Origin of the sequence: Amycolatopsis sp. NPDC049691 (assembly GCF_040675005.1) — a bacterium.
GTDB lineage: Bacteria > Actinomycetota > Actinomycetes > Mycobacteriales > Pseudonocardiaceae > Amycolatopsis.
This window is the reverse complement of the sequence record NZ_JBFANX010000001.1, coordinates 844,907-902,577: the sequence shown is the minus strand read 5'-3', so window position 1 is coordinate 902,577 and position 57,671 is coordinate 844,907. Positions and strand designations below refer to the sequence as shown.

At 73.1% G+C, this 57,671-nt stretch carries 25 protein-coding genes (2 of these 25 running past the window's edge); 11 read left to right on the top strand and 14 right to left on the bottom strand.

All coding sequences use genetic code 11. From position 1 onward, the window contains the following. Window positions 1-914 carry the 3' portion of a spore photoproduct lyase family protein gene (locus tag AB0J40_RS04120; RefSeq protein WP_364447193.1) on the top strand. Its footprint begins 169 nt before the window's first position, so the window shows 914 of its 1,083 coding nt (coding positions 170-1,083); the start codon falls outside the window, past its left edge; its stop codon occupies window positions 912-914. Here AB0J40_RS04120 and AB0J40_RS04115 read toward each other — a convergent pair. Beyond that, the gene (locus AB0J40_RS04115; protein ID WP_364447191.1) at window positions 902-1,456 is read right to left on the bottom strand and encodes a TetR/AcrR family transcriptional regulator; all 555 of its coding nucleotides are present in this window, start codon (window positions 1,454-1,456) and stop codon (window positions 902-904) included. The two genes, AB0J40_RS04120 and AB0J40_RS04115, sit on opposite strands and share 13 nt — an antisense overlap. A 54-nt stretch (window positions 1,457-1,510) precedes the next feature. Between AB0J40_RS04115 and AB0J40_RS04110 the strand changes: the two genes are divergently transcribed. Both AB0J40_RS04110 and AB0J40_RS04105 read left to right on the top strand, forming a co-directional pair. Further along, the gene (locus AB0J40_RS04110; protein WP_364447188.1) at window positions 1,511-2,461 is read left to right on the top strand and encodes an SDR family NAD(P)-dependent oxidoreductase; all 951 of its coding nucleotides are present in this window, start codon (window positions 1,511-1,513) and stop codon (window positions 2,459-2,461) included. Between the two features lie 55 nt (window positions 2,462-2,516). Next, the gene (locus AB0J40_RS04105) at window positions 2,517-2,717 is read left to right on the top strand and encodes a hypothetical protein (RefSeq protein ID WP_364447186.1); all 201 of its coding nucleotides are present in this window, start codon (window positions 2,517-2,519) and stop codon (window positions 2,715-2,717) included. On the opposite strand, the gene AB0J40_RS04100 is transcribed toward AB0J40_RS04105, so the two are convergent. Both AB0J40_RS04100 and AB0J40_RS04095 read right to left on the bottom strand, forming a co-directional pair. Continuing rightward, window positions 2,699-4,180 carry a tannase/feruloyl esterase family alpha/beta hydrolase gene (locus AB0J40_RS04100; protein ID WP_364447314.1) on the bottom strand — a complete coding sequence of 494 codons (1,482 nt, stop codon included), beginning with the start codon at window positions 4,178-4,180 and terminating at the stop codon, window positions 2,699-2,701. The two genes, AB0J40_RS04105 and AB0J40_RS04100, sit on opposite strands and share 19 nt — an antisense overlap. 157 nt (window positions 4,181-4,337) lie before the next feature. After that, window positions 4,338-5,720: an MFS transporter gene (locus AB0J40_RS04095; RefSeq protein ID WP_364447183.1), complete on the bottom strand. Its 1,383-nt coding sequence runs from the start codon at window positions 5,718-5,720 to the stop codon at window positions 4,338-4,340. 144 nt (window positions 5,721-5,864) lie between these two features. Here AB0J40_RS04095 and AB0J40_RS04090 point away from each other — a divergent pair, with 144 nt between their 5' ends. Further along, window positions 5,865-7,529, top strand: coding sequence for a GAF domain-containing protein (locus tag AB0J40_RS04090; RefSeq protein ID WP_364447180.1), 1,665 nt, complete (start codon window positions 5,865-5,867; stop codon window positions 7,527-7,529). Here AB0J40_RS04090 and AB0J40_RS04085 read toward each other — a convergent pair. Both AB0J40_RS04085 and AB0J40_RS04080 read right to left on the bottom strand, forming a co-directional pair. Then, entirely contained in the window at window positions 7,526-9,136 is a 1,611-nt protein-coding gene (locus AB0J40_RS04085; protein ID WP_364447177.1) for a long-chain fatty acid--CoA ligase, read from the bottom strand. The genes AB0J40_RS04090 and AB0J40_RS04085 overlap by 4 nt on opposite strands. A 117-nt stretch (window positions 9,137-9,253) precedes the next feature. Then, complete coding sequence (locus tag AB0J40_RS04080) at window positions 9,254-12,130, bottom strand: glycoside hydrolase family 9 protein (protein ID WP_364447174.1); 2,877 nt, start codon at window positions 12,128-12,130, stop codon at window positions 9,254-9,256. Window positions 12,131-12,364: 234 nt separating this feature from the next. Between AB0J40_RS04080 and AB0J40_RS04075 the strand changes: the two genes are divergently transcribed. Both AB0J40_RS04075 and AB0J40_RS04070 read left to right on the top strand, forming a co-directional pair. Next, the gene (locus AB0J40_RS04075) at window positions 12,365-13,117 is read left to right on the top strand and encodes a glycoside hydrolase (RefSeq protein ID WP_364447172.1); all 753 of its coding nucleotides are present in this window, start codon (window positions 12,365-12,367) and stop codon (window positions 13,115-13,117) included. A gap of 7 nt (window positions 13,118-13,124) precedes the next feature. Further along, window positions 13,125-14,483 carry an endo-1,4-beta-xylanase gene (locus tag AB0J40_RS04070; RefSeq protein WP_364447169.1) on the top strand — a complete coding sequence of 453 codons (1,359 nt, stop codon included), beginning with the start codon at window positions 13,125-13,127 and terminating at the stop codon, window positions 14,481-14,483. 31 nt (window positions 14,484-14,514) lie between these two features. On the opposite strand, the gene AB0J40_RS04065 is transcribed toward AB0J40_RS04070, so the two are convergent. Continuing rightward, entirely contained in the window at window positions 14,515-14,661 is a 147-nt protein-coding gene (locus tag AB0J40_RS04065) for a hypothetical protein (protein ID WP_364447167.1), read from the bottom strand. A 59-nt stretch (window positions 14,662-14,720) separates the two neighbouring features. Here AB0J40_RS04065 and AB0J40_RS04060 point away from each other — a divergent pair, with 59 nt between their 5' ends. Then, window positions 14,721-15,371, top strand: coding sequence for a DUF4230 domain-containing protein (locus AB0J40_RS04060; RefSeq protein WP_364447164.1), 651 nt, complete (start codon window positions 14,721-14,723; stop codon window positions 15,369-15,371). 101 nt (window positions 15,372-15,472) lie between these two features. Here the strand turns inward: AB0J40_RS04060 and AB0J40_RS04055 are convergent, their stop codons facing one another. From AB0J40_RS04055 to AB0J40_RS04030, 6 genes are all read right to left on the bottom strand, one after another. Continuing rightward, a complete protein-coding gene (locus AB0J40_RS04055) occupies window positions 15,473-15,670 on the bottom strand; it encodes an MbtH family protein (protein ID WP_364447161.1) in 198 nt (65 codons plus the stop codon). Then, the gene (locus AB0J40_RS04050; RefSeq protein ID WP_364447158.1) at window positions 15,670-16,923 is read right to left on the bottom strand and encodes an MFS transporter; all 1,254 of its coding nucleotides are present in this window, start codon (window positions 16,921-16,923) and stop codon (window positions 15,670-15,672) included. The genes AB0J40_RS04055 and AB0J40_RS04050 overlap by 1 nt, the downstream gene beginning before the upstream one ends. Next, window positions 16,920-31,769, bottom strand: a complete 14,850-nt coding sequence (locus AB0J40_RS04045) for a non-ribosomal peptide synthase/polyketide synthase (RefSeq protein WP_364447155.1) — start codon at window positions 31,767-31,769, stop codon at window positions 16,920-16,922. Before AB0J40_RS04045 ends, AB0J40_RS04050 begins: the two co-directional genes overlap by 4 nt. A 10-nt stretch (window positions 31,770-31,779) precedes the next feature. Next, window positions 31,780-49,374: a non-ribosomal peptide synthase/polyketide synthase gene (locus AB0J40_RS04040; protein ID WP_364447152.1), complete on the bottom strand. Its 17,595-nt coding sequence runs from the start codon at window positions 49,372-49,374 to the stop codon at window positions 31,780-31,782. A 67-nt stretch (window positions 49,375-49,441) separates the two neighbouring features. Beyond that, a complete protein-coding gene (locus AB0J40_RS04035) occupies window positions 49,442-50,716 on the bottom strand; it encodes a serine hydrolase domain-containing protein (RefSeq protein ID WP_364447149.1) in 1,275 nt (424 codons plus the stop codon). A gap of 1,007 nt (window positions 50,717-51,723) precedes the next feature. Further along, a complete protein-coding gene (locus tag AB0J40_RS04030; protein ID WP_364447146.1) occupies window positions 51,724-51,987 on the bottom strand; it encodes a hypothetical protein in 264 nt (87 codons plus the stop codon). Between the two features lie 370 nt (window positions 51,988-52,357). Here AB0J40_RS04030 and AB0J40_RS04025 point away from each other — a divergent pair, with 370 nt between their 5' ends. The 4 genes from AB0J40_RS04025 (at window position 52,358) to AB0J40_RS04010 (ending at window position 55,958) form a co-directional block, all read left to right on the top strand. Continuing rightward, on the top strand, window positions 52,358-53,317 hold the full coding sequence (locus tag AB0J40_RS04025; protein WP_364447143.1) for a helix-turn-helix domain-containing protein: 960 nt from the start codon (window positions 52,358-52,360) through the stop codon (window positions 53,315-53,317). Window positions 53,318-53,393: 76 nt separating this feature from the next. Then, a complete protein-coding gene (locus AB0J40_RS04020; RefSeq protein WP_364447140.1) occupies window positions 53,394-54,386 on the top strand; it encodes a carbon-nitrogen hydrolase family protein in 993 nt (330 codons plus the stop codon). A 5-nt stretch (window positions 54,387-54,391) separates the two neighbouring features. Further along, complete coding sequence (locus tag AB0J40_RS04015) at window positions 54,392-55,402, top strand: phenylacetaldoxime dehydratase family protein (RefSeq protein WP_364447137.1); 1,011 nt, start codon at window positions 54,392-54,394, stop codon at window positions 55,400-55,402. Between the two features lie 4 nt (window positions 55,403-55,406). Then, the gene (locus tag AB0J40_RS04010) at window positions 55,407-55,958 is read left to right on the top strand and encodes an isochorismatase family cysteine hydrolase (RefSeq protein ID WP_364447134.1); all 552 of its coding nucleotides are present in this window, start codon (window positions 55,407-55,409) and stop codon (window positions 55,956-55,958) included. On the opposite strand, the gene AB0J40_RS04005 is transcribed toward AB0J40_RS04010, so the two are convergent. Together AB0J40_RS04005 and AB0J40_RS04000 are read right to left on the bottom strand one after the other, a co-directional pair. Further along, on the bottom strand, window positions 55,952-57,535 hold the full coding sequence (locus tag AB0J40_RS04005; RefSeq protein WP_364447132.1) for a gamma-glutamyltransferase: 1,584 nt from the start codon (window positions 57,533-57,535) through the stop codon (window positions 55,952-55,954). The genes AB0J40_RS04010 and AB0J40_RS04005 overlap by 7 nt on opposite strands. Continuing rightward, window positions 57,535-57,671, bottom strand: partial view of an MFS transporter gene (locus AB0J40_RS04000; protein WP_364447130.1) — the final stretch only. The gene runs 1,198 nt beyond the window's last position; 137 of the gene's 1,335 nt are visible here — the last part of the coding sequence; its start codon lies beyond the right edge, outside the window; the stop codon is at window positions 57,535-57,537. Before AB0J40_RS04000 ends, AB0J40_RS04005 begins: the two co-directional genes overlap by 1 nt.

Here is a 57,671-nt window from a genome sequence, read left to right as displayed (position 1 = left end):
ACGAGACCAACGTCCGGCGCTGGGTGCGCATCAAGCGCGAGGCCCTCGTCCTGGGGATCAAGAAGTCGCTGACCGCGCGGCCGAACGGGCGCTCCGCCGATTTCATCGCGCCGTCGACGGCCAACGGCTGCGCGATGGCGTGCGCCTACTGCTACGTCCCGCGGCACAAGGGCTACTCGAACCCGATCACGGTCTTCGCCAACATCGACCGGATCACCGGGTACCTCGCCGGCCACATCGCCCGGCAGGGCTCGAAGCCGGAGCCCAACCAGTGTGATCCGGACGCGTGGGTCTACGACATCGGCGAGAACTCCGACTGCTCGGTCGATGCCCTGGTCAGCGACAACGTGGCCGACCTGATCGGCCTGTTCGCCGGACAGGCGGGCGCGAAGGCGAGTTTCGCCACCAAGTACGTCAACCGCGGCCTGCTCGACCTGGCTCCGCGCGGCCGGACCCGCGTGCGGTTCTCGCTGATGCCCGCGCGGGCGGCCAAGCTGCTGGACCTGCGGACCAGCCCGATCCCCGACCGCCTGCGCGCCCTGGACGACTTCGTCGAGGCGGGGTACGAGGTCCACGTCAACCTCAGCCCGGTCGTCGTCTACCCGGGGTGGCAGGCGGACTGGGCCGAACTGCTGACCCACCTCGGGGACGCCACCGGCGAGGCCACCAAGGCCCAGCTCGCCGCCGAGGTCGTCATGCTGACGCACAACCGCGGGCTGCACGAGGTCAACCTCGGCTGGCACCCGAAGGCCGAGCAGGTGCTGTGGCGGCCCGACCTCCAGGAGACCAAGCGCAGCGAAGGCGGCGGGCTCAATGTCCGCTACCGCGCGGGGCGGAAACGGGTGCTCCTCGACGAGCTGCTCGGCATCGTCGCCGAGCGGGCGCCCTACCTCCGGATCCGTTACGCCTTCTGAGGGACGAGCAGCTCGACCGCGGTGGTGAAGCGGCCGAGGTAGGCATCCCGGGTTTCCACCTGGTGCTTCAGCCCGACCGACGCGCTGATCAACGTCTGCGCGACGCGGGTCGCCATCGCTCGTCCGGTCACCTCGGCGATCGCGTCGGTCACGAGCGCCTCGAACCGCGCCGGCGCGGTCTCGACGATGGCGCCGAGCAGCTCGGGGTTCTGCTCGATCACCCCGGTCACGTCCCGGCTCAACGGCCCGACGTACCGGCCGGCCCACCGGTCGAACGCCCCGGCCAGCCGCTCGCGCAATGGCTTGCCCGCGTCGCCGAGGATCTGCTCGGCCGCGGCGAGGTCCTGCTCCAGCGCCCGGGTGGCCGCGGCCCGGAACAGGGTCTCCTTCGACTCGAACAGGAAGTAGAGGCCCGGCCGGGAGATCCGGGCCGCGCGCGCGACCTCGTCCATGGACGTCTTCCGGTAGCCGTGCCGGGCGAACGTCAGCAGCGCCGACTCGAGTACCGCGTCACGACGGCCGGCGGCCGGTTCGGAAGCCATGCGACCACACTAGCCGCACTTTACAGAATCTGCCTAGTCCGTATAGTCGAGGCCATGCCGCCCCTGATCACCACGCCCTTCACCGCCGCCAGCACCGCGACCGAGGTGCTCGCGGGCGTCGACCTCGCCGGGGTCCGCGCGATCGTCACCGGCGCGTCCTCCGGCCTCGGCGCCGAAACGGCCCGCGTGCTGGCCGCCGCCGGCGCGGAGGTGACGTACGCCGTCCGGAACCCGGCCGCCGTCGGGGAACCCGCGCGGGTCGCCCGGCTCGACCTCGCGGACCAGGCGTCCGTCCGGCGGTTCACCGAGGCCTGGGACGGTTCCCTGCACCTGCTCGTCGCCAACGCGGGCATCGTCACCGGCAGCCTGGCCCGCACGCCGGAGGGGTGGGAGCTGCAGTTCGCGACGAACCACCTCGGCCACTTCGCACTGGCCACCGGGCTACACGACGCCCTCGCGGCGGGCGCGGCGGAGCGGGGCGAGGCGCGGATCGTCTCGGTCAGTTCGACCGCGCACATGCGCGCCGGCGTCGACTTCACCGACCTGCACTTCACCCGGCGGCCGTACGACCCGCAGATCGCCTACGCCCAGTCGAAAACCGCCAACGTGCTGTTCGCCGTCGAAGCGACGCGCCGCTGGGCGGCCGACGGGATCTTCGCGAACGCCGTGAACCCCGGCGGGGTCGCGACCGGTCTCCAGCGCCACTTCACCGACGCGCAGAAGGAGTCGCTGGCCGCGGCCGAAGCGGCCGGGATCTTCCGGTACAAGACCGTCGCCCAGGGAGCCGCGACGACGGTCGTCGCCGCCGTCGCCCCCGAATTCGCCCGCACCGGCGGGCACTACCTCGACGAGGCGCGGGAGGCCTACCCCGTCCCCGACGACGCGGCTCTCGCCGACCACCCCCACGGCGTCAAGCGGTGGGCCCTCGACCCCGCGCTCGCCCGGCGCCTCTGGACCGTCTCGGCCGAACTGACCGGGTTTGCCCGGCGGACAAAGGAGGCATGACCTCGGTACGTCCCGGCGCCGTCCTGGCCGTGATCGCCGCGGGCGCGTCGACCCGGTGACCGCCGCCCCGGCCCGTGACCTGGCGGCGGTCACGGTCACGGGCCGGTCGCTCACCCGCGCCGCCGCGTACGCCACCGCCGCCTTCGCCATGGGCGAGCGCATGTTCGGCTGGGCCGCCGGACTGCGCGGCCACGGGGTGTACGTCGTCGGCGCCGGGGAGCCGCGGTGGGTCGCCGGTCAGCGGGTGCAGGTGTAGCTCGACGCGCTGTCCGGGTCGCCCGCGCGGTACCGCGGCCACCCCGGGTACGCGCACAGCGGGCGGGTACGGGCGTGCGCCAGGTCGGTCACCACCGGGTTGACCGGCGACTGTCCTTTTTCGACCCACCGTTCGAGCGCCGTGAGCGAATCCCAGGAGGCGGCGAACGCCGGCGTGCCGAAGTTGGCGTGGTTCGCGCCCGGCACGACGTAGTAGCGCAGGAACGCGTCGGTCGCCCGCGGCCCCACCACCGACCGGACCCGCTCGTAGTAGTCGCTCGTCGAGTACGGCGAGACCAGCTCGTCCGCCGCGCCGTGCAGCAGGATCAGCTTGCCGCCCGCGCGGGCGAACGGGCGGAGGTCGGCGTTGTTGCGGTCCTCGATCTTCGACAGCTCGCTGATCCGGTCGAGCCACTTCCCCGGGTGCCGGGGATCGACGTCGAGCGAGCGGTACTGCGGATCCCGCGTGAGGAAGTACTTGACCCACTGGTCCCAGTACTGCATCCCGTAGCCGCTGGTCACCGGCATCGGGTTCGCCGGCGCCGTCGTCCCGAAGCCGAGGAACGGCGTGCTCATGTCCGCGCCGGACAGGAACGGGAAGCCCGGGTACTGCGTTTCCCCGCTGGCGATCCGGTACGGCCACCGGAACGGCGACGACATCGCCTTCACCGCACCGATCTGCGCGTCCGACAGGCACGCCGGACCGGCCTCCGCCCCGCCCGGGCACCGCAGCACGCGCGGATCGAAGTGACACGCACCGGGGTTCGAGACGACCTGGTCGCGGACGCCGTCCAACCCGTCGCACGCCTGGATCACGCTGGTGTACAAGAGCTTCTGCTTCTCCGGCCCCGGGAAGGCGCCCGGCTTCGAGAGAACCTGCGTCAGGTAACCGAGGTCCAGGATCTCGGCCATGTTGTTCCAGGCGGGGTAGGCGGAAATGACGCCGTCGAACGCGGTGGGCCACCGCTGTGCGACGTTCAGGGCTTCGCGGCCGCCGGTCGACCCGCCCGCGAAGAACGTCTCGGCGGGGTTCGTCCCGTAGGCGTGCCGGATGACGAACAGGCTCGCGTCCCGCGTCTTCTTCAGCGCGTCCCCGGCCGCGAAGTTGACCAGGGCCTCGTCGTTCGCGCCGAACGAGCCGTCGAGCGACGGCGGGGACGCCGGGTTCTGCTGGTGCCCCGAGTCGCTCGCGAAGGTCGCGTACCCGCGCGCCAGCGGCACCGGCTGGTCGGCCGGCCCGAACGGCACGTTCGACGCGACGTCGGGGATCGTGCCGTTGTAGCCGCCACCGCCGAACATCAGCGCCTTGCGGTTCCAGTCCCGCGGCAGCGCGACGCGCAGCTTGATCGACGGCGCGGCCGGGTCGACCGGAAACAGGTCGGCGTCGACCCGGCAGTACTCGCCGGCGGGACCGGTCGCGACCGACGCCGACGTGACGCGCCCGCCGGTGGTCGGCAGGCTCATCGCCGACGCCGGGATCGCCAGCCGGTCCAGCCCGGCGCACGCCGTCGCGGCGGTGGCGGGTCCGGCGCCGGCGACGACGGACGCGCCGGCCACCAGCACCGCGGCGAACAAGGAGAACTTCCGCACTCTGGCCTCTTTTCGGGAGTTCGGGGACGGCTCAGCGGTAGAGGTGCGCGCCCGGCACGGCTTCCGGGTCTTCCCGGACCGCGGCGGGGTTCGTCTCGGGCAGGAACCACGCGCTGGCGAAGGTGATCAGGCCCATCAGCGTGATGTAGCCGGCGACCGCGAGCGTGTTGCCGGTGTCGGCGATGAGCGCGGTCATCAGGAACGGCGTCCCGCCGCTGACGATGATCGCCGAGAGCTGGTAAGCCAGCGACGCGCCCGAATACCGCACCGCCGGCGCGAACAGCTCGCTGAGGAAGCTCGCGATCGGGCCGTAGGTGAGGCACTGGAACACGAACCCGACCGCCACCGCGACGAAGATCAGCGGCAGCGACTTGGTGCCGACGAGCCCGAAGTACGGGAAGCCCCAGGCGGCGACACCCAGGCCGCCGATGAGGATCAGCGGCCGCCGGCCGATCTTGTCCGAGATGTGCCCGGACCACGGGATGGTCAGCAGCATCGCCGCCGACGCCAGCAGCACGACCGCCAGCAGGGCGTCGCGCTTGAGCCCGAGCGTTCCGGTGCCGTAGCTCAGCAGCCCGGAAATGCTGACGTAGAACAGGCTGTTGGTGGCCGACAGCAGCCCGCAGCCGAGCACGATCGTCCCCCACTTGGTCCGCAGGACCTGCGCGAGCGGCGCCCGGACCACGACTTCGTCTTCCGACTTCGCCGCTTTCTCCTGCAACTCCCGGAATTCGGGCGTGTCTTCGACCTTGGCCTGGATGTAGAGGACCACCGCGAACATGAAGACGCTGAGCAGGAACGGGATCCGCCAGCCCCAGGACAGGAACGCGGCGTCCGGCATCAGGCCGCTGGCGGCGACGAAGATGAGGTTGGAGATGATCACGGCGACGGGAACGCTGGTCTGGCCGAAGGTTCCGGCGAAGCCGCGGCGTTTCGGTCCGGCGGATTCGGTGAGCAGCAGAATGATGCCGCCCCACTGGCCGCCGGTCGCGAGCCCCTGGACGAACCGCAGGATGACGAGCAACGTCGGGGCCAGCGAGCCGACGGCGGCCGCGGTCGGCAGGCAGCCGATCAGGAAGGTCGCCGCCCCCATCACCGCCAGGCAGGCGACGACGACCGGCTTGCGCCCGTACTTGTCGCCGAGGTGGCCGGCGAGCACGCCGCCGACCGGCCGGGCCACGAACCCCGCCCAGAACGTGCTGAAGGCGAGCAGGGTCCCGGTCAGCGCCGAGGAGTGCGGGAAGAAGACCTTGGGGAACACCAGCGCGGCCGCGGTGCCGTAGAGGAAGAAGTCGTACCACTCGATCGAGCTGCCGACGAGCCCGGCGGCCAGCAGCTTGCGGAAGGCCCGGCGCCGGGTCGGGGACACGGCCGAGCCGGACTGCCCTTCGGGCTGGGTGAGCGGGATTGCCATGGATGCCGCCTTCGTCGTTGAGCGCAGCCTGGTGATGGCGGAGATGCTAGGACGCCGTTACGCTGCGGATGAGGTGCGGACCACCCACTCCTCACGGCGGGGTGGTGGGTCTTTCGTCCACCTGATCGCGAAGAGGAGGGTGCGGTGACCGAGCCGGGTTCGCTCGCGCGGCGACAGCGTGAACTGGCGTCGTTGTACGCGACCGTCAAGTCCCTCACCGCGCTCGGCGGGCTGGACGAGGTCCTGCAGTCGATCGTCCACCACGCCCACGACCTCATCGGCACGGACTTCACCTACCTCTCGCTGGTCGGCCCGGACGGCAGGCTGTCGGCCCGCGCGTCGGACGGCACGATCTCCGCCGAGTTCCTCGCGGCGGCCATCCCGGCGACGGTGGGGCTCGGCGGCAAGGTGCTGGCTTCGCGCAGCCCGCACTGGGTGCGCGACTACGCGTCCTCGACGCTCATCCAGCACGATCCGGACTTCGACCGGCTGGTCGGGACCGAGGACCTGGTCGCGCTCCTCGGGGTGCCGCTGGTCATCCGGGGTGAGGCGGTGGGCGCGCTGTTCGCCGCGTACCGCTCCGAAAGGTCGTTCCAGGCCGACGAAATCGCGCTGCTGAACGCGTTCGCCGACCACGCCGCGGTCGCCCTCGACAACGCCCGGCTCTACGAAGCGAGCCGGACCGCCTTGCAGGAGCTGCAAAGCGCGTACCGGAAGATCGAGCGGGCGCAGGCGATCCACGAGGCGCTGACCGGGGTCGTGCTGGCCGGCGGCACGCCGGACGACGTCGCGCAGCTGCTCGCCGACCAGCTCGGCGGCAGCGTCACGCTCCTCGACCGGACGGGCGAGATCGAGCTGGCCGACGCGGTCGAGAAAGCGCGGCGTTCGGGGCGCTGCACGGTGGCCGCCGGCCTCAGCGTGGCGGCGATCCAGGCGGGCGACAGCTACCTGGGCGCGCTGGCGTGGCGCCGGGAGGGCGTCCCGGACGACACGGACCTGCGCACGCTGGAGCGGGCGACCCACATCCTCGGGCTGCTCATCCTCAAGGAGCGGGCGGTGGCCGAGGCCGGCGAACGCGTGAGCGGCGAACTTCTCACCGAGCTGATGGTGGGCAGCCCGGGGATCAGCCCGGCGCAGCGCACCCGCGCCCGTGCGCGCGGCATCGACGCCGACCGCCTGGACCTGGTCGTGGTGGCGGACTCCCCCGCGGTGGCGCCGACCGACCTGGCCCGCCACCTGCACGACATCGCGCGCGACCACGCCGGCCTGGCCGGTGAGCATCTGGGCCGGGCCACGATGTTGCTTCCGGGTGCCGACGAAGAGGAGACGGTGGCGGAAGTCCACAGCAGACTCCGGCGCACGCTCGGCGGGCCGGTCCTGGTCGTCGCCGAACGGGCGGCCGGCCACGACTGGTCCCGCGCGTTCTCCTTGGCGGGCCGCTGCGGCGCGGTACTGCGGGCGCTCGGCCACACCGACACGGGCGCGACGACGCGGCAGTATGCGTTGTACGCCATGGTGTTCGACGCCGAGCGCGCCGGGGAACTGGACCGGTTCCTGGCCGGCTCCCTCGGCGCGCTGCTGGCGTACGACGAGCAGCGCGGCACCGAACTCGTGGAGACTTTGGCCGCCTACTACGACAACCGCGCGAACGTGGCGGCGACGGCGCGGGCGTTGCACGTCCACGTCAACACGCTGCTGAAGCGGTTGGACCGCGCCGGCAGCGTCCTCGGCTTCGACTGGCGGCAGGGCAACGATCTGGAGCTGCAGCTGGGCCTGCGCCTCCACGCCCTCCGCGCGAGCGTCGCCTAGGCGATCCGCTGCGCCTCCCGCAGGTCGAGCTTGGAGAGCTTGCCGGTGCCCGTCTTCGGCAACGTGGGCAGGAAGAAGAATTCGTCGGGCAGCCACCACTTCGCGACCAGCGGCGTGAGGTGCCGCAGGAGGTCCTCGGCCGTGGTGGCGCTGCCCTCGCGCAAGGCGACGTAGGCGACGGGCCGTTCCATCCACCGCGGGTCCGGCCGGCCGATCACCGCCACCTCGACGACGTCGGGGTGCGCCGCGATCGCGGCCTCCAGCTCGACCGAAGAGATCCACTCGCCGCCGGACTTGATCAGGTCCTTGATCCGGTCCACCAGCCGCAGGTAGCCCGCGCCGTCGATGGTGGCCAGGTCGCCGGTGCGCAGCCAGCCGTCGGCGGTGAAGCTGCCGGCGGCGTCCACCCGGAAGTAGCCGCCCGCCACCCACGGGCCCGCGACCTGCAGCTCGCCGACGGCGCGCCCGTCGCGCGGCAGTTCGTCGCCGGTCTCGACGTCGACGATCCGCACGTTCACCAACGGCAGCGGCTGGCCCTGGGCGGCCCGGACGCTCACCTGCTCGTCCTCGCTCAGCGCCCGGTGCTGGGTGCGCGTGCCGCCGATCACCCCGACCGGGCTGATCTCGGTCATCCCCCAGGAGTGGGTGATGGGGACGCCGATCGCGGCCCGGTAGGTCTCCGACAGGGCCGGGGGCACGGCGGAGCCGCCGCCGAGCAGGAACCGCGTCGCGCTCAGGTCGTACGCGCCCAGTTCGGGAGCGAGGCTGGTCCACACGGTGGGGACGGCGCCGGCGACGGTCACCCGCTCGGCCGCCATCAACCGCAGCAGGTGCGCCGGTTCCGCGGACGGGCCGGGCAGGACCAGCGACGCGCCCGCCATCATCGCGCCGTAGGGCAGGCCCCACGCGTTGGCGTGGAACATCGGGACGATCGGGAGCACGACGTCGCTTTCGCAGAGGCCGATCAGGCCGGCCGCCTGGGTGCCCAGGCAGTGCAGGACCGTGGACCGGTGGCTGTAGAGCACGCCCTTGGGCGGCCCGGTCGTCCCCGAGGTGTAGCACAACCCGGACGCGAGGTTCTCTTCCGCGAGCGTGAACGCGGCCTCGAACGAACCCGCGAACGGCTCCGCGTCCGAGACCAGCGCGTCGTAGTCCAGGACCCGGGGATCAGCCGGGATCTCCTCGTCGGTGCCGTCGGGCAGCACCACCCAGTGCCGCACCTTCGGCAGTTTCCCGGCGCTCGGCCAGATCCGCGGGAGCAGCCCGCGGTCGACGAACACCACGTCGTCCTCGGCGTGGTCGACGATGTACTCGAGGTGCTCCGCCGAGAGCCGGATGTTGATCGAGTGCAGCACCCGCTTGGTGGCCGGCACGGCGAGGTAGAGCTCCAGGTGGCGGCGCGTGTTGCTCGCGAACGTCCCGACGCGCGCACCTTCCGGGACGCCCAGGGCGTCCAGCGCGGTGGCAAGGCGGCGGACGTCGCCCAGCACGTCGGCGTACGTGCGCCGTTCGTCCGGCGTCACGACTTCCTTGTGCGCGAAGAGCCGCTCGGCCCGGTCCACGATGTGGGCGATGGTGAGCGGCCGCGGCTGCATCAGCCCGTCCATGATCGTCTCTTTCGGTCGTCGGGTTGCCGGCAGGCACGACCTTAAGCGCGGTCACGGGAAGCCGAAGAGGGCGGAAGATCCCACTCATCCGCCCTCTTCGGTGTCGGCTACCTCCACTCAGCCGCACGCCCTCCCGTCGACCGTGAAGACCGCCGGGCTGGTGTTGGTGCCGGTGTAGCTGCCGTTGAAGCCGATGGACGCCGACTGGCCCGGAGCCAGCGAGCCGTTCCAGGGCAGGGACGCCGCGGTGACGGCCGCCCCCGACTGCGTCCACGTCGCCGACCAGCCCTGCGTCACCTTCTGGCTGCCCGGGAACGTGAAGCCCAGCTTCCAGCTCGTCCACGGCGTCGTGCCGGTGTTCTTCACCGTGACCGCCGCCGTGAAGCCGCCGTTCCACGTGTTCGCGGAGTACGTCACCGCGCAGCCGCCCGCCGGTGTCGCGGGCTGGGTCGTGAACTGCGCCGACGGCGAGTCCTGGCTCGTCAGGCCGGCGCCGTTGCGGGCCACGACGACCACGGTGTACGCGGTCGACGGCGAGAGGCCGGTGAGCGTCGCCGTCGTGCCGGTGACGGTGGCGAGGACCGTGCGGGCCGAGCCGGCCACGCGGACCACGTCGTAGCTCTTGACGCCGCTCTCGGGGTCCGCGGAAGCCGGCCACGTCAGCGTGGCGCCGCCGCCCGTCACCGCGGACACGGCCGGGGTGCCCGGCGCCGCGGGCGCCGTCGTGTCCACAGTGGACGACGTCTTCTCGGCGACCCAGCCGGACAGCCAGGCCAGCGCCGAGTTCCAGTTGATCGCGACCTCGTTCACCGAGTACGCCTGGATGTCGTCGACGAAGCAGCGCTGGGGCGCGCACCCGGTGAGCAGCCGGGCCGCGGTCGGGTCCTGCAGGCCGCTATTGGGTCCGCCGGACAGCGCGCCCGGCGGTGCGGTCGGCAGCGACGCGTCCAGCTCGTGCGCCCAGAACCGGTGGTGCACGTTGCGCACCGCCTGGTCGCCGTGGCCGGAGACGTAGGAGTAGTTCGCGGGGTTGCGGCCGAGCAGGTAGTCCATCGCCGCGAACGCGCCGTCGCGGTACTTGTCCTGCTTGGTGAAGTCGTAGGCCAGCGCGAGCACGACACCGTTGTTGGCCACCAGGCCGTTGGAGCCCCATTCGTACGTGCCGTCGGCCGTCCGGTACGGCGCCGGGTAGCCCATGGTCGCCAGCTGCGCCAGGTGGCTGTCGGCGGTCGTGGTGATCGCCGTCCTGATCGCGGCGACGTCCGCCGCGGGCAGGTCGGTGGGCACCAGGGCCAGGGTGATGTCGCCGAGCGCGCCCGTCGAGGCCCAGTCGAAGCCGTGCGTGGTGAAGCTCTTCCCGCGGTAGAGCGCCGACCCGGTGACGTCGGTGCGGTACGCGCTCTTTCCCGTGGTGGCGAACAGTTCCGCGGCCGCCCAGTAGAACTCGTCGGTCACGGTGTTGTCGCTGTAGGTGCCGCCGCCGGTGCCGTCGTTGGGATCGGCCAGGACGTTCGGGTTGGCCTTCGCCGCCGCGTAGGCCTTCTCGGCCGCGGCGAGCAGCTTCGCCGAGTACGTGGGATCGATGGTCTGCCACAGCCGGGACGCCTGCGCCGCCACCGCGGCCATGTTCAGCGTCGCCGCCGTGCTCGGTGCCGACAGCCGGCGCGGCTGGCTGTCCTGGTCGGGCCGGGTGGGCAGGGCCGTCCACTGGGCGTCGTGGATCTTGTGGTGCACCATGCCCGCCTTCGGCTTGCCGTCGGGCACCTGCATCGAGAGCAGGAAGTCGACTTCCCAGCGGGCCTCGTCGAGGATGTCGGGCACGCCGTTGGCGCGTTCCGGGATCGCCAGCTTGCCGTCGCCCAGCGCGCTCGCGTCGCCCAGCCGGACCGCGCGCTCGTACTCGTCGAGCAGCTCCCACGCGGCGATGCCACCGTTGACGACGTACTTGCCGTGGTCGCCGGCGTCGTACCAGCCGCCGCGCACGTCGAGGGTGTAGCCGCAGTTCAGGTCCGACCGGCAGGGAACGTTGTCGTCGCCCTGGTTCGGTGCCACGTTGACGTGCCCGGCGGGCCGCGCGTAGCCGGCACCGACGTACGCGGCGTCGATCGCGATGCCGCTGCGCTGGTGGTAGAAGAACGCCAGCGAGTCGTACCGCAGCTTCTGCGGCCCGGCGGTGGAGATGTCGAACGGGAAGCTCGTCTCCGACCCGACGCTCAGCGTGTAGCCGGCCCCCGCGGTGTCATAAGCGGAGAAGTCGATTTCGTGCACGTTCTCGCCGGACGCCGCGTCCGCGCCGCGCGGCCGGGTCTGGCCGGTGGCCACGGCGGTGCCGGCGGAGTTCTTCAGCGTCCAGGTCTGCGCGGTGGCCGAGTCGCTGATCAACGTGGCCCGCTTGGGCAGGCCCGGCGCGTAACTTTCCTGGTTCACGCGGATGCCGCTGGTCGGCGGCAGGCCGCCGGGCGGGACGACGCCGCCGATGAGGGAGATGTTGTCGAGGCACACGGTGTTGGCGGCGGCCTGGCCACCGAACCAGAAAGCCAGCTGCCCGTTGCCGGCGGCCGGGAAGTCCAAAGTGGACGTGAAAGTTACACTGAAGTGCTGTGTCGAGGGGGTGACCGTCAGGTCGGTCCGCGAGATCTGCCGGTACGGCGAAACGGCTTCGCCCGCGACCGCCGAGATCTGCTGGGTGGTCGTCGCGTGCGCGTCGAACGTCAGGGTGTACTGCTGCCCCGCTTCGAACGGCACCCCGTTCTGGCCGGACAGCGCGTCGTAGCCGTTGGCCGTGCCGCCGGGGACGTCGGTGCAGAACTCCCCGCCGGTGACGTGGCCGGTCGTGCCCGACCCGGCCCACCACGGGTCGAAGGTGCCCGCGGAGAACGTGCCGTTGAGCAGGCGCTCGTAGTCCGCGGCGGCCGCGGGCGCGGTCCCTCCCGCCAGCCCGAGCGCCACCGCGACCAGCAGGGCCGGACCGGCCCGCAGCTTTCTTGCCCGCATTCGCCATCTCCTCGTCTTCGTCGGCGTACCGATGGTGATCCGGACTGAGAGCGCTCCCAGGTGACGGTAACCGCTCGCCCACGCCGTTGGCAATCGCGGCGAAACTTTCGAAGGGGTGCGGAAAATTGATCACCGATCAGGTCTTTGCTCACCGGTTGCGGTGTGGTTTCATCGAGGGCGGTCCGAGCTGAGAGCGCTCCCAGAAGCGTTCCCCACGACGAAGTGGAGCGGCACGTGAAACTGAAGCACGCCCTGTCCGCGGTAGCACTCTTCACGGCCGGCCTGCTGGCCCCGGTCGCCGTCGCGGCCCCCGCCGCGCACGCGGACACCCTCATCTGCGACCAGTACGGTTCGACCACGATCGGCGGCCGGTACGTGGTCATGAACAACCGCTGGGGCAGCAGCGCCCAGCAGTGCATCAACGTCACCGGAAGCGGCTTCCGCATCCAGACCCAGCAGGGGTCGACCAGCGGCGGCGCACCGCTGTCGTACCCGGCGGTCTACCTCGGGTGCCACTACGGGAACTGCTCCCCCGGCTCGCCCCTGCCGCGGCAGCTGAGCCGGATCGGCAGCGCGCCGTCGTCGATCTCCTACACCTACGTCGGCGGCTCGACCTTCGACGCCTCCTACGACATCTGGATGGACCCGACCGCGAAGACGAACGGCGTCAACCAGATGGAGCTGATGATCTGGTTCAACCGCGTGGGCGGCGTCCAGCCGGTCGGCGGCCGGGTCGGCACCACGACCATCGGCGGCCGGAGCTGGGAAGTGTGGCAGGGCAACAACGGCGGCAACGACGTGGTGTCCTACGTGGCCCAGTCCGCGATTTCGGGCTGGTCGTTCAACGTCATGGACTTCGTCAACGACGTCGACAACCGCACCCGCGTGGACCGGTCCTGGTACCTGACCAGCATCCAGGCCGGGTTCGAGCCGTGGAGCGGCGGCGTCGGCCTCGCGGTCAACTCCTTCTCGGCGAACATCGGTTGAGGCGGCCGTGAAACCCGCATCGCGCGCAGCGCTCGCCTCCGCGTTCTTGGCGACGTCGCTCGGGGTCTCGCTGGTGCTGGCCACCTCCGCCGGGGCGGCTTCGACGCTCGGCGCGTCGGCCGCCCAGACGGGCCGGTACTTCGGCACCGCCGTCTCGGCCGGGAAGCTCGGCGACTCCACGTACGTCGGCATCCTGGACCGCGAGTTCACCATGGTGACGCCGGAAAACGAGATGAAGTGGGACGCGACCGAGCCCAGCCAGGGCCAGTTCTCGTTCTCCGGCGGCGACCGCATCCTGAACCAGGCGGTCAGCACCGGCAAACGGGTGCGCGGCCACGCTCTGCTGTGGCACCAGCAGCAGCCGGGCTGGGCTCAGGGCCTCAGCGGCTCCGCCCTGCGCCAGGCCGCGATCAACCACGTCACGCAGGTCGCCACCCACTACAAGGGCAAGATCTACGCGTGGGACGTCGTGAACGAAGCCTTCGCCGACGGCGGTGGCGGCGGACGGCGGGACTCGAACCTGCAGCGCACCGGCAACGACTGGATCGAGGCGGCCTTCCGGGCCGCGCGGGCGGCCGATCCCGGCGCGAAGCTCTGCTACAACGACTACAACACCGACGGCGTCAACGCCAAGAGCACCGGCGTCTACAACATGGTCCAGGACTTCAAGGCCCGCGGCGTGCCGATCGACTGCGTCGGCTTCCAGTCGCACCTGAGCAACTCCGCCCCGAGCGACTACCAGGCCAACCTGCAGCGGTTCGCCGACCTCGGCGTCGAGGTCCAGATCACCGAGCTGGACATCTCCGGGTCGAACCAGGCCGCGGTGTACGGCACGGTCACCCGGGCCTGCCTGGCCGTCAGCCGCTGCGCCGGCATCACGGTCTGGGGCATCCGCGACACCGACTCGTGGCGCACCGGCGAGAACCCGCTGCTGTTCGACGGCAACGGGAACAAGAAGGCCGCCTACACGAGCGTCCTCGACGCGCTGAACGCCGGCGGCACCACGACCACCCCGACGACTCCCACCACGCCGACCACCCCGACGACCCCGACCACACCGACGACTCCGGGGCCGGGCGGCTGCACCAGCTCGGTGTCCCTGAACTCGTGGAACGGCGGTTTCGTGGCCACGGTGCGGGTGACCGCCGGGTCCAGCGCCCTCACCGGCTGGTCGGTGACGACGAACCTGCCGGCGGGCGCGGCCGTCACCAACGGCTGGAGCGCCGGCAACAGCGGCACCAGCGGCTCGGTGACCTGGACCAACGTGAGCTACAACGGCAGTGTCGCGGCCGGTCAGTCCACCGAGTTCGGCTTCCAGGGCACCGGCAGCGCCGAGGGCGTCACCTCGACCTGCACGGCCCGCTGACCTCCACTGTGGACAGAGCGTCGCCCGGGCGTCAGGCCGCCCGGGCGACGCTCGACGCCGTCACGGGCTCGGCGGGCGCTCCGAGCTTCTCGCCCTTGCGGTAGCCGCCGAAGATCAGCCCGAGCACCACGATGACGACGATGACCACCAGGATCCACAGCCACACGGACTTGCGCACACCGGACACGGTACCGCCGGACCCGCTTGACCGCGCGGCGGCGTGGGTAATCTTGCGGCATGGGTGCTTGGGGCAAGCGGCTCGTCGCGGTCGCGGTGGCAGTGGTGCTTTTGGCGGTGGCCGTGCTCGTCGCGTCGGCGGTGCACCTGTTACCCCAGTTGCGCAACCCGTTCGCCGAGAAGACGGAGGAACGCTCGGGCCCCGTGCTGCTGCAGTCGATCGTCGAGCTGTCCCGCTACGAGGCGGCGAGCGGTTCGTTCCAGGTGATCGTCGACATCACGACGAGCTCGATCCTGCCGAGCTTCCTCGTGGGCAGCGACACGATGTTCGTCGGAGTGGGCACGGACAACGCGTACGTGGACTTCTCCGGGTTGAAGGGCGACGCGGTCAAGGTCTCCGACGACCGCCAGTCGGCCACGATCACGCTGGGCCACGCCCAGCTGGAGCCGGCGACCCTGGACGTCAAGGAGTCCTATGTGTACGCGCAGCAGCAGGGCCTGTTCACCCGGATCAGCGACTTCCTGAACGGCAACCCGAATTCACAGCAGGCGCTGTACGAGCTGGCCCAGAAGAAGATCCAGGAGGCGGCGGGCAAGAGCACGCTGGTGGCCGACGCGGAGCGGAACACGAAGACGATGCTGGTGGGGCTGCTGCAGTCGCTGGGGTTCAAGAACATCACGGTGACCTACGCGGACAACGCGACCGGCTGACCGGGCGGCTCGCCGAGGTGCGGTGAGCCACCCGGTCACGGATTCGGAGCTTGGGAAGCCGGCCGGAATCGTGGCCGGCCGGTGCCGGTCCTCCGCCAGGGTCAGCCGGCCGACATCCGTTCCCGCAGGCTGCGGGGCCGCATGTCGGTCCACACCTCGTCCACGTGGTCCATGCACTCCTGCCGGGTCCCGCGCGTGCCGTCCGGCTGCCAGCCGGCCGGGACCTCCTTGTCCGCCGGCCAGAGGGAGTACTGGCCCTCGTCGTTGAGCAGGACCTGGTAGGTGGTGTTCTCGTCCATCAGGACTCCTTGGGGTTGACGGTTTCGACATCGGACACAGCAGGGAAGCCGCGGAGGGTCCGGCTGAACGTCGTCAGCACGGTCACCACCGCGATCGCCCCCGCGCAGGTGAGCACGGCGGCCGGATCGGGGAGGAGGTCGACGAGCCAGCCGCCCAGCGCCGGGCCGAGCGCCGCGGCCAGCCCGCCCGTCACGCCCATCACGCCGCCGAGGCGGCCGCGCAGCTCGTCGGGCGTGTAGAGCAGCTGGTAGGTGTTGATGGTCGTGTTCGCCGCCGGGGACAGGAACGCCATCGCCGCGAACAGCAGGCCCATCAGGTAGCCGTTGTGCACGAACACCGCCAGTGGCGTGAGCAGCGTCAGCCCCCAGAACACGCCGATGATCAGGGTGTACGGGCTGAACCGCCGGTGCAGGTACGGCGCGGCCAGCGCGCCGGCGATGCCGCCGCCGCCGAGCATCGCGGCCATCACGCCGATCTCGCCGGGCGGCACGCCGCGTTCGTTCGCCAGCACGATGATCACCAGGTAGTACGCGGCGAAGAACAGGTTCAGGACGATCGCGCACACCGCCGTGACGCGCACGCGCGGCTGCCGCCACACCCAGCGCAGCCCTTCGACGATCTCGCGGCCCAGGTGCGCGGGCGGCCGCTCGCCGGCCGGTTCGGGACGCGCGGGCAGGCGGACGAACACCAGCGACACGAACGCGACCACGTGCGCGACGACGTCGAAGACGAACGGCACGAACCGGCCCAGTGCGAACAGGAACCCGCCGAGCGCGGTGCCCGACAGCTGGCCGGCGCTGGTGCGCGCCGCGTTCAGCGCCACCGCCGACGGGACCTGCTCGGTGCTCACCAGCCGCGGCAGGCTGGCTTCCTCGGCGGGCTCGAACAACGCCCGGCACAGCCCCATCAGGACGGCGACGACGACGAGCTGCGCCACCCCCGCCACGCCCCACCACACGGCGAGCACCAGGCTCACCGCCCCGAGCGCCTGCACCGCCTCGCAGCCGAGCATGATCCGCTTGCGCGACCAGCGGTCCACCAGCGCACCGGCCGGCAGCCCGGCGACCAGCTGCGCGATCGCGACCGCGCCCAGCACCAGGCCGGACTGCGCGGCCGAGCCCGTGATCGCCAGTACCAGCAGGGGAAACGCGATCGTCGTGGTGCTGAACCCGGCCTCGGAGACGACCTGGCCGCTCCACAGCAGCCGGTAGTCGCGGTTGCGGGACAGCTTCACCTCGCTCGGCGCGCTCACGCGTCCTCCCCCCGGCAGTCGGCGGCGATGCGCCGCAGGGCTTCGGCGAAGCCGGCGGCGACGGCCTCGACCGTCGCGCGGTCGTGCCGGTCCGGCCGGAAGAACCAGGTGAACTCCAGCCGGCCGTCCCGGACACCGCCGACGACTTCCAGCAGGTGCGCCGGCACGTTCGCCGGGTCCTGCTCGCGGCCGATCGGCGGGTGCGACGCGCGGACGAGCCCGTCGCCGCCACCCGTGCCGCCGCCCTGGCCGAGGTAGTTGAACGCCAGCTGCGGAGCCTGCGCGCCCAGCTCGGGGAACCGGTAGGAGCGCAGGACGCCGTGGCCGAAGCCGTTGCCCGGCACGGCCCGCAGCTGCCGCCGCACGGACTTGACCAGCGCGCGCCAGTCCGCGTCCGGGTCGATCGTCAGCCCGACCGGGAACAGCGTGGTGAACCAGCCGACCGTCCGGGACAGGTCCACGCCGTCGAGGACCTCTTCGCGCCCGTGCCCTTCCAGGTCGATCGCGACGGAATCCTGCCCGGTCCACCGGCGGACCGCCCACGCGAGCGCGCTGAGCAGCACGTCGTTGATGCGCGTCCGGTACGCCCCGGGGGCCAGGTGCAGCAGGGCGTCGGTGTCGCGCTCGCCGATCTCGACCGGCACGGACCCGACCGCGGCCGTCCCCTCGCCGGTGTGGTCGAGCGGGAGCGCGCAACCCGGCAGTTCCCGCGCCCAGAACTCGCGCTGGTCGTCCAGGCCGCCGCCGACGGCGAACTCTCGCAGCCGCCGCGCCCAGTCGCGGAACGACGTCGTCTTCGGGCCGAGGTCCGGCTTCTCCCCCGCCAGGATCTGCCCGTAGGCGCGGTCGAGGTCCTCGACCAGGATGCTCCACGACACCGCGTCGACGACCAGGTGGTGCGCGGCGAGGAAGAGCCGGTCCGGCTCGAACAGGACCGCGCGCAGCTGCGGTGGCCGCGCCAGGTCGAAGCTCGCGTGCACCTCGTCGGCGACGGCTTCGGGGTCCGAAGTGGACAGTACCCGCAGCGGAACGGCCGCTTCGGGGGCGTCGTTGTGCTGCCGCCACTCCCCGCCGTCCCGGGTGAACCGCAGCCGCAGGGCGTCGTGGTGGGCGACGACCGCGTCGAGTGCCTGCTGCAGCGCCTCCTCGTTCGGCGGACCCGCCAGTTCGAGCAGTACGGACTGGTTGAAGTGGGCCGGGTTCGCCGGTTCCGCGTCGAGGAACCACTGCTGGATCGGCGTGAGCGGCACGTCCCCGACGACGGCCTTGTGCTGCGCCCGGTCCCCGTCGTCCGCGGTGACCACGGTCGCCAGCGACGCGACGGTCTGGTGGGCGAACAGGTCCTTCGACCGCATCCGCAGTCCGGCCAGCCGGGCGCGGTGCACGACCTGGATGCTGAGGATCGAATCCCCGCCCAGCTCGAAGAAGTTGTCGCGCGCCCCGACCCGGTCGCGGCCCAGCACCTCGGCCCAGATCGCGGCCAGCGCCGGCTCGACCGGCCCCGACGGCTCGACGTACCGGTGTTCTTCGGCGTCGGCGTCCGGCAGGGCGGCCCGGTCGAGCTTTCCGTTGCGGGTCACCGGCAACGCGTCCAGCGCCACGATCGCCGAGGGCAGCATGTAGTCCGGCAGCGAGCGGCCGAGGAACTCGCGCAGGTCCGGTTCGGCGTCCGGCACGACGTAGGCGATCAGCCGCCCGTCGCGGGCGAGCACAGCCGCGTCGGTGACGGCGGGGTGTGCCCGCAGCGCGGCTTCGATCTCGCCGGGTTCGATGCGGTGGCCGCGGATCTTGACCTGTTCGTCCGCGCGGCCGTGGTAGACCAGCTCGCCGTCCGGCCGCCGGGTCACCCGGTCGCCCGAGCGGTACATCCGCTCCCCCGCCCGCCCGAACGGGCAGGCGACGAACCGCGACGCCGTCAGGCCGGGCCGGTCCAGGTAGCCGCGGGCGAGCCCGTCGCCGGCGATGTACAGCTCGCCGGGGATGCCCGGGGGCACCGGGTTCAGCCCGGCGTCGAGCACGTGGAGCCGGGTGTTGCGGATGGGGTGGCCGATGGGGACCGGGCCGGCGGGGACGGTGTCCCCGGGTTCGACCCGGTACTCCATGCAGCCGACCGTCGTCTCGGTCGGCCCGTACTCGTTGATCACGGTCGCGCCCGGGTGGGCGTGGCGCCACCGGTCCAGCACGTCGCCGAGCAGCTGCTCGCCGCCGACGACGAGGTCCCGCGGGTCACCCGCCAGGACGGGCAGGTGGCTGGGCGTCGCCTTGAGGAACGTGCACGGCACGGGCTCGGCTTCCAGCACGTCGGCGACCCGGATGCGGCCGCCGGCCACGAGCGGGCCGAACAGCGTCGTGACGGTGAGGTCGAACGACACCGAGGAGTGCAGCACGGCGGTGCCGCCCAGCCCCGGGTACGCGTCCACGGCCCAGCGCAGGTAGTTCGCCGCCGCCCGGTGGCTCACGACCACGCCCTTGGGGCGGCCGGTCGAGCCGGACGTGTAGATGACGTACGCCGGGTGCTCCGGATCGATCGTCACTTCCGGGGCGTGGTCCGGGAAACCGGACGCGTCGACGTCTTCGACCACGCAGACCGGACGCGCGTCTTCGAGCATGTAGGCGATCCGGTCGGCCGGGTAGCCCGGGTCGATCGGGACGTACGCCGCGCCGGTCTTGAGCACCGCCAGCAAAGCCACCAGCAGCTCCGCCGACCGCGGCAGCCGGACCGCGACCCGGGTCTCCGGCCCGGCCCCGGCGGCGATCAGCCGGTGCGCCAGCCGGTTGGCGCGGACGTCGAGTTCGTGGTGGCTGAGCGAAAGCCGGTCGTCGGACACGGCGACGTCGCCGGAGTCGTGGCGCAGCAACGCGGGCAGGGTGACGTCCGGCCGCGGGTCTCGCGGGGCCGCGGCCAGCACGTCCTCGCGTTCGCCGGGCAGGAACAGCGAAAGGTCGCCGACGGGCCGGTCCGGGTCCGCCGCCGCTTCGGCCAGCAGGACCCGCAGCCGCGCGGCGACGCGCTCGATCGTGGCCGCGTCGAACAGGCCGGTGCTGTAGTTGATCGCCCCGCGCAGCGCGCCGTCGTGCTCCTCGAACTGCACGAGCAGGTCGAAGGTCGCGGTCGTCATCGGCAGCGCGACCTCCTCGGCCGAGAGGGTGCCGCCGCCCGGTTCGTCGCCGGTGTTCTGCAGCGCCACCATCACCTGGAACAGCGGCGTCCGGCTCGAGTCGCGGACCGGCTGCACCGCGTCCACCACCCGCTCGAACGGCACGTCCTGGTGGGCGAAGGCGTCGAGGACCGTCGAGCGCACCTCGGCGAGGAACTCGCGGAACGGCCGCCTGCCGTCCACTGTGGACCGCAGTACCAGGGTGTTGACGAAGAAGCCGATCAGCCGCTCCAGCTCGGGCCGCTCCCGGCCGGCGGTGACCGTGCCGACCGCGACGTCCTCCTGCCCGGCCCACCGGGCGAGCAGCACCTGGCAGGCGGCTACGAGGGTCATGAACAGCGTGCCGTCGCCCTCGCCCGCCAGCTCCTTGAGCCGCGCGGTCACCTCGGCCGGCACGGTGAACTCGACCCAGTCGCCCTCGGTGGTGCGCACCGGCGGACGCGGCCGGTCGGTCGGCAGCTCGAGCGGCGCCACGCCGTCGAGGCGCTCGCGCCAGTGGCCGAGCTGCTCGGCGAGCACCGGGCCGTCGAGGGATTCCCGTTGCCAGACGGCGAAGTCGGCGTACTGCACCGGCAGTTCGGGCAGGTCCGGTTCCGCGTCCTGAGTGAACGCGGTGTAGCAGGCGTCCAGCTCGGACGTCAGCACGCCGGCGGACCAGCCGTCGGTGACGATGTGGTGCAGTGCCAGGAGCAGCACGTGCTCGTCGGCCGACCGCCGGAACAGGCGTGCGCGCAGCAGCGGCCCGGTGCGCAGGTCGAACGGCTTCCGCAGCTCGCTTTCGAGGGCCTCTTCGGTGAAGTCCTCGACCGGCAGCTCGACCTCGTAAGGCTCGTGGACGAGCTGGACGCCCCGGCCGTCGACGGTGGCGAACGTCGTCCGCAGCGACTCGTGCCGGGTGACGACGGCGGTCAGCGCCCGGCGCAGCGCGGGCACGTCGAGTTCGCCGCGCAATCGCAGTGCCGTCGGCGAGACGTACTCGGTGCCGCCCGGTTCGAACTCGTCCAGGAACCAGAGCCGTTGCTGTGCGAAGGAAAGCGGCAGGGCGCCGTCCCGCGGCACCGCCGGGATGGGCCGTGCGGTGGCCCGCACGGCGGGCAGCCCGGCGGCGAACCGGTCGAGCGTGGGCGCGGTGAACAACGCGCGCGGCGAGACCTCCACGCCGAACTCCGCGCGGACGCGGGAGGTGATCCGCATGCTCGTGATCGAGTCGCCGCCGAGTTCGAAGAAGCTGTCGGTGCGCCCGACGCGGTCCAAGCGCAGCACGTCGGCCCAGATCGCGGCGAGCCGGCGTTCGGTCGTCGTCCGCGGCTCGACGTACTCGGCCTCGGCGTCCCGCCCGGGTGCGGGCAGCGCGGCGCGGTCGATCTTCCCGTTGCGGTTCAGCGGGATCGCGGTGAGGGCCACGAACGCCGACGGCACGAGGTAGTCGGGCAGGCGGCCGCGCAGCCAGGTCCGCAGCTCGCGGATCTCGCCGACGACGTAGGCGACGAGCCGGCCGTCGCGGGCCACCACCGTCGTGTCGGTGACCGCCGGGTGCTGCCGCAGCGCCGCTTCGATCTCGCCCGGCTCGACGCGGAAGCCGCGGATCTTGACCTGGTCGTCGACGCGGCCGAGGTAGTCCAGCCGGCCGTCGCTGCTCCGGCGCACGCGGTCGCCGGTGCGGTACATCCGGGTCCCCGGCGGCCCGAAGGGGTCGGCGACGAACCGGTCGGCGGTCAGGCCCGGCCGGTTCAGGTAGCCGCGGCCCAGTTGGGGACCGGCGAGGAACAGCTCCCCCGCGACGCCGTCGGGGACGGGGTGGCCCGCCGCGTCCAGCACGTAGGCCGCGAGGTTGGCGAGCGGCCGTCCGATCGACGGCCGGTCGCCGGTGACGGGGGCGTGCGTGGCGTCGACGGTCACTTCGGTCGGGCCGTAGTAGTTGTGGGCGGAGACGCCGGACCCGGCCAGCTCCCGCCACAGCGCCTCGCCGGTCGCCTCGCCGCCGACGAGCACGGTGGCGGGCCGGTGGTTCCCTTGCAGGAGCCCGGCGCCGAGGAGCTGCTGCAGGTACGTCGGGGTGAGGTCGAGCAGGTCGATCCGGTGGTCGCGGACGTACCGGACGGCCGCGTGCGGGTCGAGCCGGGTGTCGTCGTTCAGCACGTGCAGCTCGTGGCCTTCGATCAGGGCGAGCAGGGGCTCCCAGGAGGTGTCGAAGGAGAAGGACGCGGTGAGCGCGGCGCGGACGCGGGGCCCGCCGAGGAAGACGCCGCGGTGGTTCGCGAGCATGTTCACCAGGCCGCGGTGCTCGACGAGCACGCCTTTCGGCCGGCCGGTGGAGCCGGAGGTGTAGAGGACGTAGGCGGTGTTCGCGGGCCCGGGGCGGACCGCGACGGCCGCACCCGGCCCCGAACCAGTGCCCTCGGCGGCAGCGAACCCGGGCCCGGCGACCGCATCCGGCGCCGGCTCGGTGCCCTCCACCACCACCGGCCGCCCGTCCTCGGCGGCCGCGACCGCATCCGGCGCCAACTGCAGCTCGGTGCCGTCCAGCACCACCACCGGGCGCGCGTCCTCCACCAGCACCCGCACCCGGTCCTCCGGCAGCGCCGGATCGATCGGCAAGTAAGCCGCCCCGGCCTTGAACGCCGCCAGGATCGCGATCACCGCCTCGGCCGAGCGCGGCAGCCGGATCGCCACCACCCGCTCGGGTCCGGCCCCCGCCGCAGCCAACCGGCGCGCCAGCTCGCCGGCCCGGGCGTCTAGTTCGGCGAACGTCAGCCGCGTGTCGCGGAAGACCAGCGCGGTCTCGCCGGGGATCCGCGCGGCCGTCGCTTCGAAGACGTCCAGGACCGTGCCCGCCGGGACATCGAGCGCGGCGCCCACCCCGGCTTCGGCCAGCTCCCGCCGTTCCTCGGGCGTCGTGAGAGACAGCTCCCCCACCCGCCGGTCCGGGTCGGCCGCGATGGCACGCACGAGGTGGGCGAGCTGCCCGGCCAGCCGCCGGACCGTCGGCTCGTCGAACAGCCGCGGGTCGTAGGACAGCTCGAGGCCGAGCCGGTCGTGCAGGAAGGCGGTGAGGTTCAGCGGGTAGCTGGTGGTGTCGAGGGAGCTGACGTCCAGCACCCGCACACCGTCCTGGGCGCTGTCGCTGATCGGGTAGTTCTCGAAGACGACCACGCTGTCGAACAGCGCCGTGCCCGCCGGGACCGCGGTGAACGCCTGCAGCCGCGACAGCGCGAGGAAGTCGTAGCGGCGCGCTTCGGCCTGCTCGCCCTGGATCGCGCGCAGCCACCCGGCCACCGGCAGTCCATTCTGGACTTCGATGCGGGTCGGCACGGTGTTGATGAACATGCCGATCATCGCCTCGACGCCGGGCAGCTCGGCCGGCCGCCCGGAGACCGTGGTGCCGAACAGGACGTCGGACTCGCCGCTGTGGCGCGCCAGCAGCAGCGCCCACGCGCCCTGGACGATCGAGTTCACCGTCAGCGCGGCCGCCTTCGCCACCTCGCGCAGGCGAGCCGACTCGTCGGCGGACAGCTCGACGCGCACCTCCGCGGCCGATTCGGCGCGGTGGGCCTCCTGCGGACGGCGGTCGTACGGCAACGGCGTCGGAGCCGCGAACCCACCGAGCGCCTCCCGCCAGTGCCGTTCGGCTTCGCCGTGGTCCTGCGCCGCCAGCCAGGCCAGGTAGTCGCGGAACGGGCGACGCGGGGCCAGCTCGGCGGTCCGGCCGCCGGCGATCGCCGCGTACTGCTCGGCCACCTCGCCGAACACCTGGGCCGTGCTCCAGCCGTCGAGCAGGACGTGGTGCGACGTCCAGACCAGCTGCACCTCGTCGTCGGCGACGCGGGCGATCTCCAGGCGCATCAACGGCGGCGCCGTCAGGTCCATGCCCGCGGCCTGGTCGGCTCGGAGCAGCGAGGCGAGCGCCGTTTCCTGCTCGTTCTCGGTCAGGTCGCGCCAGTCGTGGTGGCCGACCGGGACACGGACCTGCCGGTGGACGCGCTGGAGCGGTTCGTCGACGCCGTCCCAGACCATGCTGCTGCGCAGGATCGGCGTCCGGTCCACCACGCGCTGCCACGCTTCGGCGAGCGCGCGCGGATCGCGGACCCCACCCAGCCGCAGGCGGAACTGGTCGAAGTACGCGCTCGAACCGCGGTCGACCAGGCTGTGGAACACCATCCCGGCCTGCAGCGGGGTGAGCGGGTAGATGTCCTCGACGTCCCGGCCGTCGCCGGCGAGCCGGTCGACACCGTCCTGGTCGAGCCGGGCCAGCGGGAAGTCCGACGGGGTGCGGCCGCCGGCGCCGGCGCAGTGGTCCACCACCTCGGCCAGCGCTTCGACCAGCTCCGTGGCGAGCGCGCGGACGGTGGGCTCGTCGTGCACCTCGTCCGAGTACTCCCAGGTGAAGTGCAGCTCACCGGCTTCGACGACGCCGACGACGTCGAGCAGGTACGGCCGGGTGCCGTCGGGGTCGCTGTCGTGCCCGAGGGCTTCGCCGCGGCCCCGGTACCACCCTTCGCCGTCGACGTCCCACCGCCCGTGGTAGTTGAAGGAGATCCGCGGGGCGGGGTCGTCGCGGAGGGCGGCGCCGGGTGCGCCCGGCGGGCTCAGGTAGCGCAGGGCTTCGTAGCCCGCACCCTTGTCCGGCACGGCCCGCAGCTGTTCCTTGACCGCTTTGAGGACGTCGCCCCAGTCCCCGTCGGGCACCGTGAGAACCAGTGGGTACTGGGCGGTGAACCAGCCGATCGTCCGGGAGAGGTCCAGCGGGGCCGCGATTTCCTCGCGGCCGTGACCTTCCATCGCGACGACGACGCGCGGGCGGCCCGTCCAGCGGGCGAGCACCCGGCCGAGGGCGCTGAGCAGCACGTCGTTGACCTCGGTGCGGTACGCCGCCGGCACGTCGCGCAGGAGCGCGGCGGTCTCGGCCCGGCCAAGTGACACCGAGACCGCGCGCGCCGACTTCGCGCGGTTGCGGCCGGGGTGGTCGACCGGGAGGTCCGTCCGCGCACCGCGGAGGGCAGTTTCCCAATACGCGGTGTGCTTGTCGAGGCGTCCCGTTTTCACGTGCTCGGCCAGCGACCGGGCCCAGTGGGTGAACGAGCTGCCGACCGGTGCCAGTGCTTCGCCGTGGTAGGCGCGGTCGAGGTCGCCCAGCAGGATGCGCCAGGAGACGCCGTCCATGACGAGGTGGTGGGCGGTGAGGAACAGCTGGGGCGGGCGGTCGGCGAAGGTGAACAGGACCACCCGCCAGACCGGGCCGCGCGCGATGTCCACGGACGTCTGCGCGCGGACGGCTTCGGCGTGCATCGCGGCGACGACGTCGTCCACTTCGGACAGGTCGGCGTGCCGGAGGACGTCGGCGGTCTCCGCGGCGGCGGGCTCCTGCCGCCAGGTGCCGTCCGTGCGGGAGAACCGCATGCGCAGGGCGTCATGGCGTTCGGTCACCGCGGCGACCGCGCGCACGAGGCGTTCTCTGTCCACAGAGGACAGTACGACGTGGACGGACATGGTGAGCCGCCACGGCTCGTCGAGGTGTTCCACCAGCCACGACTGGATCGGGCCGAGCGGCGCGGGTCCGGTTTCTTCGGCGAGCACGGGCGCCGCGCTCGCCGTGGCGATCCTGGCCAGTTCGGCGACGGTCTGGTGCTGGAAGAGGTCCCTCGACGAAATCCCCAGGCCCGCCTGGCGGGCGCGGGCGACGACCTGGATGCTGAGGATCGAGTCGCCGCCGAGGCCGAAGAAGTTGTCCTCGACGCCGACCCGGTCGACGCCGAGCACGGCCGACCAGACCTCGGCCAGCACCGACTCTTCGGGCGTGCGCGGGGCCACGTAACGGGTCTCGGTGCGCGCGCCGGGTTCGGGCAGCGCCTTGTGGTCGAGCTTGCCGTTGGCGTTGAGCGGCAGCTCGGCCAGGCCGACGAACACGGCCGGAACCATGTGCGCGGGCAGGGAGCGGCCGAGGAATTCGCGCAGTGCGGTGGTGCCGGGCACGGTCCCGGTCAGGTAGGCGACGAGCCGGCGCGTGTCGCCGGTGCCGTGCGCGACGACGGCGGCGCCGGTCACGTCCGGGTGCGCGGTCAGCGCCGCTTCCACCTCGCCGAGTTCGATGCGGAAGCCGCGGATCTTGACCTGGTGGTCGGCGCGGCCCCGGTAGGCGAGTTCGCCACCGGAGGTCCAGCACAGCAGGTCGCCGGTGCGGTACATCCGCGTGCCGGGTGCGCCGAACGGATCGGCGACGAACCTCGACGCGGTCAGCCCCGGCCGGTTGAGGTAGCCGCGGGCGAGCCCGGCGCCGGCGACGTACAGCTCGCCGGTGACGCCGGGCGGGACCGGCGCGAGGTCCGCGTCGAGGACGTAGGCGCGCAGGTCCGGGATCGGCACGCCGACGGTCGCGGGGCCGTCGGCGTCGAGGACGCGGTGGGTGACGTGCACGGTGGTCTCGGTGATGCCGTACATGTCGACCAGCCGCGGGCCGTCCGGGTGCCGGCGGCGCCAGTCCGCCAGCCGCAGCGGATCCAGGGCTTCGCCGCCGAAGACGACGTACCGCAGGCTCAGCGGCGGAGACGGCAGGGTGCCGAGCCGGTAGAACGCCGACGGCGTCTGGTTCAGCACGGTCACCCGTTGCTCGGCCAGCAGCGTCAGGAAGTCCTCGGGAGCCCGGACGACGTCGGCCGGGACCACGACGAGCCGGCCGCCGTGCAGCAGCGCGCCCCACAGTTCCCACACCGAGAAGTCGAAGGCGTAGGAGTGGAAGAGCGTCCACACGTCCCGGTCGTCGAAGCCGAACCAGTGCGCGGTCGAGGAGAACAGCCGGGTCACGTTGGCGTGCGGGACGAGGACGCCCTTCGGCACGCCGGTCGAGCCGGAGGTGTAGATGACGTACGCGGTGTTCTCCGGCGCTACCCTCACTCCGGGGTCGGTCTCCGGCCGCTCCTCGGCGTGTACGTCGTCCACCACGCAGACGGGCTGGGCGTCGGCGAGCATCGCCTCGATGCGCGCGGGCGGGTAGTCCGGGTCGATCGGCAGGTAGCCGGCGCCGGACTTGAGCACGCCGAGGATGCCGGTGACGAGGTCGGCCGAGCGCGGCAGCCGCAGCGCCACCAGGCGCTCGGGCCCGGCGCCTTCGGCGATCAGCCGGTGGGCCAGCCGGTTCGCCCGCCGGTCGAGTTCGCGGTAGGTCAGCTCGGTACCCTCGTGCGTCACGGCGACGGCGTCCGGCGTGCGCGCCACCTGCGCGGCGAACAGCTCGGGCAGCGTCGCTCCCCGCTCCGGCAAACCGGCGGGATTCCACTCGCGCAGCACCAGTTCGCGCTCGGCGCCGGTCATCCACGGCAGCGCGCCCAATGCGCGCGCCGGGTCCGCCGCGATGCCGTCCAGGAGGGTGCGCAGCCAGCCGGTGAGCCGCTCGATCGTCGCCGCGTCGAACAGGTCGGTGTTGTAGTTGACGAGCGCGTCGAGCCGCCCGGCCGTCTCGTGGAAGTGGACCATCAGGTCGAAGCCGGCGGTGACGATCGGCGGCGCCAGCTCTTCGACGTCGAGGCCGGGCAGGGCGGGCCGGGCGTCCGGGGTGTTGTGCAGCACGACCATCACCTGGCACAGCGGCGTACGGCTGGTGTCGCGCTCGGGCTGCAGGTCGTCGACGACGCGGTCGAACGGGACGTCCTGGTGGGCGAAGGCGTCCAGCACGGTGTCGCGCACGTCGCCGAGGAACTCGCCGAACCCGCGGCTCAGGTCCACAGTGGACCGCAGGACGAGGGTGTTGACGAAGAAGCCGATGAGGCCTTCCAGCTCGGTGCGCTCGCGGCCGGTGACGACGGTGCCGACGGCGACGTCGTCCTGTCCCGACCAGCGGGCGAACAGCAGCTGGCAGGCGGCGAGCAGCGTCATGAACAGCGTGCCGCCGTGCTGCCGGGACAGTTCCTTGAGCCGGGCGGTCGTCCCGGCCGGGACGCCGAACTCGTGCAGGGCACCGTTCTTCGTGCGGACCGCCGGGCGCGGCCGGTCCGTGGGCAGGTCCAGTACCGGGACGCCGTCGAGGCGGTGGCGCCAGTAGCCGAGCTGGTCGGCGAACTCCGTGCGGTTCCGTTGCCAGACCGCGTAGTCGGCGTACTGCAGGGGCAGCGGCGGCAGTGCCGGGTCCTCGCCGCGGGTGAACGCGGCGTAGAGCGTGGCGAGTTCGCTCAGGAGCACGCCCGAGGACCAGCCGTCGGTGACGATGTGGTGCAGCACCAGGGTGAGCACGTGGTCGCCGGGCGCCAGCCGGGTCACCGTCGTGCGCAGCAGGGGTCCGGTGCGCAGGTCGACCGGGCCGGTGGCGCTGTTCAGCGCGTCGGCCAGGTCGCCGTCCCGCACCGGGACCTCGACCGCGTACGGCGGGTGGACGATCTGGACGCCGCGGCCGTCGACGGTCGCGAACGTCGTGCGCAACGATTCGTGCCGGGCGACCAAAGCGGTGAGTGCTTGGTTCAACGCCGTGGTGTCCAGCTCGCCGCGCAGGCGCAGCACGGTCGGCGAGACGTATTCGGTGCTGCCCGGCTCGAACTCGTCGAGGAACCAGAGCCGTTGCTGGGCGAAGGACAGCGGTGCTTCGAGCCGGCCGCCGTCGCGCGGCAGGAGCGGGATCGCCGCCTGCGGGGCGGCCGCGTCGGGAAGCTGCGCCGCCAGCCGCGCCGGCGTCGGCGCGGTGAAGACGAGCCGGGCCGGGACGTCGGCGCCGAGTTCGTCCCGCAGCCGGGAAACGACCCGGATGCCGAGCAGCGAGTCGCCGCCGAGGTCGAAGAAGTCGTCGTCGACGCCGACGCGCTCGACGCCGAGCACCTCGGCCCAGACCCGGGTCACCAGGCGTTCGCGCTCGTCCCGCGGGGCCACGTACTCGGTGGCGGCCGCGAGGTCCGGCGCCGGCAGGGCCCGGCGGTCCAGCTTGCCGTGCCGGGTCAGCGGCAGCCGGTCCAGGCGCACGAAGGCCGACGGCATGAGGTGCGCCGGCAGCGTCCGCGACAGCTCGGCTTTCAAGCCGGCGAACTCCGCTTCGCCGACGACGTAGGCGACGAGCCGGCCGCCACGCACGTCCACCGCCGCATCGGTCACCAACGGCCGCAGCGCCGCCTCGACCTCGCCCGGTTCGATCCGGAACCCGCGCACCTTGACCTGGTCGTCGATCCGGCCCAGGTGTTCGAGCTGCCCGGCCACCCAGCGGACGCGGTCGCCGGTCCGGTAGAGCCGGGATCCCGGTTCGCCGAAGGGGTTCGCGACGAACCGGTCGGCGGTCAGGCCCGGCCGGCCGAGGTAGCCGCGGGCGAGCTGCGCCCCGGCGAGGCAGAGTTCGCCGGGCACGCCGGGCGGGACGAGCCGGAGGTGCTCGTCGAGGACGTACGCGCCGACGTTGCCGAGCGGGCGGCCGATCAACGGGCGGTCCCCGGTCACCGGGGCGCAAGTGGCGTCCACTGTGGACTCGGTGGGCCCGTAGTAGTTGTACGCGGCCGTGTCCGAGGCGGCCAGCTCCCGCCACAGGTCGCGGTCCATGGCCTCCCCGCCGACCATCAGGAACCGCGGGCGGTGCTCGCCGCTCAGGAGCCCGGCGGGCAGCAGCTGGCGCAGGTAGGACGGCGTCACGTCGAGGAAGTCGACGCGCGAGTCGCGGACGTACCGGGTGAGCGCGGCCGGGTCGAGCCGGGTTTCGTCGGTGATCAGGTGCAGTTCGTGGCCGTCGGCCAGCAGCAGCGGACCTTCCCAGGAGGTGTCGAACGACAGCGTCGCGGTGAGCGCCACCCGCATCGGCTCGCGGCCGAACACGGTCCGGTGGTTCGCCAGGAGGTTGACCAGGGCCGCGTGCTCGACGACGACGCCCTTGGGCGTGCCGGTCGAGCCGGAGGTGTGGATGACGTAGGCGGCATCGGCGGGGTGGGGCCCGGCCGGTCTCGACCCGCCGGCAGGCACGACGGTGCCGTCCAGCACGACCACCGGCCGCGTGTCGTCGAGCAGGACCCGGATGCGCTCGGCCGGCAGCCCGGGGTCGACGGACAGGTGCACCGCACCCGCCTTGAGCACGGCGAACAGCGCGACGATCGCCTCGGCCGAGCGCGGCAGCAGCACGGCGACCACGCGGTCCGGCCCGGCGCCGCGCGCGGCCAGGTCGGCGGCGAGCGCGTCGGTGCGGGCGGTGAGTTCGGCGAAGGTGAGCCGGACGTCCCCGCAGACCAGCGCGGTCGCGTCCGGCCGGGTCCGCGCCTGGTGGTCGAGGAGGTCGACGACGGTCGTCGCGGGGACGTCGAGCGCGCCGCTCCCCCATGCCGGCAGGGTGGCTTCTTCGGCCTCGGTCGTCAGCGGCAGGTCGGCGATCCGGCGGTCCGGGTCGGCGGCGATTCCGGCCAGGAGCCGCAGGAGGTGGGTGAGCAGGCGGTCGATCGTCGCGGCCTCGAACAGCTCGGTGCTGTACTCGACGAGCCCGGCCAGCCGGCCGCCGGACTCCTCGAACTCGAGGGAGAGGTCGAAGTTCGAGGAGTCGCGAGCCACCTCGGCCGGCTCGACGGCCAGGCCGGGGAAGGAAAGCGCGCCGCCGGCGGTGTGCAGCAGCACCATGACGTCGAACAGCGGGTGGCGGCCGGGGTCGCGGCCGGCGTGCACGGCGTCGACGAGTTCCTCGAACGGCACGTCGTCGTGGGCGAAGGCGTCCATGACCGTCCGCCGCGCGGTGGCGAGGTGGCCGGCGAACGACCCGGAAGTGTCCACTGTGGAGCGCAGCACGACCGTGTTGACGAAGAACCCGACGACCCGGTCCAGTTCCGGCCGGTCGCGGCCCTGCACGACGGTGCCGAGCGCGATGTCGTCCTGCCCGGTGTAACGCGCGAAAAGTGCCTGGCAGGCGGCGACCAGCACGGTGAACAACGTCGTCTCGGAGGTCCGGGCCAGCTCGGCCAGCCGCCGGGCGACGTCGTCGGGGACGGTGAACTCGCGGACCGCGCCGGCGGTGCCGCGGGTGGCCGGGCGCGGGTGGTCGGCCGGCAGGTCCAGGGGTGTGCTCCCGGCGAGGTGCTCCTTCCAGTACGCGAGCCCGGCGGCGCGGGTCGGCCGGTCGTGCTGCCACAGCGCGAAGTCCGCGTACTGCAGGGGTTGCGGCGGCAGCTCGGCCTGCGCACCGTCGCGGTAGAGCAGCCCGAGTTCTTCGGTGAGCACGCCCATCGAAGCGCCGTCGGTGGCGATGTGGTGGACGCAGACGAGCAGCACGTGCTCGGCCGGGCCGACGCGGGCCAGTACGGCACGCAGCAGTGGCCCGTGTTCGAGGTCGAACGGCCGCACGTACTCCTCGCGCAGCACGGCGTCGAGGTCGGCCGGGGCGACGTCGACGACGGGCAGCGGCACGTCGTACGGCGGCTGCACCACCTGCACGCCTTCGCCGTCGATCTCGGTGAAGGTGGTGCGCAGGGGCTCGTGCCGGGCGACGAGCAGCCGCAACGCGGTGCCGAGGGCGGCGACGTCGAGGTCGCCGGTGAGGCGCAGGGCGAACGCGCTGTTGTATTCGGGGTCGCCGGGCCGCAGCCGGCTGAGGAACCAGAGCCGGCGCTGGGCCGACGACAGCGGGATCGGGCGGGAGCGGTCGGCGGCGGCCGGGATCTCCGGCGTGCGCGCGCCCGCTCCCGCCATCCGCCGCCGCAGCGCTTCCTGCAGGTGGGCGGGCAGCGCCGCGATGCGGTCCTGTCGGGACGTGGTCATGGAGCAGTCCTCACGCTTCCTGGTCGAAGGCGAGGCTTTCCAGCTCGCCCAGGATGAGTTCCTCGACGGTGCCGGCCAGCCCGGCGACCGTGCGCGCGGTGAGCACGTCGGCCGGGGTGAGCCGGACGTCGAACAGCGCGCCGGCCCGGGCGGCGATCTGCAGGCTCCGCAGGGAGTCGCCGCCGAGGGCGTAGAAGCTGTCTTCGGCGCCGACCCGGTCGACGCCGAGCACCTCGGCCCAGATCCCGGCCAGCGCGCGCTCGGTCTCGGTTTCCGGTTCGACGTGCCGGGTCTCCGGGGCGGCGGGAGCGGGCAGCGCGCGGCGGTCGACCTTGCCGTTGGCGCTGACCGGCAGCCTTTCGAGGGTGACGAACGCGGTCGGCACGAGGTAGTCCGGCACCGTGCGGGCCAGGAACTCCCGGAGCACGTCTCCGTCCACATCGGACACCACGTAGGCGACGAGTTGCTTGACGCCCGGCTGGTCTTCGCGCACGACGACCGCGGCCTGGGCCACGTCCGGGTGCCGGGCCAGCACGGTCTCGACCTCGCCCGGCTCGACGCGGAATCCCCGCAGCTTGACCTGGTCGTCGCGGCGGCCGAGGAATTCCAAGGTGCCTTCGGGGGTCCAGCGGACGAGGTCGCCCGTGCGGTACATCCGCTCCCCCGGCGCGCCGAAGGGGTCGGCGACGAACCGGTCCGCGGTGAGGCCGGGCCGGTCGCGGTAGCCGCGGGCCAGGCCCGCGCCGGCCAGGCACAGCTCGCCGGGGACGCCCGGCGGCACCGGGCGCAGGCCGGCGTCCACGACCCGGGCCCGCACCCCGTCGAGCGGCCGGCCGATCGGGATCCGGTCCGGGACCACTTCCGCCATCGGGTGCGAAGTGGCGAACGTCGTGGTCTCGGTCGGGCCGTAGCCGTCGACGACCCGCAGTCCGGGACACGCGGCCAGCACGCGCCGCACCGAGGCGGCCGGGACGACGTCGCCGCCGGTCCAGACTTCGCGCAAACCGGCGAAGCAGTCCGGGGCTTCCTGGGCGAGGACGCGGAACAACCCGGCGGTGATCCACATCGCGGTCAGGCCGTGCTCGCGCACGAGGTCCCGCAGCGCCGGCGCGTCGACGCCTTCGCCGGGGGCGACGACCACCCGGCCGCCGTTCAGCAGCGGCACCCACAGCTCGTACGTCGTGGCGTCGAAGGCCAGCGGCGAGTGCAGCAGGACCCGTTCGTGCGCCCCGCCGCGGAACCGCCGATCGGCGGCCAGCGCGGCGACGTCGCGGTGGCGCACCACTACTCCCTTCGGCACGCCGGTGGACCCGGACGTGTACATCACGTACGCCGCCTGATCGGGCTGGACGGCGACTTCGGGATCCGCGCCGGACTCGTCGTCCACAGAGGACAGGAGCACGGTCCGGCCGAGCGGGTACTCCGCCGCCGCGATGACGAACCGGACGCCGTCGAGCAGCAGCTTCTGCCGCTCGGCCGGGGCACGGGTGTCGATCGGCAGGTACGCGCCGCCCGCCTTGACCACGGCCAGTTCGGCGACCACGGCATCGGCGCGGCGCACGGCGAGCCCGACCGGTTCCTCCGGCCGCAACCCCAGGCCCACCAGGCGGTTCGCGAGGCGGTTGGCCCGCCGGTCCAGCTCGGCGTAGGTGACCGGCTCGCCGTCGAGGACGGCCGCGACCGCGTCCGGCCGGGCGCGGACCTGCTCGGCGAACAGGTCCGGCACTGACCGGGCCGGCGGTTCGTCGCCGGTCGCCGACCACTGCGCCAGCTGCCGGGCTTCCTCCGGGGTGGTCATCGTGACCGCGCCGAGCGTCCGGTCGCCGTCCGCGGCCAGCTCGCCGAGGACGGTCAGCAGGTGCCCGGCCAGGCGCGCGACCGTCGCCGGGTCGAACAACGCCGGGTCGTAGCCGACGTCGACCGACAGCTCGGCCCCCGGCGACGCGACCACGGTGACCGGGAAGTTGGTCGTCTCGCGGGCCGACAGGCCGCGCACGGTCAGGCCGTGGCCGGCGGCCGCGCCGGTGATCGGGTAGTTCTCGAACACCACCAGGCTGGCGCACAGGTCGACCCCGCCGGGCAGGCCCGCCCAGCCCTGCACCCGGGCGAGCGGCACGTGGCCGTGCCCACGAGCCTCCGCCTGCGCGGCCTGCAGCCCGGCGAGCCAGTCCGCGACGCGGGCGCGGCGGTCGACGCCGGCCCGGACCGGCAGGGTGTTGATGAAGATGCCGGCGATGTCGTCGACACCGGGCACCTCGGCCGGGCGGCCGGAGGTGGTGGCGCCGAACACGACGTCGTCGCGTCCACTGTAGACCGACAGCAGCAGTGCCCAGGCGCCTTGCAGCACGACGTTGTGGGTGAGGCCGTGGCGCTTGACGAACGCGTCGAGGCGGGCCGTGGCGGTCTCGTCGAGCTTGACCGGCAGCCATTCGGCCGAAACGGGCGCGTGCCCTGGGGCCGGCGTCCGGTCGGCGGGCACCGGGGCCGGGCCCTCGACGCCGTCGAGCGCGGTGCGCCAGAAGCGTTCGGCGTCGGCCTGGTCCTGCCGGCCCAGCCAGGCGAGGTACTCGCGGAACGGCGGCCGCGCGGGCAGCGACTGCCCGGCGTAGGCGGTGCAGACGTCCGAGAGCACCTGGAAGACGCTCCAGCCGTCGAGCAGCACGTGGTGGAAGGTCCACAGGACCTGGACTTCGGTGGCCGAGAGCCGGGCCAGCGCGACCCGGGCCAGCGGCGCCGTCGCGAGGTCGAGGCCCTCCGCGCGGTCCTCGGCGAGGAGCTTCCGCAGTTCCTGGTCGCGGTCGAGCGCGGTCCAGTCGAGGCGGCGGACCGGCAGGGTGACCTCACAGTGCACGACCTGGACCGGTTCGGCGACCCCGGCCCAGACGAACGCGGTCCGCAGGATCGGGGTGCGGTCGACGACCCGCTGCCAGGCTTCGGCGAGCCGGTCGACGTCGGTGACGCCGTCGAGCACGAACGTCGCCTGCTCGAAGTACAAGCCCTGCCCGGCATGGGACAGCCCGTGGAAGACCATGCCGCCCTGCATCGGCGTCACCGGGTATACGTCTTCGGCACCCCGGCCGACCAATTCGTCCACTGTGGATTGGCTGAGCGGCACCAAGGGGAAGTCCGACGGCGTCCGCCCGCCCGCGCCCGGTTCGGCGCAGTGCGCGACGATCTCCCGCAACGCCGTCAGCATCCGCTCGGCGAGGTTCTCGACGGTGCTCCGGTGGTGCACGCCGGCGATGTGCGACCAGGTCAGCTCCAGTTCGCCGTCCACGACCCGGCCGACGACGTCGAGGGCGTGCGCGCGGGGCGCGTCCGGGTCGACGTCGGCGTCGAGGCCGCCGGCGGCGTCGTCGAACCGGCCCAGGTAGTTGAAGCTGACCAGCGGGTCGATCGCGGGGGCCGTGCCGGTCAGGTACCGCAGGGCGCCGTAGCCGATGCCCCGCCGCGGAACCGAGCGCAGCTGTTCCTTGACGGACTTGAGCGCGGTGCCCCAGCCGTCCGGGACGTCCAGCGCGACCGGGAACATCGTGGTGAACCAGCCGACCGTCCGGGACAGGTCGACGTCGTCGAACAGCTCCTCCTCGCGGCCGTGCCCTTCCAGGTCGACGACCGGGGTGTGCCCGGTCCAGTCCCGCAGCACCCGGCCGAGGGCGGTCAGCAGCACGTCGTTGACCTGCGTCCGGTACACCTCGGGGACGTCGTGCAGCAGCGCCCGCGTTTCCTCGGCGGTGAGCCGGACGGTGACTTCGCGGCTGTCGGCGATCGTGGCCGGGCCTTCGCCGTCGGCGGGCAGCGGCGGCACCGGCGGCAGGCTCCGCCAGTGGTCGAGTTCGTCGTCGAAGCCGCCGGCCTCGGCGTGGTCGGCCAACCGCCGGGCCCAGGCCAGGAACGACGTCGTCTTGGGCGCGAGGTCCTCGCCGCGGTAGGCCGCGTGGAAGTCCTCCAGGAGGATCCGCCACGAGACGCCGTCGACGACGAGGTGGTGCGCGGCCAGCAGCAGCCGCCGGCCGTCGAGGACGGCGTTCAGCAGCGGCCCGCGACCGAGGTCGAAGGACACTTCCTCGGTGCGCAGTTCGGCGGGCCACACCGGCTCGCCGTGCTGGGCGTCGTTGCCGAACCGCAGGCGGAGGGCGTCGTGGTGCGCCCACACCGTGTCCAGCGCCCGGCGGAGAGCGTGCTCGTCGACGTCCTCGGCGAACTCGACGACCACGCGCTGGTCGAACCGCGCGGGCTGCGTCTCGAAGTACCACCGCTGGATCGGGGTGAGCGGAGCCTCGCCGGTGACCGGGCCCTGCTCGGCGCGCGGACCGTCGTCCTCGCCCGCGTGCGCCGCGAGCGCGGCCAGGGTCGGGTGCCGGAAGACGTCGTGCGGCAGCAGCGTCAGCCCGGCGCGGCGGGCGCGGGAGACGACCTGGATGCTGAGGATCGAGTCGCCGCCCAGTTCGAAGAAGTTCGTCTCGGCCCCGACGTCCTCGACGCCGAGCACGTCCGCCCAGATCCCGGCCAGCGCCCGCTCGGCCTCGGTCGACGGCGCCCGGTGGGTGCCCGCCGCGGCGAAGTCCGGCGCGGGCAGGGCCTGCCGGTCGAGTTTCCCGTTGACGTTCAACGGAAAGCGCTCGAGCCGGACGAAGGCGGCCGGGACCATGTAGTCCGGTAAGGTCTGCCCGAGGAACCCGGCCAGGTCGTCCGCGTCGCCGGTGAAGTAGGCGACCAGCCGCTTGACGCCGTGGTCTTCGCGGGCCAGGACGGCGGCCTGCGCGACCCCGGGGTGCGCGGCCAGCGCAGCCTCGATCTCGCCGGGCTCGATCCGGAACCCGCGGACCTTGACCTGCTCGTCGACGCGGCCGGCGAAATCGAGCGCGCCCTCGCTGGTCCAGCGCGCGAGGTCGCCGGTGCGGTACATCCGCTCCCCCGCCGGCCCGAACGGGTCGGCGACGAACCGTTCGGCCGTCAGGCCGGGCAGGCCCAGGTACCCGCGCGCCAGGCCTTCCCCGGCGAGGTACAGCTCGCCGGGTGCGCCGGGCGGCACCGGCCGGAGGTCCGGGCCGAGGACGTAGGCGCGCATGTTGTCGAGGGGCCTGCCGATCGGGACGACGTCGGGGACCTCCCCGGGCATCGGGTACACGGTCGCGAAAGTCGTGGTCTCGGTGGGGCCGTAGACGTCGGCGACCACGGTGTCCGGGCAGGTCTCGCGGACGCGCCGCAGGGCCGCGGCCGGCACCGCGTCGCCGCCCGTCCACACCTCCCGCAGCCCCGCGAACACTTCGGGGGCTTCCTGCGCGACCAGGCGGAACAGCCCGGTGGTGAGGAACGCGCCGGTCACGCCGTGCGTGGTGAGCAGCCGGCCGAGGGTGTCGACGTCGAGGTCGCCCGGCGGCGCCACCACGACCGTGCCGCCGGAGAGCAGCGGCACCCAGAGTTCGTACGTCGAGGCGTCGAACGAGTGCGGCGAGTGCAGCAGCACCCGGTCGTGCGGGCCGAACCGCCGGTCGGCGGCGAGGGCCACGACGTCGCGCCGGCGCACCGCCACGCCCTTCGGCGTTCCCGTCGAGCCGGACGTGTACATCACGTACGCGAGGTTGTCCGGGTCCGCGGCGGGCAGCGGCACGTCCGCCGTCCGGCCGTCCGGAACGACGACGAGTCCATTGTGGATCGCCCGGGCGGTCCAGGCCCAGCTCTCGTCGGCGACGAGGACGGTGACGCCGGTGAGGAGGGTCTTGAGGCGTGGCGCCGGCGCGCGGGTGTCCAGCGGCAGGTACGCCGCGCCCGCCTTGATGATCGCCAGTTCGGCGACGAGCAGGCCGGGCGAGCGGTCCATCAGCACGCCGACCACGTGTTCGGGTCCGGCACCGAGCGAGACCAGGTGCCGCGCGAGCCGGTCGGCGGCCTCGGCCAGTTCGGCGTAGGTCAGCTCGAAGCCGTCGCCGGTCAACGCGACGGCGTCCGGGGTGCGCTCGACCTGCGCGGCGAACAACTCCGCCAGATCGCCTTCGGGCAGCGGGTGTGCGGTGGCGTTCCACTCGACGAGTACCTGGTGGCGTTCGGCGTCGGTGAGCAGGTCGACGTCGGCCAAGGGGCGGTTCAGGTCCGCGGCGAAGGCGTCCAGGACACCGGTCAGCTGCCGGGCGATCCGCTCGGCCGTCGCGGTGTCGAACAGATCCGGGTCGTAGCCGACGTCGAGGGTGATCCGCTCCCCCGGCGAGGCGACGACACTGAGCGGGTAGTTGGTCGTCTCGGCCGCGTCGACGTCCCGCAAGCGCAGGCCGTGCGCCGCCGCGGTGTCGGCCGGGTAGTTCTCGAACACGACGATGCTGTCGAACAGGCTTCCCGTGGTGCCGCTCCACGCCTGCAGCTTCGTCAACGGCAGGTGCCCGTACCGGCGGGACTCGACCTGGCGCTCCTGCAGGGCGGCCAGCCAGTCCGCCACCGACCCGCCCGCGACGGTGACCCGCACGGGCAGGGTGTTGATGAAGATGCCGGTGACGTCGTCGGCGCCGGGCAGCTCGACCGGGCGGCCCGACACCGTGGTGCCGAAGCAGACGTCCCGCTCGCCGCCGAGGCGGGCCAGCAGCAGCGCCCACGCCCCCTGCAGGACGGTGTTCACGGTGAGCCCGGCGCGCCGGGCCGCGTCCCGCAGCCGGTCCGAGTGCTCGAGCGGGAGGCGCAGCCACCGCGAGGACCGCGTGGTGTGGGCCTGCGCGGGCACGCGGTCGAAGGGCAGCCGGGCGGGTTCCGCGAGGTCACCGAGTTCGGCTCGCCAATGCCGTTCGGCGGCGGAGTCGTCCTGGCGGGCCAGCCAGGCCACGTAGTCGCGGAACGGCGGCCGCTCGGGCAGCTCGCCGCCGGCGTAGGCGGCGAAGACGTCGGACAGCACGCCGAAGACGCTCCAGCCGTCGAGCAGCACGTGGTGGAACGTCCACAGCACGCGGACCTCGGTGTCGGACAGGCGCGCCAGCACCAGCCGCAGCAACGGCGTCTCGGTGAGGTCGAGGCCGCGGGCGCGGTCGGCGTCGAGCAGCTCCTGCCACGCCCGGTCCTGCTCCTCCGGGGTGTGGCCGCGCCAGTCGTGGTGGGTGACCGGGACGTCGGCGTGGCGCTGCACGACCTGGACGGGCTCGGGCACGTCCTCCCAGACGATCCGCGTCCGCAGCACCGGGGTCCGGTCGACGACCCGCTGCCACGCCCGGTCGAGGGCGACCGGGTCGCGGACGCCTTCGAGCACGAAGGCGACCTGCTGGAAGTAGACGCGCTCCTCGCGCTGGGACAGCGCGTGGAAGACCATGCCGGCCTGCATCGGCGTCAGCGGGTAGATGTCCTCGACCGCGCGTCCGTCGCCGACCAGTTCGTCCAGAGTGGACTGGTCCAGCGCGGCCAGGGGGAAGTCGGACGGCGTCCGGCCGCCCGCGCCCGGGTCCGCGCAGTGCCGGACGATCTCGCGGAGAGCGTCCAGCATCGCGGCGGCCAGTGTGTCCACAGTGGATTCGCGGTGGACGCCCTCGGCGTAGTACCAGGTCAGTTCCAGTTCCCCGGCTTCCACGCGGCCGACGACGTCGAGCAGGTGCGCCCGCGCGGACTTCGGGCTCTCGTCGAATTCGAGGCGGCCGGAGCCGAACTGCCCGAGGTAGTTGAAGCTGACCTGCGGGTCGATCGCCGGGGCGGTGCCGGCCAGGTACCGCAGGGCCCCGTAGCCGATGCCGCGCCGTGGAACCGCGCGCAGCTGCTCTTTGACGGCCTTGAGCGCGGCACCCCAGTCGTCCGGGACGGCCAGGGCCACCGGGAAGATGCTGGTGAACCAGCCCACTGTTCTCGACAAGTCGACATCGGCGAACAGGTCCTCGCGGCCGTGCCCTTCGAGGTCGACGACCGGGGTGTGCCCGGTCCAGTCCCGCAGCACCCGGCCGAGCGCGGTCAGCAGCACGTCGTTGACCTGCGTCCGGTAGACCGGCGGGACATCGCGCAGCAGCGCGTTCGTCTCCGGCTCGGACAACCGGACGGTCACCGACCGCAGCCCGGCGGCCGTCGTGTCGCCGTCACCGTCGACCGGGATCGGTGCCGCTTCGGGCAGGCCGCGCCAGTGGCCGAGTTCGTCGTCGAAGCCCCCGGTTCCGGCGTGCTCGGCGAGACGAGTGGCCCACTCGCGGAACGACGTCGTGCGCGGGCCGAGGTCGATCGGCTCGCCCCGCAGCGCCTGGTCGTAGGCGCGTTCGAAGTCCTCGATGAGCACGCGCCAGGACACGCCGTCGACCACGAGGTGGTGCACGGCGAGCTTGACGTCGTGTTCGGAGACCTCCAGGCGGACGAGCGGGGTTTCGGCGCCGACCGGGCCGTTCTCCTGGTGCCACCCGTCTTCGTCGCGGGTGAACCGCATCCGGAGGGCGTCGTGGTGGGCCAGCAACGCGTCGACGGCTTGGCGGGCCGCACCGACGTCCACGGTGTCCGGTCCCAGGTGGACGAACTGGTGGAAGTGGTCCGGCGCGGCGGTCTGCGTGGCGAAGAACCAGCGCTGGATCGGCGTGAGCGGCACCGCGCCGCTGACCGGGCCGCGCTCGGCGGCCGTGGTGGCGGTGCGCGCGGCCGCGGCGAGCGCGACCGGCGTGCGGTGGGCGAACAGGTCGCCGGGCAGCAGCTCCAGCCCGGCCCGGCGGGCCCGGGACACCACCTGGATGCTGAGGATCGAATCCCCGCCCAGTTCGAAGAAGTCGTCGGTCGCGCCGACGCGTTCGACGCCCAGCACCTCCGCCCAGATCTCGGTGACCACGCGTTCGCGGTCGGTGCGCGGGGCCACGTGCTCCCGGCCGCCGAAGTCGGGCGCGGGCAACGCGTTCCGGTCGAGCTTGCCGTTGACGTTCACCGGGAACCGGTCCAGCCGGACGAACGCGGCGGGCACCATGTAGTCCGGCAGCGTCCGGCCGAGGAACTCCGCCAGCCCGGTGGTTTCGCCGACGACGTAGGCGACCAGCCGCTTCACGCCGCCGTCCGCGCGGGCCAGCACCGCGGCCTGCACGACGTCCGGGTGCTCGCCGAGCGCCGCCTCGATCTCGCTCGGCTCGACGCGGAAGCCGCGGACCTTGACCTGCTCGTCGACGCGGCCGACGAACTCGAGCGCGCCCTCGTCGGTCCAGCGCACCAGGTCGCCGGTGCGGTACATCCGCTCCCCCGGCGGCCCGAACGGGTCCGCGACGAACCGGTCGGCGGTCAGCCCGGGCCGGCCGAGGTAGCCGCGCGCCAGCCCGGCGCCGGCGATGTGCAGCTCGCCCGGCGCTCCCGGCGGCGCCAGGCGCAGGTCGCCGTCCAGCACGTAGACGCGCGTGTTGTCCAGCGGTGCCCCGATCGGGACGACGTCGGGGATTTCGCCGGGCAGCGGGTGCACGGTCGCGAAGGTCGTGGTCTCGGTGGGGCCGTAGACGTCGGCGACGAGGACGCCGGGGCAGGCGGCCTGGACCCGGCGCAGCGCGGCCGCGGGTACGGCGTCGCCGCCGGTCCAGACCTCGCGGAGCCCGGCGAAGGCCTCGGGGGCTTCCTGGGCGACCAGCCGGAACAGCCCGGTGGTGAGGAACGCGCCGGTGACGCCGTGCGTGGTGAGCGCGCGGCCGAGGGTGTGGACGTCGAGGTCGCCGGGCGGGGCGAGCACGACCGTGCCGCCGTTCAGCAGCGGCACCCACAGCTCGTAGGTCGAGGCGTCGAAGGCCTGCGGCGAGTGCAGCAGCACCCGGTCGTGCGCGGCGAACCGCCGGTCCGCGGCCAGCGTGACGACGTCGCGGTGCCGCGCGGCCACGCCCTTGGGCTTGCCCGTCGAGCCGGAGGTGTAGATGACGTAGGCGAGCTGGTCGGCCTCGATCGCCAGGGCCGGCGGCGTTTCCGGCTGATCCTCCACACCGGTCACGATGGGTCCACTGTGGACTCGCTGGGCGGTCGCCAGCCAGGTTTCGTCGGCGACCAGCACGTCGGCCTCGGCTTCGGCCAGCAGCAGCCGCAACCGGTCGGCGGGAGCACGCAGGTCCAGCGGCAGGTACGCACCGCCGGCCTTGAGGATGGCCAGCTCGGCGACGGCGAGCGCGGGCGAACGGTCCATCAGGACGGCGACCCGGTCCTCGGGCCGGACACCGAGGTCCAGCAGCCGGTGGGCCAGCCGGTTCGCGCGGACGTCGAGTTCGCCGTAGGTGACGGTCTGCTCGTCGGTCACCAGCGCGACCGCGGCCGGGTTGCTGCGCGCGCGGGCCTCGAACAGCTCGGGCACGGATCCCGCCGGCACCGGGACCGCGGTGTCGTTCCGGTCGGTCAGCAGCTGCCGGACCTCGGCCGCCGACAGCATCGGCACCCGCGTCACCGGTGCGTCCGGGGCGGCGACCATGCCGCGGACCAGGGCTTCGAGGTGGGCGGCGAGCCGGGCGGCGACCGCCGGGGCGACGACGGCCGGGTCGTGGGTCAGCACCAGCGACAGCCGGCGGCCCGGGTAGGCGACCAGCCCGAGCGGGTAGTTGGTGCGCTCGGCCGCGACGACGTCCCGCAGCCCGGAGACCTCGTCGACCGGGTAGTTCTCGAACACGACGATGCTGTCGAACAGGCTGCCGCCGCTGCCGCTCCACGCCTGCAGCCGGGGCAGGCCGACGTGCCCGAACCGCCGGGATTCCGCTTGCGCGGCCTGGAGGTCGCGCAGCCAGGCGGCGACGCCGTGGTCCCGGTCGAGCCGGACGCGCACCGGGAGCGTGTTGATGAACAGACCGGGGATGTCGTCCGCGCCGGGCAGTTCGGCCGGGCGGCCGGACACCGTCGCGCCGAAGCAGACCTCGGGTTCGCCGCTGTAGCGCGACAGCAGCGCCGCCCAGGCGCCCTGGACGAGCGTGTTCACGGTCAGCCGGTGGCGGCGGGCGAAGGCGTAGACCGCCGCGGACCCGGCGTCGTCGAGTTCGAGCGGGACGCGGGCGCCGGAGCTGGCCGAGTGGGTGCGTCCGGCGGCCCGGTCGCCGGGCAGCGGCGTGGGCGCAACGCCGGCGAGTTCGGCGCGCCAGTACGTCTCGGCGAGGGTGTCGTCCTGGCCGGCCAGCCACGCCGCGTACTCGCGGAAGGGCCGTCGTGGCGGCGGTTCTTCGCCGTGCAGCAGCGCGACGACGTCGTTGAGGATGCCGAAGACGCTCCAGCCGTCGAGCAGGACGTGGTGGAACGTCCAGACCACCCGCACGCTCGTGGCGGACAGCGGGACGACGGCCAGCCGGGCCAGTGGCGCCTTCGTCAGGTCGAGCCCTTCGGCCAGGTCCGCCGCGAGGTACTCGGCTTCGTCGACGGGATAGGTGACCGGGAGGTCGGCGGTGCGCTGGACGATCTGGAGCGGCTCGGGCACGCCGTCCCAGACGATCCGGCTGCGCAGCACCGGGGTGCGGTCGACGACCCGCTGGAACGCCTCCCCCAGCCGGCGCGGGTCGGGCACGTCGTCGAGGGTGAAGGAGATCTGTTCGAAGTAGACGCGTTCACCGGGCTGGGCGAGGTCGTGGAAGACCATGCCGGCCTGCATCGGCGTCAGCGGGTAGACGTCCTCGACGGCACGGCCGTCGCCCACCAGGGTGTCCAGAGTGGACTGGTCGAGGCCCGCGAGGGGGAAGTCGGACGGCGTGCGGCCGCCCGCACGCGGGCCCGCGCAGTGCCGGACGATCGCCCGCAGCGCGTCGAGCATCCCTTCGGCCAGCCGCGTGACGGTGGCTTCGTCGTGGACGCCTTCGGCGTAGTTCCAGGAGAACGCGAGGGTGTCGCCGTCGACCCGGCCGACGACTTCCAGGGGGTGCGGGCGGCTGTCGCTGGGGTCGGCGTCGAGGGACAGCTCGCGGTGCAGGCCGGCGTAGAGGTCGCCGGGCAGGTCGAACTGACCGAGGTAGTTGAAGCTGATCCGCGGGTCGACGATCGGCGCCGTGCCGGTCAGGTACCGCAGGGCGCCGTACCCGATGCCCCGGCGCGGAACCGCCCGAAGCTGCTCCTTGACCGACTTCAGCGCGGCACCCCAGTCGTCCGGGACGTCCAGCGCGACCGGGAACATCGTGGTGAACCAGCCGACCGTCCGGGACAAATCGACGTCGTCGAACAGCTCCTCACGGCCGTGCCCTTCCAGGTCGATCACCGGGGTGCGCCCGGTCCAGTCCCGCAGCACCCGGCCGAGCGCGGTCAGCAGCACGTCGTTGACCTGCGTCCGGTACACCTCGGGCACCTGCCGCAGCAGCGCCCGCGTCTCCTCCGCGGTGAGCCGGACGGTGACCTCACGGGCCCGGCCGACCGTGTTCGCGCCGTGGCCGTCGACCGGGATCGGGGCCGCCGCGGGCAGGCTCCCCCAGTGGCCGAGTTCGTCGTCGAAGCCGCCCGCTTCGGCGTGCTCGGCGAGCTTCGCGGCCCAGTCGCGGAACGACGTCGTCCGCGGGCCGAGGTCCACCGCTTCCCCGCGGGTGAGCTGGTGGTAGGCGCGGTCGAGGTCTTCGAGCAGCAGCCGCCACGACACGCCGTCGACGACGAGGTGGTGCGCGGCCAGGTGCAGCACCCGCCGGCCGGGCTCGCCGGACAGCGCCCACCGCAGCAGCGAGTGTCCCTCGCCGACGGGGGCGTTGTGCTGCCGCCAGCCGTCGCCGTCGGGCTCGAACCGCATCCGCAGGGCGTCGTGGTGCTCGGCCAGCGCGGCCAGCGCCGCGGCGAGGGCGACCTCGCCGACGTTCTCCGCGAGCTCCACCGCGATCACCTGCTCGAACCGGTACGGCACCGCGGTGGTGGCGAAGAACCAGCGCTGGATCGGCGTGAGCACGACGTCGCCGGTCACGGGCCCCCGGTCCGGGCTCGCCGCGGCGTCCCCGATCACCGGGGCGAGCGCGGCGATCGTCTGGTGCCGGAACAGGTCGGCCGTCGTCACGGCGAGGCCCGCGCGCCGGGCCCGGGCGCTGACCTGGATGCTGAGGATCGAATCCCCGCCGAGTGCGAAGAAGTTGTCCTCGACGCCGACGCGGTCGACGCCGAGCACGTCGGCCCAGATCCCGGCGAGGACGGCCTCCCGCTCGGTGCGCGGTGTCCGGTCCCCGAAGGACTCGAAGCGCGGCTCGGGCAGGGCGTGCCGGTTGACCTTGCCGTTGGCGTTGAGCGGCAACGCGTCCAGGACGACGATCGCGGACGGCACCATGTAGTCCGGCAGCGCGCGGCCGGCCGCGCGCCGCACCGCTTCGGTGTCCACAGTGGAGCCGTCGACCGGGACGACGTACCCGGCGAGCTGCTTGCGCGCACCGGTCACCCGGACGGCCACGACCGCTTGGGCGACCCCCGGCTGGGTGGCCAGCACGCGCTCGACCTCGGCGGGTTCGACGCGGAAGCCGCGGATCTTCACCTGGTCGTCGGCGCGGCCGGCGAACTCGAGGGTCCCGTCGGTGCGCCACCGGCCGCGGTCGCCGGTCCGGTACATCCGGTCACCCGGCGCGCCGAACGGGTCGGCGACGAACCGCTCAGCGGTCGCGCCCGGCCGGGCGAAGTACCCGCGGGCGAGGCCGGCACCGGCGATGCAGACCTCGCCGAACGCGCCGCGCGGCACCAGCCGGAGCCGGTCGTCGAGCAGGTACACGCGCATGCCGGCCAGCGGCGTGCCGATCGGGACGGTCTCGGGCACCGCGTCCGCCGACGGCATCGGGAACGACGAAGCGAACGTGGTGGTCTCGGTCGGGCCGTAGCCGTCGACGACGGTGAGTCCCGGGCAGCTCTCGAGGACCCGGCGAGCGGCGGCGGGCGGGACGACGTCTCCGCCGGTCCAGACCTCGCGCAGCCCGGCGAAGCACTCCGGGTCGTCCTCGGCGAACAGCCGGAAGAGCCCGGCGGTCAGCCACAGCGCGGTGACGCCCTGCTCGGCGACGAGCCGGCGGAGGGCGTCGGCGTCCAGCTCGCCGGACGGCGCGACCACGACCGTGCCGCCGTTCAGCAGCGGGACCCACAGTTCGTAGGTCGAGGCGTCGAAGGCGAGCGGCGAGTGCAGCAGCACCCGGTCGTGGGCGCCGCCGGCGAACCGCGGGTCGGCGGCGAGCGCCACCACGTCGGCGTGCCGCACGGCCACGCCCTTCGGGACGCCGGTGGAGCCGGAGGTGTACTCGACGTAAGCGAGATTGTGCGGATCGAGTGCAGTGTCCGGAGTGGACGTCGGCTCGTCGACGTCGGCGACCACGAACGGGCCCGGGTGGACCTCGGCCGCCGTGTCCTGCCACCGCTCGTCGGTGAGCAGCAGCGGGGTGCCGTCGAGGACCAGCCGCATCCGGTCGGCCGGGGCCCGCAGGTCCAGCGGGAGGTAGGCGGCACCGGCCTTGAGGATCGCGAGCACCGCGACGACCTGCGCGGCCGAGCGGTCCATGAGCACGCCGACCCGGTCCTCCGGGCGGACGCCGAGCCGGACCAGCCGCCGCGCGAGCCGGTCGGCGCGGTCTTTCAGTTCGCGGTAGGTCAGCTCGCTCTCGCCCGCCACCGCCGTCGCGTCCGGGTGGCGCTCGGCGCGGCGGTCGAAGAGGTCCGGGACGGTGCCTTCCGCGCTGTTCGTGCTCGGCGGGAGCAGGAAGCGGCGATCCTCGTCGGTGAGCAGCGGGAGGTCGCCCACCGGGCGCGCCGGGTCGGCCGCGATCCCGGTCAGCACCGTCTCCAGGCTGTGCGTGAGGCGTTCGATCGTCGCCGCGTCGAAGAGCGCGGTGGCGTACTCGACGGTGACGCGCAGGCCGTTCTCGTGCGGCCAGAACTCGACGACCAGGTCGAACCGGGCCGCCGGGCGCGGCAGCTCGTACTCGGTCACCCGCAGGCCGCCGGCTTCGCGCGGTCGAACCAGCGGGGTCTGCAGGACGACGACGGCCTGCACCAGCGGCGTCCGCGACGGGTCGCGGTCCGGCTGCAGTTCTTCCACGACGCGGTCGAAGGGGACGTCGCCGTGGGCGAACGCCGCCAGCACGGTTTCCCGGAACTCGCCGAGGAACCCGTCGAACGGCCGGTCACCGTCCACAGCGGACCGCAGGACGAGGGTGTTGACGAAGAACCCGGTCAGGGCCTCGAGTTCGGCCCGGTCGCGGCCGGCGACCGCGGTGCCGACGGCGATGTCCCGCTGCCCGCTGTAGGCGGCCAGCAGCACCTGCACCGCGGCGGTGAGCGTCATGAAGAGCGTGGCGCCGTGCGGGCGGCCGGTGTCCGCGAGCCGGCGGACCAGGTCGGCCGGGAGGTCGTGCCGGTGCACCGCGCCGTCGGTCGTGCGCCGCGGCGGGCGGGGCCGGTCCGTCGGCAGGGCGAGCGGTTCGATGCCGTCCAGGGCATCGCGCCAGTAGCCGAGCTGATCGTCCGAAGTGGACTCCAGGCGCCAGTGCGTGTAGTCGCGGTAGCCCAGGGTCAGCGGCGGCGGGGTCGCGCCGGTGTAGAAGTCGAGGAGTTCGCGGGTGAGCACGCCGATCGAGCGGCCGTCGGTGACGATGTGGTGCTGGCACAGCAGGAGCAGGTGCTCGCCGGGCCCGAGCGGGAACAGCGTGGCGCGGGTCAGCGGGCCGGCCCGCAGGTCGAACGGCTCGCTCAGCTCGGCCGCCAGCACGGCGTCGTCCGGCGGCTCTTCCCTGATGCGCAACGGGATCTCGCCGGTCGGTGCGATCCGCTGGACGCCGTCCCCGAACGTCGTCCGCAGGGATTCGTGCCGCGCGCAGAGCGACGCCAGCGCGCCACGCAGGGCGTCGACGTCCAGCGGGCCGGACAGCCGGAGCCCGACACCGGTGTTGTACTCCGCGCTGCCGCCGGTCAGCTCGTCGAGCAACCACAACCGCCGCTGGGCCGGGGACAGCGGGACCACGTCCGACGGCGGCGCGACCGGGATCGCGACGTCGGCTCGCGGAGCCTCCTCGAGGAGGCTCGCCAAGGCGGCCACGGTGGGCGCGTCGAACAGCGTCCGGGCCGACAGGGTCGCGCCGAACTCCCGGCGCAGCCGCGAAAGCGCCTGCACCGCCAGGATCGAGTCGCCGCCGAGGGCGAAGAAGTCCTCGTCGGCGCCGAGGCGCTCGACGCCCAGCACCTCCGCCAGGACGCCCGCCACGGCGCGCTCGGTGTCCGTCCTCGGCTCGGTGGCCCCCGCGGTCTCGGCGGGCGGCGCGGGCAGGGCGCGGCGGTCGACTTTTCCGTTGCCGCTCAACGGAAGCTTGTCGAGCACGACGAACGCCGACGGCACCATGTAGCCGGGCAGCGCCGCGACCGCGACCGCTTCGAGGTCACCCGGGTCCCCCACCACGTAGGCCACCAGGCGCTTGACGCCGGGCCGGTCCTCCCGCGCCACCACGACGACCTCGGCGACACCGGGAGCCGCGGCGAGGACGGACTCGATCTCGCCCAGCTCGACCCGGAAGCCGCGGACCTTGACCTGGTCGTCGACCCGGCCGAGGAACTCCAGCTCGCCGTTGCCCTTGCGGCGCACCAGATCGCCGGTGCGGTACATGCGGTCGCCGGGCGCGCCGATCGGGTCGGCGACGAACTTCTCCGCCGTCGCGCCGGGCCTTGCCCAGTAGCCGCGGGCCAGCCCGGCGCCGGCCAGGTGGAGTTCGCCGGGCTCGCCGTCGGCGACCGGGACGAGGTCGCCGTCCAGGACGTACGCGCGCACGTCGTCGAGCGGGCGGCCGATCGGCACGGCCGCCGGGACGCGGTCCGCCGAGGGCAGCGGGTGGGAGGTGGCGAACGTGGTCGTCTCGGTCGGCCCGTAGCCGTCGACCACGGTCAGGCCCGGGCACGCCCGCAGCACGCGCCGCACGGACTCGGCCGGGACGACGTCCCCGCCGGTCCAGACCTCGCGCACGCCGCGGAAGCAGTCCGGTGCCTCCTGGGCGACGACGCGGAACAGGCCGGCCGTCAGCCAGAGCGCCGTCACGCCGTGCCGCGCGAGCACGGCCCGCAGCGTCTCGACGTCGAGGTCGCCGGGCGGGGCGACCACCACGGTGCCGCCGCCGAGCAGCGGTACCCACAGTTCGTAGGTCGAGGCGTCGAAGGCGACCGGCGAGTGCAGCAGCACCCGCGCGTGCGCGCCACCGGCGAAGCGGCGGTCCGCGGCGAGCGCCACGACGTCGCGGTGCCGGACGGCGACCCCCTTGGGTGTCCCGGTCGAGCCCGACGTGTGCATCAGGTAGGCCAGCCGCTCCGGATCCGCCTGCGGCAGCACGAATTCCGCGTCCGGCACCGGATCGGCGACGTCGACGATCGGTCCATTGTGGATCGCGGCGGCCCGGCCCGGGTCGTCGGTCACCAGCACCGCCACCCCCGCGTCGGCCAGGAGGGTGCGCAGGCGGGTGTCCGGCGCGCGGCCGTCGAGGGGCACGTAGGCACCCCCGGCCGTCACGACGGCCAGCTCGGCGACGACCAGCTCCGCCGACCGGCCGAGCAGGAGCCCGACCCGGTCCTCCGGCCGCAGTCCGAGCCGCACGAGGTGGGCGGCGAACCGGTCGGCCCGGGCGTGCAGCTCGCCGTAGGTCAGCCGGAGGTGCTCGCCTTCCACGGCGACGGCGTCCGGCGCCGAAAGCGCCCGTGCGGCGAACAGCTCCGCCAGGCCGGCGGTTCTCGGCGCGGTACCGTCCGTTTCGGCCGGCGTGTCTTGCACGGTCATCGTCTTCGCTACCTTCCGGGCACGACGGGGAACCCGCCGGTACCGGCGGGGAGGACAGGGGCTTGCGTCAGCGGCGCCCGGCCAGGCGGCCGCCGATTTCGACCGCGGCCGAGGCGCCGGGCTCGCCGCGGAACCGGCCGCACGGGGTGACCCGGCCGGTCGCCGGATCGCGGACGGTGAACGTCCGGTCGTCGTGGAGCACCAGCTCGGGGAACACCTCACCGTCGACGACGAGGCGGTCGGCCGTGATCACGTAGTCGATGGACCCGTTGCGGTACGTGCCGAAGTCGCCGGGCGGCACCGGCACCACGCGCGTCGTTTCCGCTGCCCGAGCGGCGCGGGAGGGGACGTCGATGCCGAGTTCGGCGAGCTCGCCGGCCAGCGCGTGCCACAGGTCCGCCCCGGTGGTGCCGTTGGTGGTGAGGGCGACCACGCAGGCGCCGGCCTGGTCGATCCGCAGGTGGCAGGAGGTGCCGTCGGCGGTGCCGTCGTGCCCGAGCCAGCCGTTGTCGGGGTCGCCGAAGCAGGCGATGCCGAGCCCCCAGCCGTCGGCCAGGCCGAACGGCTCGGCGGCCGGGACGCGCCGGTGCATGTCGGCCGCGGTGACGACGTCGAGCAGGCCCGGCTTCCCGAGGTGGACCCGGCCGAGCGTGACGAGGTCGGCGGCGCTCATCGCGAGCGCTCCGGCGGGGTCGAGCATCGGCGGCAGGATCTGCTCGACCGGGCGGTCGCCGGCGTGCCCGGACACGACACCCGGGTCGTCGACGAAGACGGTCTGGATCCCCAGCGGGCGCAGGACGATCGCCTGGGCGGCCTCGCGCCAGCCCATCCCGGTCACCGCCTCGATCACCTCGCCGACCAGCGCGTAGCCGAGGTTCGAGTACGAGAAGGCGGTCCCGGGTGGACAGACGGGCGCGGCGGCGCGCACTTCCTTCAGCACCGAGCCGGCGAGGTCGGCCGGGTCGGACGGGAGACCGCTGGTGTGGCTCAGCAGCCGCCGGGTGGTCAGCCCGGCGGGCAGCCCGGAGACCCCCAGGACGTCGCCGACGGGTTCGTCCAGGTCGAGGTCGTCGTCCGCGACGAGCACCATCGCGAGCGTCGCGGTGACCAGCTTGGTGATCGAGCCGACCGGGACCGCGGAAGCGGCGAGCATCGCCCCGGCTTTGCCGTGCTGCCGGACCCCGGCCCGCACCACGGCGGCTTCGTCACCCTGCCACACCGCGAGCTGCGCCCCCGGCACCCGGAACCGGCGGACGAGCCCCGCGAGGAGCGCGTCCAGCCGGGCCGCCGGCACCGGCCGGGTGCCCGCCCGCCGGTCGAGGACATCTCTGTCGGACTGCATATGAGCGAACCTTTCGAGCTTCGTGTCGGCGGCGCCGTGAATTGCGCGCACCCACCGTTTGCGTCCCCCGTCAGCCTGCGACTTCCCGCCCGGCTGGAACACTTACGCTGCCAAGCGCACCGTGATCGTCAGTACCGCCAATAGTGGGATTCGATCGGCGCCCGATCCGCATTCACGAACACTCCCCGTCGCGACATTACCGACACTATTCCAGAACGTGAACGAGCGACGACCGAACCGGATACCGCAATCGGGCAGCACGAATCCGCGCCACGACATTCGGCGCGCCGACCAGCCGGACTGTCCGTTCGCCCCGTCTCCCTCCGCCACTCCGGCCGCGAGCTCCGCGCTTCCCGGTACCTGCGGCCGTTCCGCCGCCGATGCAGGCTTCCCACCGCAATCCGGTCTCAAACGCACGGATCGCAGACCGGGGCCGGCCAAGCGGAGCCCATTGCGAAAAGGATCATCACCACATTCTTGGTCACCGCCGGGAACTGCGGAAACGATCCACTCGATCAGCTCGGTAAACCGGACCGGCCTGGTGCGCGCACGTGCATTCTCGTGTGCAGTGAACACATGTCGACATCTGTGCCACCGGGTTCCAGAATGCGAGAAATACCATTTTTACGATCACACGATTGACCTGTAACGAAATCCGGCCCCGCTTTTTCCCGACTTTCGGCCCTTACGGAGCCGGTCACGGCGGGCATGTCGGACACGCGTGCTGCCGAGTCAAGTCGTTTCACGTGGTGGGCCGGCGAACCGGCGCGCGGAATACCGCACCGCTATCGGGACCACGGCTCGAGGCGGCGGCGAACACATGCGGAAGAGGCCATTCCGTTTCGAACCGAAGGGAATCGGAAGACCGAGAGGGAAGAGGGCGCGGTCGCTACTCCTGGCCACCGCGCCGGCCGGGTCGCCGGACGCGAAGCGGTTCCGGTTCCGCAGCAAGTCCGGCTACCCGCGGGTGGGGTTGACCCGCCCGCGGCCGCACTGATCCGGGGCGGTCAGGGCCGGTAGGTGCAGATGGCGCCGATGCTGTTGTGCTGTTCGACGACCGTCTTGCCGTCGACGGTGATCTTGCACGTGTTGTCCTTGGCGCCCAGCTTGAAGTCGACCGGGGTGGCGGTGACCGAGGTGAACACCAGCTCGTCCATCGTCAGCGTCTGGGTCCAGGTCTTGCCCTTCTCCAGGACCTCCTGGGAGTTGGCGCTGAACCCGCTGCTCCACTGCAGGTTGGACTTCGCCGCCGTCGTGACCTCCAGGACCACCGTGTGCTTGGCGGGCGTGGCCGCGGTCGGGGCCGCCGCGGCGGGGGACGGCGGTGATGGCCAGCCCCTTGTTGCTCGCCTGGCCCCGGTTCGCCCGCAGCGTCCCGACGATGCCGAAGACCAGGCCGAGCACGAAGCCGGCCGTGCCGAGGCCGTTCTTGCTCTGGTTCGGAACCGGCATCGGCGGCGACGGCGGCATGGGGTTAGGACACGGTTGCCTCGACCACTCTCGGAAATGATCATTTCCGCAGGTCGCGGTGGTCGGCGACTCTCTCACCGCCGTTACCAAGGGTGAGAAATTGAAACTTCAAGTTCACTCGGAAGGACTAAGCGGTGGTGTCCTCGACGTGCCGCGGCGCATCATGACGCCGTGGACGGCGAGGCGCCCCTGGGGCCCGCCGACGTCTGGTCGACGTCGGCGGTCGCCGCCGCGCGCGCCTTCGAGTACTGGCGGGACCTCATCTGCGACACCTTCGTCCAGCTCTCCGCGACGCCCACCACACCCGGCCCGTTCGACGGCAAGCTGGTCCACGCCGACCTCGGGTCCTTCGAAATGACGACCGTGCACGCCGGCGGCCAGCGGGTGCGCCGCACTCCGCGGCTGATCGCGCGCGCCGGTGAGGAGTACCTGCTCGCCAGCATCCAGACCCGGGGCCGCGGCCGGATCGAGCAGGACGGCCGGGTCGCGGAACTCGTTCCCGGCGAGATGGCCCTCTACGACAGCACCCGCCCGTACACGCTCCACTTCGACGCCGCCTTCGAGCAGGTCGTCGTGCAGGTGCCGCTGCGGGACATGCTCGCCGAGACCGGGCTGCGGGACGCGCGGGGCGTCACCGCGACGAAACTCGGCGCGCGGAGCACCGCCGGGGTCGTCGCCCAGTTCTTCCACGGTCTCGCGCGGCTCCAGCAGGCCGACCCGCTCGGCGCCGCCGCCCTCGCGACGCAGGGCCGCGGGCTGATGGCGGCCGCGCTCACCCTCTCCGCCGGCCGGGCACCGCGCGGCGACGCCCTGACCCGACGGCGCGTCCAGGCGTTCCTGCACGCCCGGCACGCCGATCCCGGCCTCACCGTCGACGACGTCGCCCACGCGTTCCTCGTCTCGAGGCGGACGCTCTACCGGCTGTTCGACGGCGGTCCCGACGGGGTGAGCGCGCAGCTGCGGCGCATCCGGGTGGAGCACGCGAAGTCGTTGCTGCGCGCCGATCGCGGCCGCCCGCTCGGGTCGATCGCGACCGCGTGCGGGTTCGCCGGGGAGCGCCAGTTCTACCGGGTGTTCCGCGCCGAGACCGGCCAGACGCCCGGGCAGTTCCGCGGCACGTCCGGTCAGTGAGGCGGCACGCGCTGTCGGTCCGGGCCGCGGGTGGCCGTCCGATCCTGGGTGCACCCACGAACCCAGGAGGCCGGGCATGACCGAGCAGGTGCGCGTCGCCGTTGTCCAAGCGGAACCGAAGTGGCTGGACCTGGCCGCGGGGGTCGACCAGGTCGTCGGCCTGATCGCCGGCGCCGCGGCCGGCGGGGCCCGGCTGATCGCGTTCCCGGAGACCTTCCTGCCGGGCTACCCGTGGTGGATCTGGCTCGGCTCGCCCGCCTGGGGCATGCGGTTCGTGCCCGGCTACAGCGAAAACTCGATGACCCGCGACGGCGCCGAGATGACGCGGATCGCGGCCGCCGCGGCCGAGCACGGCGTGCACGTCGTCCTCGGCTTCAGCGAACGGTCGGGCGGCAGCCTGTACATGGCGCAGGCCTTCGTCGACGACACCGGCCGCGTGCTGTCGGTCCGCCGCAAGCTCAAGCCGACGCACGTCGAGCGCGCGGTGTTCGGCGAGGGCGACGGCAGCGACCTCCAGGTGCACGACACGAAGCTGGGCCGCCTCGGCGGGCTGAACTGCTGGGAGCACTTCCAGCCGCTGACCAAGTACACGATGTACAGCCTGGGCGAGCAGATCCACGTCGGCTCGTGGCCGAGCTTCTCGGTGTACCGCGGCGGCGCCCAGGCGCTCGGTCCCGAGGTCAACACCGCGGCGAGCCTGGTGTACGCCGTGGAAGGCCAGACCTTCGTGCTCGCGCCGTGCGGGGTGGTCGGCGACGCGGCCCAGGAGGTGTTCTGCGACGACGACACGAAGAAGCAGCTGCTGCTCAAGGGCGGCGGGTTCGCGCGGGTCTACGGGCCCGAGGGCAGCGAGCTGGCGGCACCGTTGGCCGAGACCGAGGAGGGATTGCTGTTCGCGGACCTGGACTTCTCGCTGATCGCGATCGCCAAGTCCGCGGCGGACCCGGTGGGCCACTACTCGCGCCCGGACGTGTTCCGCCTGCAGGTCAACCTCGCGCCGACGCCCCGGATCGTCCACAGTGGAGCGCCGGAGTTCGAGGACGTCGACCTCGTCCCCGAAGGGGCGTGACGGGCGTGGAGTCCGCGATCCCGGCCCACCTGACGGTCGAGCGCGGCAGGCCGCGGCGCAAATCCGCGACGTTCCGGCCGCCCTACCCGTCGTTCTCGGCGCGGTTCGACCCTTCGGTGCGGCAGGTCGTCATGGCGTACTTCGGGGTGCAGCACGCGTCGCCGGAGCCGCCGCCGGTCGCCGAGGCGGCGCTGGCGCGCCTGGCGGACACGCCGGGTGGGGCGCACCGCGAACGCGCGCGGTACGTCGACGAGGCCGGCTACCACACGACCGTGGAAATCCGGTACTGGACGGATCCGGCGGGCTTCGCGTCGTGGCCGGACTTCTGGACCGCCGGCCCGGCGCACCCGGACGCCGGGTTCTTCCTCGAGGTCGTGCGGCCGACGGTGCACCGGTTCGAGACGCTGTTCTCCAACGACCGCGTCGAAGGCATCGCCGTCGCCGCCGAAGAGCTGAGCGGGGAGATCCGGGAGCACGGCTACTGGGGCGGCGTCCGGGACCGGCTGCCCCTGGCCCAGACCGACGACCTGGTTCCGTCCGGCGCGGTGTCGGCGCACTCGGACGGCGACCGGGTGACGGTGGTCCCCCACGGCAACCTGTGCCTGATCCGCTCGGGCCAGGAGTGGACCGAAACCGACGGCGACGAGCGCCGGATGTACCTCGAGGACGTCGAACCCGTGCTGCGCGCGGGCATGGAGTTCCTCCGCGACGACGGGCTCCGGGTCGGCTGCTACGCGAACCGCTACCTGCGGGTGCTGGCCGAAGACGGCGGCGAGGCGGACAAGACGTTCGGCATGAGCTGGTGGCGCGGCCTCGAGGACCTCGAAACCTGGGCCGAGTCCCACCCGACCCACGTGGCGATCTTCCGGGCGGCGCTGAAGTACCTGTCGGCGCTGGGCCCGGCCGCCCGGCTGCGCCTGTACCACGAGGTCACCGTCGCCGAGCAGGACCAGACCCGGTTCGAGTACCTGGGCTGCCACCCCGGGACGGGGCTGCTGCGCGCCCTGGGAAGCTGACCGCATGAGCACTGCACTGATCGTCGGAGACCTCCAGCGGGGCATCACGGACCGGTTCGCGTTCACGCGGCAGGTGGTGGCGCCGGTGACCGGGCTGCTGCCCCGGGCACGCGCCGCCGGGGCGCTGGTGGTGCACGTCCAGACGGCGTTCCGCGTCAACCGCGCGGACCTGCCCCCGGGCGACGCCCTCTTCGAGTCCTTCTTCGAGGCGGGAGACGTCTTCCACGAGGGCTCGCCCGGCATCGAGCCCGCCCTGCCGGTGCTGCCCGAGGACGTCGTCGTGCGCAAGCGCCGGGCGAGCGCGTTCGCGGGCACGGACTTGGACCTGGTGCTCCGGGCCCGCGGCGTGGACACGGTGACCATCACGGGCGTGGCCACGAGCGCGATGGTCGCGGCGACGGCTTACGACGCCGCCGACCGCGGCTACCGCGTGGCCGTCCTGGCCGACGGCTGCGCCGACGAGGACGCGGGCGTCCACGAGTTCTTCATGGACCGGGTCTTCCCGAGCCGGGGCTTCGCCGTCGGGACCTGCGCCGGCTGGGAGCCGGGTCAGTAGCCCTCGGCGGCCCCAGTGCGCCGCGGGTCCGCGCACGAGCGGAGCAACCCCGTCTCCGGCTGCAGGGTCACGCCCTCGAAGTTCCCCGTCAGCGAGTGCCACGGCCCGAGGTCCTTCAACCACAACCCGCGCTCGGCGCAGCGAGCCCGGAACTCCCGCTCGACCGGTTCCGCGAACCCGTGCTCCAGCGTCACCCCGGGCAGCCACCCCGCCGAGGGCTCGTGCGGGCGGACGCCGAACCTCGGCGCCGCCACCGAGTCCGCTATGGACAGTCCGAAGTCGACGACGTTGACCAAGTTCTGCAGCACGCAAGCGACGAGCGAAACCGACGGCGATCCCGAAGCCAGCACCGGAACACCGTCCCGCAGCACCAGGTTCGGTGCCAGGTAGACGGTCGCACGCTCGCCGGGTTGTGGCATCCCGCGCTGGAAGAACGAGCCGCCGCCGGACAGCTGGCAGCCTTCCGCGTACAGGCCGTTCACCCATGGGGACGCCATGTGCGAATGGGTCACCGAGGCGATGTTGCGGTCCGCGTCGACCACCGTGACGTGGATCGTGCCCGGGGTGGGCACCGCCGTCACCGGCGGCCGCCGGCCGAGGCGGTGCATCCGCCGCTCCGCGTAGTCCTTCGACAGCAACGTTCCCACGTCCGCCGAGGCGGTGCGCGGTGGGGCGTAGTACACCTCGTTGTGCACCGCCGTCAGCAGGTCCAGCGTTTCGGCGGACTCCCACGCCGGACCCCACGCGCGCAGGTCGGTGAGCTCCAGCATGTTCAGCGCCTCGATCAGCTGGCAGCCGCCGTCGTCCGGGGGTGCGGAGGCGATGATCTCCATGTCGCGGTAGGTGCCGCGCAGCGGTTCGCACCACCGGGGCTCGTACCCCGCGAAGTCCGCCGGGGTGACGACTCCCCCGCCCCGGCGGCACTCCGCGCCGAACGCCGTGGCGAAGCCGCCGAGGTAGTAGTCCAGGTCCTCGTCCCGCAGCCGTTCCAGCGTGCGCGCGAGCCGCTCCTGCCGGAGCGTGCCGCCGGGCGGGACCAGGCTGCCGCCGGGCAGGAACATCTCCCGCGACTGCTCGTGGGCGCCCAGTTCGGCGCGGTGGGCGTACATCTCGCCGAACAGGTAGGGGTTGACCGGGAACCCCTCGCGGGCCACCTGGATCGCCGTGCGCAGCAGCCGTTCCCGCGGCAGCGCGCCGAACCGTTCGTGCGCCGCCCGGAACGCGGGCCACCAGCCGGGCACCGGCACGCCCCGGCCGGTGGTCAGGTCCGCGCCCGTGAACCCGGGCAGCGGGGCGAGCGGCGCGGCGACGTTGCCGTTGAGGTAGCTCGCCCGCCCGTCCCAGTACAGCAGTTCCAGGCCGCCGGTCAGGGCCGTCATGTGCGGTTCGACGACCAGCTGCGTCGCCGCGGCGGCCAGCGCGGCGTCGGCCGCCGTCCCGCCCTCGCGCAGCACCTCGACGCCCGCGCGCACCGCGATCGGGTGGGACGTCACGACCATGCCGCGCGCAGCCTCGACCGGCTCCTTGCGCCCGTAGTGCGCCTGCCGCGCGAGCACGTCGACGGTCCCGGCGTCCATCAGGCCCCCGCGAGCGACTGGCGCCGCTGCTCGTCGACCGCCGCGGGCATCGCGAACAGCGCCACCAGGATCGACACCACGCAGACGCCGGTCATGTACCAGCCGAAGGTCGCGTTCGTCCCGGTCAGGCCGAACA

Bases quoted from the DNA above. Each gene is read 5' to 3' on its own strand.
- AB0J40_RS04115 (WP_364447191.1), bottom strand. From the start codon at position 1,456: ATGGCTTCCGAACCGGCCGCCGGCCGTCGTGACGCGGTACTCGAGTCG.
- AB0J40_RS04110 (WP_364447188.1), top strand. From the start codon at position 1,511: ATGCCGCCCCTGATCACCACGCCCTTCACCGCCGCCAGCACCGCGACC.
- AB0J40_RS04100 (WP_364447314.1), bottom strand. From the start codon at position 4,180: ATGAGCCTGCCGACCACCGGCGGGCGCGTCACGTCGGCGTCGGTCGCG.
- AB0J40_RS04095 (WP_364447183.1), bottom strand. From the start codon at position 5,720: ATGGCAATCCCGCTCACCCAGCCCGAAGGGCAGTCCGGCTCGGCCGTG.
- AB0J40_RS04085 (WP_364447177.1), bottom strand. From the start codon at position 9,136: ATGGACGGGCTGATGCAGCCGCGGCCGCTCACCATCGCCCACATCGTG.
- AB0J40_RS04080 (WP_364447174.1), bottom strand. From the start codon at position 12,130: ATGCGGGCAAGAAAGCTGCGGGCCGGTCCGGCCCTGCTGGTCGCGGTG.
- AB0J40_RS04060 (WP_364447164.1), top strand. From the start codon at position 14,721: ATGGGTGCTTGGGGCAAGCGGCTCGTCGCGGTCGCGGTGGCAGTGGTG.
- AB0J40_RS04055 (WP_364447161.1), bottom strand. From the start codon at position 15,670: ATGGACGAGAACACCACCTACCAGGTCCTGCTCAACGACGAGGGCCAG.
- AB0J40_RS04045 (WP_364447155.1), bottom strand. From the start codon at position 31,769: ATGACCACGTCCCGACAGGACCGCATCGCGGCGCTGCCCGCCCACCTG.
- AB0J40_RS04040 (WP_364447152.1), bottom strand. From the start codon at position 49,374: ATGACCGTGCAAGACACGCCGGCCGAAACGGACGGTACCGCGCCGAGA.
- AB0J40_RS04035 (WP_364447149.1), bottom strand. From the start codon at position 50,716: ATGCAGTCCGACAGAGATGTCCTCGACCGGCGGGCGGGCACCCGGCCG.
- AB0J40_RS04020 (WP_364447140.1), top strand. From the start codon at position 53,394: ATGACCGAGCAGGTGCGCGTCGCCGTTGTCCAAGCGGAACCGAAGTGG.
- AB0J40_RS04010 (WP_364447134.1), top strand. From the start codon at position 55,407: ATGAGCACTGCACTGATCGTCGGAGACCTCCAGCGGGGCATCACGGAC.
- AB0J40_RS04005 (WP_364447132.1), bottom strand. From the start codon at position 57,535: ATGGACGCCGGGACCGTCGACGTGCTCGCGCGGCAGGCGCACTACGGG.